Origin of the sequence: Klebsiella ornithinolytica (assembly GCF_030505655.1) — a bacterium.
GTDB lineage: Bacteria > Pseudomonadota > Gammaproteobacteria > Enterobacterales > Enterobacteriaceae > Klebsiella > Klebsiella ornithinolytica.
Genome location: NZ_CP130153.1, coordinates 5,430,151 through 5,487,821 on the forward strand (window position 1 = coordinate 5,430,151; position 57,671 = coordinate 5,487,821).

A 57,671-nucleotide genomic window follows, 5' to 3' on the forward strand; every position below is an offset into this window, starting at 1 on the left:
TACGGCCGTCTGGAAATGGTCGGGCCGTTTTCCGTCAGGGATGGGGAAGATAATTACCAGCTCTATCTGATCCGCCCTGCCAGCACATCCCAGTCAGACTTTATCAACCTGCTGTTCGACCGCCCGCTGCTCCTGCTTATCGTCACGATGCTGGTCAGTTCGCCGCTGCTGCTGTGGCTGGCCTGGAGTCTGGCCAAACCGGCCCGCAAGTTGAAAAACGCCGCCGATGAGGTCGCCCAGGGCAACCTGCGTCAACATCCGGAACTGGAAGCCGGCCCGCAGGAGTTTTTAGCCGCCGGGGCCAGTTTTAACCAGATGGTCACGGCGCTGGAACGCATGATGACCGGTCAGCAGCGCCTGCTGTCCGATATTTCCCACGAGCTGCGTACGCCGCTCACGCGCCTGCAGCTGGGTACGGCCTTACTGCGCCGTCGCAGCGGCGAGAGCAAAGAGCTTGAACGTATTGAGACCGAAGCCCACCGGCTGGACAGCATGATTAACGACCTGCTGGTGATGTCGCGCAATCAGGCGAATAACGCGCTGGTCAGTGAAACGGTGAAGGCCAATCAGCTGTGGGGCGAAGTGCTGGATAACGCGGCGTTTGAAGCCGAGCAGGTTGGAAAATCCTTCACCGTCGAGTATCCGCCGGGTCCCTGGCCGCTGTACGGCAATCCTAATGCGCTGGAAAGCGCGCTGGAAAATATCGTCCGTAACGCGCTGCGCTACTCGCACACCAAAATTTCGGTCAGTTTTTCGGTGGATAAAGACGGCATCACGGTCAACGTCGATGATGATGGTCCGGGCGTCAGTCCGGAGGATCGCGAGCAGATTTTCCGTCCGTTCTACCGTACCGACGAGGCACGCGATCGCGAGTCCGGCGGCACCGGTCTGGGGCTGGCGATTGTCGAGGCGGCGATTCAGCAGCATCGCGGCTGGGTCAAAGCCGATGACAGCCCGTTAGGCGGTTTGCGGCTGACCATCTGGCTGCCGCTGTATAAGCGCACCTGATCGCTCTTCTCCGGCTTACGCTGCGCTTAGCCGGGCTACCACAACCGTCTGCAGACGGGTAGCCCGGACAGGCGCAGCGCGCCGCCTCAGGGATCGTTCGCAGCCAGCGCCTGCGGCGTTATCGGCGAATTATTTTCCCCACAATCTCCGCGAATTGTCTTCTATCTGCCCGCTCAGGCGCCGTTTCTGCATGGTACGGCTCCAGCTCACCGACAGCCCCGCCGCCGAGAGCAGACGACGGTATTGTTCGTCATCGAACGGCATATGCCAGGCAATGGCCCCCGCCTCATGGACGCTCACATCGCTTAGTCGGGAAACCAGCTCCAGCGGCGCATCGCCGGATACCTGCCCGCCCGCCACGACCCGATACAGCCAGCCGGTTTTACCGCTGTTCTGCATAAGCTGCGCCATATCGCTGACAGCAAAATGATAGTTAAGCTTGAAGCACGGTGAACGCGGCTGCGTCACCTGAATCAGCGCCTCTCCCCAGCGAAAGATGTCGCCGATACAGACCTCTTTTTCGGTCAGCCCTTCGGTCGAGAGATTCTCGCCAAACGCCGGGGCGCAGAAAAGATCCGCCTGCTGCGGAAGTTCAAGAGCCCAATGGGCGTAGTGTTCACGGGGATAGTGGCACAGCGCGCGGTCCGGCCCGCCATGTATTTTCGTCTCCGCCTGTTCATCGCCCTCCAGCCCCAGTTCGCCGAGGGTCAGTTCACCGTCGACCTGAATTTTACCGATGGCGCTTGGACGGCTGCCGTCGTAATCCCTTACCTTGCCCACAAAGACATTCACCGGATAGTGCATCGCTGCTCCTTTGCTGCGGATATAAAAAAAGCGAGTCATCAGACTCGCTTCTCGTTCAGCACAATGCAACCTTATTTTTTGGCGGCAAAACGCGCTGCTGCTTCGTCCCAGTTAACCACGTTCCAGAACTCTTTGATGTAGTCCGGACGACGGTTCTGGAATTTCAGGTAGTAAGCGTGTTCCCAAACGTCCAGGCCCAGAATCGGGAAGCCGGAAGCGCCGGAGATAGCTTCGCCCATCAGCGGGGAGTCCTGGTTAGCGGTAGAAACCACGGCCAGTTTGTCGCCCTTCAGCACCAGCCATGCCCAGCCAGAACCGAAACGGGTCGCAGCCGCTTTTTCAAACTCCGCTTTGAAGTTATCAACGGAACCGAAATCACGTTCGATAGCAGCTTTCAGGTCGCCCTGCAGGGTGGTACCGGTTTTCAGGCCTTTCCAGAACAGGCTGTGGTTAGCGTGGCCGCCCGCGTTGTTACGCAGTACGGTTTTTTTGTCAGCCGGCAGCTGATCCAGTTTGGCGATCAGTTCTTCAGCAGACAGGTCAGCAAATTCCGGCAGGCTCTCCAGCGCAGCGTTGGCGTTGTTAACGTAGGCCTGGTGATGTTTAGTGTGATGGATTTCCATCGTCTGCTTATCAAAGTGCGGTTCCAGGGCGTCATAAGCGTACGGCAGGGCTGGCAGTGTATAACTCATAATCATCTCCATTATTGTCAAGCGGCAGGAAGTGTTAATGCCGAGTAAGCAGTTGGTTCATTATAGTTAATTAAATGATATTGAAAACGCTTATCAATGCCGTATTTTTAATAAGGTTATAACCGCAGGGTATACCTGCAATTTTGTGAGCTGGAACAAGTAATTAAGTTGTTGGTTGCCAGAGTTCAGCGTCACATGGCAACAGCCTGAAGGCGAGAAAACTGACCGATTTTTACACTCATCGTGTCGGAAGAAGATTTATCCGATAAAAAAATAGATGAGGATAAAATCAATGAATCACGCGATTACGATGGGTATTTTTTGGCATTTGATAGGTGCGGCCAGTGCAGCCTGTTTCTATGCCCCGTTCAAACAAGTTAAACAGTGGTCATGGGAAACCATGTGGTCAATCGGCGGGATTGTCTCCTGGCTGATTCTTCCCTGGGCTATCAGCGCGATGCTGCTGCCTGATTTCTGGGCCTATTACCGTTCCTTCAACGCCTCCACGCTCCTGCCGGTGTTTCTGTTTGGCGCCATGTGGGGGATCGGCAATATTAACTACGGCCTGACCATGCGCTACCTCGGTATGTCGATGGGGATCGGTATCGCCATCGGGATTACCCTGATTGTCGGCACGCTGATGACTCCAATTATCAACGGGCAGATCGATGTGCTCCTTCATACCCAGGGTGGCCAGATGACGCTGCTCGGCGTGCTGGTTGCGGTGATCGGCGTGGCGATAGTCACCCGGGCCGGCCAGTTGAAAGAGCGCAAGATGGGCATTAAAGCCGAAGACTTCAATCTGAAAAAAGGGCTCATGCTGGCGGTGATGTGCGGCATTTTCTCTGCCGGGATGTCCTTTGCGATGAACGCCGCCAGGCCAATGCATGATGCCGCGGCAGCGCTGGGAGTTGACCCGCTGTATACCGCGCTGCCCAGCTATGTGGTGATTATGGGCGGCGGCGCGCTGGTCAACCTTGGCTTCTGCTTTATTCGTCTGGCTAAAGTCAAAAACCTGTCGATCAAAGCCGACTTCTCGCTGGCAAAACCGCTGATTATCGCCAACGTGCTGCTGTCGGCGCTGGGCGGTCTGATGTGGTATCTCCAGTTTTTCTTCTATGCCTGGGGCCACGCCAGCATTCCCGCGCAGTATGACTACATGAGCTGGATGCTGCATATGAGCTTCTATGTGCTGTGCGGCGGGCTGGTCGGGCTGGTGCTGAAAGAGTGGAACAATGCCGGGCGTCGTCCGGTCAGCGTGTTAAGTCTGGGCTGCGTGGTGATTATCATCGCCGCCAATATCGTTGGCCTCGGCATGGCCAGCTAATGCCCTATGCGGCAACGCGACTGCGTTGCCGCCACTGCCCTGGGGTCATGCCAATTTCGCGATTAAAGACGACGGAAAAGTAGTTACTGTCTTCAAATCCGCACTGCATCGCAATGTCACCAATCAACCGCTCGGTGTGCTGCAATAAATACTGCGCGTGGCAGATACGCAGCTGACGCAGGTAATGGTTGATCGTCATCCCGGTCTGCTGGCGAAACTGCTGACGCAGCGCACGCTCGCCGCACCCCTCCCGCTCACAAAACAGCTCAAGAATAAAAGGTCGGTTCAGGCTGCCGGCCAGTTCGGTCAGCAGCTTATCGAGGAGCGTTTCGCTTTGGGTCGCCGCCCGGTTATCGGTCGCATAGCGGTGGCGATGAAGAATCAACGCCAGCTGCGCAAACAGCAGCTCGGCCATGTTATTAGACTGCGCATCGCCGCGGGCGCTCTCCTGCTCCAGCTGAGTAATCACCTGGCGAACCTGAGCCATACCAGAACTGCCGATCCGCCAGTGCGGCATCCACGACGTCCCAAACAGACCGGGAATATGGGCCGCCCAGTCAAAGTTAAGCCGCAGACGATCCGGGCAATAGATGACGTTTTGCAGGACTAAATCATTCACCGAGGCGTAGGAGTGTTTGTCTTCGGCGCGAATATAAAACAGGTCGCCACGGGTAATGCGCCATGGGCGATCGTTAAGGACATGCAGGCCATTTCCCCGCCATACCAGTACCAGTTCGCAGAACTCGTGGGTATGCTCGGCGAAGACATTTTGCGGATAACGGTCGGCAACCGCTACCGCCTGAGAAGGAGAGGCAAAAAACTCATCTTTGCGCAGAATCAGCTGACCAGCCACTACCAGAACTCCACCGCCAATAACGGTTTATTATTCGCGTTTTTGCTCGCTAAAACGTTGACTGCTCTCGCGTTACTGAAGAATGGCGTCCCGTCCCTGACGGATATCGCGCGGCGACCAGGAAAACTCGCGGCGAAAAAGCGTCGAAAAGTGGTTACTGTCGCCGAAACCGCAACGATAGGCGATATCTGTGATGCTCTCATCGCTATGGCGTAGCAGGTGACGCGCCTTCATCAGTCGCACCCGATTGAGGTAGCGCTGCGGCGTCAGGCCGGTCTGTTGCTTCAGCTGGCGATGCAATGTCCTCAGCGACAGGGAAAACTTATCCGCCACCTCTTCCCAACAGACATCCTCGGCAAAGTGATCTTCCAGCCAGGCCATCAGATGATTCAGCCGCGCTTCGTTGTCGGCCGCCCCTTCCGCGAGGCTGCTTTTACGCAGCAGGACAAGCAGCTGCATAAAGAGAATCTCCCGTCCGGCGAGCATATGCATATCCGGTTCGAGGCCGACGTCTTCCATCTGTCCGACGATCTGTCGTACCTGCTGTAGCACGGCCTGGTTCACCCGCCAGTGAGAGAGGTAATTCCCCTCTTGCTCCTGCGGTAACAGCTGATTGACGCCATTCAGAAAGCGAAAGGCATCCGGCGCGCGATAGAGCACGTTAGTCAGGCATAAATTGTCCGTATGTTCATAGAGATGACGATCGTGATCGCGAATAAAGCACACCGAACCGCCGCTGATGGTATAGGGCTGACCGTTGAACACATGAATCCCCGTGCCGTGCTCAACGATGACGATTTCATGGAAATCGTGATGATGTTCCGGGAACGCCGCCTGAGGGAGGCGTGGCTCAATGGCCACAGCAGAAGTCCCGGACTTAAAGAAATCCACGCTGTGCAAAATGGTCATAACGGCACCCTCGAAATGAGAAATGTTATCAATCAGTGTCACAAATAGTAATTAAGGGTCCGCAATCCAGCCTTCAATTTTTGACCGCAAAATTCGTAAAACCTGCCGCTTTTTCAAGAAACAGCCGGAAAGATCGGGAACTGCGGACAACATCACATCCTCTTCCCTGATGCTCATGAAGAGAATCTGTGACCTCCCTCACGGTCATCTTTGCTTTCTTGCCAGCCGCCTGTTTTCCCTGTCAGTGGCAAGAAGGTGCGCGATTCACGACTTTTTTAGACTGCTGACAATGATTTTTACAAGGATCTCCCCATGAGCTTTCGTCATTGTGTAGCCGTTGATTTAGGCGCCTCCAGCGGGCGGGTGATGCTTGCCAGCTATGAATGCGGCCCGCGTACGCTAACGCTGCGCGAAATACACCGCTTTACCAATAGCCTGCAAAAGGTGGATGGCTACGACTGCTGGGATGTCGACCGTCTGGAAGGCGAAATTCGCCGCGGGCTGGTGAAGGTCTGCGAGCAGGGTATCCTCATCGACAGTATCGGTATTGATACCTGGGGCGTGGATTATGTCCTGCTGGATAAGCACGGCGAACGCGTGGGTCTGCCGGTCTCCTATCGTGACCCACGAACCCATGGCCTGATGCACCATGCCGAAGAGCAAATAGGCCGCGCCGAGATCTACCGCCGTAGCGGCATTCAGTTTATGCCCTTCAATACCCTATATCAGCTCCGCGCGCTGGTTGAGCAGCAGCCGGAGCTGGTCAGCCAGGTTTCACATGCGCTGCTGATCCCTGACTACTTCAGCTTTCGCCTCACCGGCCATCTGAACTGGGAATACACCAACGCCACCACCACCCAGTTGATCAATATAAACAGCGATAGCTGGGATGAAGAGCTGTTGAACTGGAGCGGAGCGCCGCGCGAATGGTTCGGCACGCCAACGCATCCCGGTAACGTAATCGGTCACTGGTTATGCCCGCAGGGCAACGCCATTCCGGTGGTGGCCGTCGCCAGTCACGATACCGCCAGCGCGGTCATCGCCTCGCCGCTGGCCAGCAAAAACGCCGCGTATCTCTCTTCCGGCACCTGGTCGCTGATGGGCTTTGAAAGCAAAACCCCCTACACCGGTAGCGACGCGCTGCAGGCGAATATCACCAATGAAGGTGGCGCCGAAGGGCGCTACCGGGTGCTGAAAAATATTATGGGACTGTGGCTGCTACAGCGGGTGCTGAAAGAACAAAACATCAGTGACCTGTCGGCGCTCATCGCCCGTACCGCTCGTCTTCCGGCCTGCCGTTTCGTCATTGACTGCAACGACGATCGTTTTATCAATCCGGCCAATATGAGCGCCGAAATTCAGTCCGCCTGTCGCGAGTCCGGGCAGCCGGTTCCCGGCGATGACGCCGAACTGGCGCGCTGTATTTTCGACAGTCTGGCCCTGCTCTATGCCCGCGTACTTCGTGAACTGGCCCAACTCCGCGGCCAGCCGTTCAGCCAGCTGCATATTGTCGGCGGCGGCTGCCAGAACGAGCTGCTCAATCAGCTGTGTGCCGACGCCTGCGGTATCACGGTGGTCGCTGGGCCCGTAGAGGCCTCCACGCTGGGCAATATCGGCATCCAGCTGATGACCCTGGACGAACTGAATAACGTCGACGATTTCCGTCAGGTGGTATGTCGCAACGCCGCGCTTACCACGTTTACCCCCAATCCTGAACATGAAATTGCCCGTTTCGTGGCGCAGTTTCAGCCACAACAGACTAAGGAGCTTTGCGCATGACCACTCAACTTGAACAAGCCTGGGATATTGCTAAACAGCGCTACGCTGCCGTTGGCGTGGATGTCGAGGAGGCCCTGCGTCAACTGGACCGACTACCCGTTTCGATGCACTGCTGGCAGGGCGATGACGTCGCCGGCTTCGAAAACCCGGAAGGGAACTTAACGGGCGGGATTCAGGCCACGGGGAACTATCCGGGCAAAGCTCGTAACGCCGGCGAGCTGCGCGCCGACCTTGAGCAGGCGCTGAGCCTGATTCCGGGGCCGAAACGCCTGAATCTGCACGCGCTCTATCTGGAATCAGATACGCCGGTGGCGCGCAATGAAATCAAGCCACAACACTTCCGCAACTGGGTTGAGTGGGCCAAAACCAATAAGCTGGGGCTGGATTTTAACCCCTCCTGTTTCTCCCACCCGCTGAGCGCCGATGGCTTTACCCTGTCGCACGCCAACGACGAAATCCGCCAGTTCTGGATCGATCACTGCAAAGCCAGCCGCCGTATCTCTGCCTGGTTCGGCGAGCAGCTGGGCACCCCGTCGGTGATGAATATCTGGATCCCGGACGGCATGAAAGATATTACCGTTGACCGTTTTGCCCCGCGCCAGCGTCTGCTCAATGCGCTGGATGAGGTCATCAGCGAAAAACTCGACCCGGCGCATCACATCGATGCCGTAGAGAGCAAACTGTTCGGTATCGGCGCAGAAAGCTATACCGTCGGCTCCAACGAGTTCTATATGGGATACGCCACCAGCCGCCAGACCGCGCTGTGCCTCGATGCCGGCCACTTCCACCCGACGGAAGTCATCTCTGACAAAATTTCCGCCGCCATGCTGTACATCCCGCGACTGCTGCTGCACGTCAGCCGCCCGGTGCGCTGGGACAGCGACCACGTCGTGCTGCTGGATGACGAAACCCAGGCTATCGCCAGCGAAATCATCCGCCACAACCTGTTCGACCGCGTGCACATCGGTCTCGATTTCTTCGACGCCTCGATTAACCGCATCGCGGCGTGGGTGATTGGTACCCGCAACATGAAGAAAGCGCTGCTGCGCGCCCTGCTGGAACCGACGGAACAGCTGCGCCAGCTGGAAGCTGACGGTGACTACACCGCCCGTCTGGCCCTGCTGGAAGAGCAGAAATGCCTGCCATGGCAGGCCGCCTGGGAGATGTATTGCCAGCGCCACGATACCCCGGCGGGCAGCCAGTGGCTGGATAGCGTACGCGCTTATGAAAAAGCGGTACTAAGCCAACGCGGCTAATCATCATTGCCGGACGGCGGCTGATGCCACAACCGCAGCCCGTAGGGTCAATCTTCTTTATGGTGCGGGGCTCCCCCCGCATCGCAGCAACAGGAATACAAGACTATGCAGAACATCATCAACGCCTGGTTCGTTCAGGGCATGATTAAAGCCACTTCCGATGCCTGGCTGAAGGGCTGGGACGAGCGTAACGGCGGTAACCTGACGCTGCGCCTCGACGACGCGGATATCGAACCGTTCGCGGCCGATTTTTACGCTAAGCCGCGCTACATCGCCCTCAGTCAGCCGATGCCCACGCTGGCGAACCAGCCATTTATCGTCACCGGTTCCGGCAAATTTTTCCGCAACGTCCAGCTCGATCCTGCGGCCAATCTCGGCGTGGTGAAGGTAGACAGCGATGGGGCGGGATACCACGTGCTATGGGGACTGACGGACGATGCGGTGCCGACCTCTGAATTACCGGCGCATTTTCTCTCCCACAGCGAGCGCATCAGGCTAACCAACGGCAAGGACCGCGTGATCATGCACTGCCACGCCACCAACCTGATTGCCCTGACCTATGTACTGGAGAACAACAGCGATCTGTTCACCCGCAAACTGTGGGAAGGCAGCACCGAATGTCTGGTGGTCTTCCCGGACGGGGTCGGCATTCTGCCGTGGATGGTGCCGGGCACCGATGAAATTGGCCAGGCCACCGCGCTGGAAATGCGCAAACATTCGCTGGTGCTGTGGCCGTTCCACGGCGTCTTCGGCAGCGGCCCGACGCTGGACGAAACCTTCGGTCTCATCGATACCGCCGAGAAGTCGGCCGAAGTGCTGGTGAAAGTCTATTCGATGGGGGGCATGAAACAGACCATCACCCGCGAAGAGCTCATCGCCCTGGGCAAACGCTTTGCGGTGCAGCCCATGCAGTCCGCGTTAGACCTGTATCAATAACAACATCGCGCCCCGCTCACCGAGACGGGGCGAACTCTGTCACCTGCAAATCATTCCCCGAGTATGTCGCACTGCAGGAAGGGGGCGGAGTCCACGGATGGACGGGTCATACAAGCCAACGCATCTGTAATGTGAATGACAACGGGAATCTAACTCAATCATGTGGAGTAAAAGCAATGAAAACAAAGACAAGCTTGATCCTCACCGTTGCCATTATGGCGTTGTCCGGTTCTGCTTCAGCGGAAGTGAAAATCGCCCTCGTGGCAAAATCGTTGGGAAATGGGTTCTTCGAAGCTGCGAACGTCGGCGCCCAGCAAGCGGCCAAAGAGTTAGGCGATGTTAAAGTCATTTATACCGGCCCGACCACCACCACGGCAGAAGCGCAGATCGAAGTCCTTAACGGATTGATCGCCCAGGGCGTGGATGCGATCGCCATCTCCGCCAACGATCCTGATGCCGTCGTCCCGGTGCTGAAAAAAGCCATGCAGCGCGGTATCAAAGTGGTCTCCTGGGATTCCGGCGTGGCGCCAGCGGGTCGGCAAATCCATCTCAACCCCTCCAATAATGCCCTGATTGGCGAAACCAACGTCCGGCTCGCCGCCGAGGCATTAAAAGCGCTGAATGTCGATAAAGGCGATGTGGCCGTGTTAAGCGCCACCCCGACCTCGACCAACCAGAATATCTGGATCGAGGAGATGAAAAAGATGCTGCCGAAGTACCCTTCCGTCAATCTGGTCACCGTGGCCTACGGCGACGATCTGTCGGATAAGAGCTACCGCGAAGCGGTGGGCCTGCTGAAGTCATATCCCGAGCTGAAAGTGATCGTCTCGCCTTCTTCGGTCGGGATCGTCGCCGCCGCGCAGGCGGTCAAGGATCAGGGCAAGATTGGCAAGGTCTACGTGACCGGCCTCGGGCTGCCGTCTGAAATGGCCGGGGCGATTAAATCCGGCGCCAGCAAAAGCTTCGCTATCTGGAACCCTATTGATCTGGGCTACGCCGCCACTTATCTGGCCGACGATCTGGTAAAAGGGACGGCGAGTAAAACCGAAGCCAGTATGGGCAAGCTGGGTAAAGTCCAGCTGGATGCCAACGGCAACGGCGCGATGGCGCAGCCGTTCGTTTACGATGCCAGCAACATCGATAAATTCTCAAAAATCTTTTGACCCCGTTCCCCTCACCGATACCGGGAGGGGAAAAACTGGAGAATTATCATGACGGCATCCACTCCTCTGCTGTCGCTTAAGGGCATCACCAAGGTTTTCCCCGGTGTGCATGCCCTTGAGAACGTACAGCTCGATCTCTGGCCCGGCAAAGTGACCGCCTTAATCGGCGAAAACGGCGCCGGCAAATCCACGCTGGTCAAAGTAATGACCGGTATTTATCAGCCCGAAGAGGGCGAGATCCTCTATAAAGCAATCCCTATCCAGCTGCCGAACCCCGAGTCGGCGCATAAGGTGGGGATCACCGCCATTCATCAGGAAACCGTGCTGTTCGACGAGCTGTCGGTCACCGAAAATATTTTCGTCGGCCAGTATCTGTATACCGGCCTGCTGAAGAAACTCGACTGGCCCGCCATGCACCGCAAAGCCAGCGAAATTCTCACCCGCCTTGAGGTGCAGATTGACCCACGCGCGACGCTGAAAACCCTCAGTATTGCCCAGCGGCATATGGTGGCGATTGCCAGAGCGCTCTCCTTCGACGCCCAGGTGGTGATTCTCGATGAGCCCACCGCCGCCCTCTCGCAGCATGAGATTCTGGAGTTCTATCAAATCGTTGAACGCCTGAAGCAAGACGGGAAAGCGATTTTGTTTATCTCGCATAAGTTTGACGAAATTTTCGAACTGGCCGATTACTACACCATTCTGCGCGACGGCGTCTTCGTCAGCGCCGGCGCCATTAATGACATCACCGAAGAACGGATGGTGGCGATGATGGTCGGTCGCGCCATCACCCAGACCTACCCGAAAGTCGAGTGCACGCCGGGCGCAACGGTCCTGGAGGTGAAAAACCTCTGCCATCCCACCGAGTTTGCCAATATCCATTTTTCGCTGCGTAAAGGTGAAATTCTGGGCTTCTACGGCCTGGTCGGCGCCGGGCGAACCGAGCTGATGCAGGCGCTCTCCGGGGTATCTCGTCCCGCGAGCGGGGAGATCGTGCTGAACGGTAAAACCATGCACTTCCGCCAGCCGGCGGACGCCATCCGGGCGGGAATTGTCTGCGTGCCGGAAGAGCGGCAGAAGCAGGGGGCGATTATTGCCCTGCCAATCGCCCAGAACATTAGCCTGCCGCAGCTCAGTCAACTCAATCCCAATGGCGTATTGAACGCCACCCGCGAATGGCAGCTGGCGAATGAATATGCCTCACGTCTGCAGGTCAAAGCGTTTAACTGGCAGCAGACGGTAGAAACCCTCTCCGGCGGCAATCAGCAGAAAGTGGTGATCGGCAAATGGCTGGCCACACACCCGGAGGTGATCATCCTCGATGAGCCAACCAAGGGGATCGACATCGGTTCAAAAGCGGCGGTGCATCAGTTTATGTCCGAACTGGTGGGACAGGGGCTGGCGGTGATCATGGTGTCATCCGAGCTGCCGGAAGTCATGGGGATGGCAGACCGCATCATCGTGATGCATGAAGGGCTGATGGTGGCCGAATATCGCGCGGGGGAGGCAACGGCAGAAACCATCGTCAGCGCCGCCAGCGGCCTCGGTCGGGAGGCAGCATAATGGGGCGACAACTGCTTAAACACCGTGAAACGCTGCTGGCTGTCATCATCATTATGATGATCGGCGCGATCGGCAGCCGGGCACCGTCATTTATCACGCCCGGTAATCTGGTGGAGATGTTTAACGACACCGCTATTCTGATCATCCTTGCCCTCGGTCAGATGATGGTGCTGCTGACCAAAGGTATCGATCTGTCGATGGCCGCCAATCTGGCGCTAACCGGGATGATTGTCGCGCTGCTCAACGCCCACTATCCCGAAGTACCGGTTTGGACGCTGTTGGTTCTGGCGACCCTGCTGGGCCTGCTGATGGGGATGATCAACGGCCTGCTGGTGTGGCGGCTCGGCATCCCGGCCATTGTGGTCACCCTCGGTACCATGAGCATCTACCGCGGCATTATTTTCCTGCTTTCCGACGGCGGCTGGGTCAACTCGCACCAGATGAGCGCCGATTTTCTCGGCCTGCCGCGCGCCTCGCTGCTTGGGCTACCGCTGCTGAGCTGGTGCGCCATCGCCGCGCTGTTGCTGGTGGGCTACTTTCTGCGTTACAGCCGTACCGGCCGGGCGCTGTACACCGCGGGCGGCAACGCTACCGCGGCGTATTACACCGGGATTAATGCGGGGAAAATGCAGTTCATCAGCTTCTGCCTCTCCGGCGCGCTGGCGGGCTTTTGCGGCTACCTGTGGATCTCGCGCTTTGCCGTCGCCTACGTTGATGTTGCCAACGGTTTTGAATTACAGGTCGTGGCCGCCTGCGTGATTGGCGGCATCAGTACGATGGGGGGAACCGGGCGCGTCATCGGCTGTCTTTGCGGCGCGCTGTTTCTCGGCATCATCAATAATGCGCTGCCGGTGATGGGTATCTCACCGTTCTGGCAAATGGCGATCTCCGGCGCGGTCATCGTTATCGCGGTGGTACTCAATGAGCGCGGCAACAAACGACACGGGCGGTTAATTCTGCGCAGTGCGGTGGTTGCCGCGCAAAAACAGACGGTGAAATCATGAGTAAAATAATGACCCCGGAAGAGACGATCAACATCGCACCTGCGCCGTCACCGCTGCACCGCCTGCTATGCTGGGAAGGATTTTTACTGGCGGTCACGCTGGTGGTCTTCGTGGTCTGCGCGCTGGCCTCGCCCTACTTCCTCAATATCTGGAATTTGTCGGACGCCACCTTCAACTTTACCGAGAAGGCGATTGTGGTCCTGCCGATGGCGATGTTGATTATCGCCCGGGAAATCGACCTCTCTGTCGCCTCCACCATGGCGCTGAGCTCAACGGTGATGGGCTTCTGCGCGGCGGCGGGGATGGATACGCCGCTGCTGGTGGCCGTCGGGCTGGGAGTGGGTCTGCTGTGTGGTCTGTTTAACGGCCTGCTGGTCACGCGTCTGAATCTGTCGTCGATCGTCATTACCATCGGCACCATGAGCCTGTATCGCGGTATGACCTACATTCTGCTGGGCGACAAAGCGCTGAACCACTATCCGGACAGCTTCGCCTGGTTCGGCCAGGGCTATGTGTGGGGTGCGCTCTCCTTCGAGTTCGCGCTGTTTATTCTTCTCGCAATCGCCTTCGCTTTCCTGCTGCACAAAACCAACTTTGGTCGCCGCACCTACGCCATTGGCAATAACCCGACCGGCGCCTGGTTTTCCGGTATCAACGTTAAGCGCCACAACCTGGTGCTGTTTGCGCTGGTCGGGCTGATGTCCGGGCTGGCCGCCGTGCTGTTGACCTCCCGGCTTGGCAGCACCCGCCCGACCCTGGCGATGGGCTGGGAGCTGGCGGTCGTGACGATGGCGGTACTCGGCGGCATCAATATTCTCGGGGGTTCCGGCAGCATGGTGGGGGTGATTATCGCCGCCTTTCTGATGGGGCTGGTGACGTTTGGCCTGAGCCTGCTCAACGTGCCGGGCATTGTTATGTCAATCATCATCGGCGCGATGCTGATTGTGGTGATCTCGCTGCCCATTATTACGCGGCGAGTGATGCAGCGAAGACGGATCTAATGTCGGACGGCGCTGTGGCTACGAGCGCAGCGCCGCCGGGCATAAAAATCACGGTAATTAAGGAGAATTATGATGAGTTTTATGTTGGCACTTCCCAAAATCAGCCTCCACGGCGCGGGCGCTATCGGTGATATGGTCAAGCTGGTAGCAGATAAACAGTGGGGCAAAGCGCTGATCGTCACCGACGGCCAGCTGGTAAAGCTCGGGCTGCTGGACAGCCTGTTCGCCGCCCTGGATGAGCAGCAGCTGCCTTATCATCTGTTTGACGAAGTCTTTCCCAATCCCACCGAGGCGCTGGTGCAACAAGGCTATGCGGCGTATCGGGAGGCCGGGTGCGATTACCTCATCGCCTTTGGCGGCGGCAGCCCAATCGATACCGCCAAAGCGGTAAAAATCCTCACCGCTAACCCGGCGCCCTCCACCGCTTACTCCGGCGTCGGCAAGGTGAAGAATGCCGGCGTACCGCTGGTGGCGATCAACACGACGGCCGGTACGGCGGCAGAGATGACCAGCAACGCGGTGATTATCGACGCCGGGCGTCAGGTCAAAGAGGTGATTATCGATCCGAATATCATCCCGGATATTGCGGTGGATGATGCCAGCGTAATGCTGGATATTCCGCCATCCATCACCGCCGCAACCGGGATGGATGCCCTGACCCACGCCATCGAAGCGTTTGTTTCCGTCGGCGCCCATCCGCTTACCGACGCCAACGCGCTGGAGGCCATTCGCCTGATATCCCGGTGGCTACCGAAAGCCGTTGACGACGGGCATAACCTCGAGGCGCGCGAGCAAATGGCATTTGGCCAGTATCTGGCGGGCATGGCATTTAACAGCGCCGGACTGGGATTGGTCCATGCGCTGGCGCATCAGCCTGGCGCCACCCACAATCTGCCGCATGGCGTATGCAACGCTATCCTGCTGCCGATCATCGAAAACTTTAACCGTCCGAACGCTATCGCTCGCTTTGCCCGCGTGGCGCAGGCCATGGGCGTGGACACCCACGGTCTGAGCGAGGAAGCCGCCAGTACAGAAGCCATCAACGCGATTCGCGCGCTGAGCAAACGGGTCGGTATCCCGCAAGGTTTCAGCCAGCTTGGCGTCACCAAAGCCGATATCGAAGGCTGGCTGGATAAGGCGCTGGCTGACCCCTGCGCACCATGCAACCCGCGCAGCGCCAGCCGCGATGAGGTCCGTGAGCTTTATCTGGAGGCCTTATGATCCGCAAAGCCTTTGTCATGCAGGTCAATCCCGACGCGCATAAGGAGTACCAGCGCCGCCATAATCCCATCTGGCCGGAGCTGGAAGCGGTACTCAAAGCGCACGGCGCGCATCGCTACGCGATTTATCTCGATAAGGATCGCCATCTGCTGTTCGCCACGGTGGAAATTGAATCTGAGGAGCGGTGGAATGCGGTCGCCAGTACCGATGTCTGCCAGCGCTGGTGGCAACATATGTGCGATGTGATGCCTGCCAATCCGGACAACAGCCCGGTGAGTGCGGAGCTCAAAGAGGTATTTTATCTGGCGTAAATCTATGGTTGCCCCGCTACGCTTAGCGGGGCAACTGCTTCAGGCGCTGAGAAGAAATAGTGATCGCGCGCCGTCACAATTCGCAGCCGGACTAATCAACCTCCACATTGCCGGGGGCTGGCGTGGCTCTGAAGGCATTAATCGCTCTGTCCATCATCACCTGGTTGTCACTGCCGCAATCAAGTATCGTATTTTGAGACGACTCGTTTTCTACCAGCACAGCGACGGCATCAAGCGCTTTTAATCTGGCCGTCGTCAGCAAAGCGCTGACCTGCGCCGCAAAGCAGGCATCCTCTTCGGAGGGTTGCGCCTGCTGCACTGACGCTTCCGTCGTAGCAACGATATGATTATTAGCAATATAATTCCCTTTGCCGGAAACCAGCCGGATGATGACCGGTTTAATTCCCAGCGGCTTGAGATACTGGACATCGATAGTTTCGGAAATATGATTGGCAATAACCGAGTTATTACTGCCATTAATATGCAGCAAGCCATAGGCATCATTCTGGCCATTGTCATAGGCCTGCATCGGCGGCCAGGGCTCACGATCGCGCAAAAAATGGTTTGCAGAGATGAGATTCTCCGCACAGTTGTTCTCCAGCACCAACATTCCCGGATAAAATGAATGGAACCGGTTGCTGGTGACGGTAGAGCGTACAACGCCAGATAAATGAACGCTGCTTGCGCCGCGCGGGAAAATATTATTGGTAGAAATTAATAGCCCGCCGAAGTTTTGGGCATAAATCGAATAGCCTTTATAGCCTGCGCCAATCAGGTTATCGGTTATTTTCGAAGCCTGTCCGGCACCACGAAGCTCAATACAGTTACCGCATTCGGCAATAAAGTTATTATGGATTGCCAGAGCATCACTATTGTACGTAGTGAGGCCATGATCAAGGTAGATGAATCCCATACCCGTAATGCGGAAAGCGTCCTGAGCGCTGGCGATATAAATCCCGGTTTTGCCGTTGGTATAGCTATTTTCCGGATCGTTGTTTCCCAGCCCATCATCAATAAAGTGCAGGCCATCAATACAGAAATTTTCGAACGCAACTGAACTGATACGAGGAGCGCCGTTCCGCTTTACATAAAATGCAGCGCCTGCGTGCTCTTCATCGCCGGCCTGCGGACAAAGATCAACCAGAATGCGGCTCCCGCCCGGCCATACATCATGCAAATTCGCCCATTCATCCGCAGGCGTATTAAAGCGAATACTTGAGGAGACAAAACCGTGTCCGGAACCCATTATTTTTAAATAACTAATATCTATCAGAACCTGAGTGGTCAGATGATAATCGCCGGGCGGAATATAGATAACCGCACCGGGTTTACCGCCGTTATTAACATCGGTATGCGGTTGTCCTTTTTTGATATCTGCGATAATACTATTGATGACCTCGCCAATATCATCATTCGCATTACCGATATGCCACTGTGTCACGTCATAATAATTTTTACGCGCCATGAAAACCCTCCTTTGATATTAACTTAAAATCAATAACCAATATTTTAATTTCACCAGTGCTATTATTTAATAGTCAATGACGCGGATATCCTGAGCTTCTGGTGATTAACCGCGACCTTTTTCCAGTTCACGTTTCGCCAAATCTGTTTTGATTTTTTCAAGGAACGCGTTATTCAGCTTGAAGTAGCGCACCAGATACGCGCTGATGAAATAACTCACCATCGGCAACAGTGAGAACATGACGATGATGCCCTGGATGGTCTGAGGATTTTGCTGCGGCTCATTAGCGACATAGCCGGTAAACGCCAGAATCCATGCGACGATCGCGCCAGCCACCGCTAGCCCCATTTTCAGCATAAAAAGATTACCCGCGAAGGAGATACCGGTCAGGCGCTTGCCGAATTTCCAGTCGCCGTAGTCATCGACGTCGGACATCATCGCCCAGAGAATGGGGCCAGACTGAATTAAATGCAGAACGTTAATCACAATGAATAGCGTCATCAGCGGGGTCAGCGATTGCGGATCGATAAACCATAACGCAAATGACAGAATACCGAGGATAATATTAATAATGCGGAACAGCGCCAGCTTATCAAAGCGATCGGTAAGCGGTTTGGCAAGTACACTGCCCAGCATATTACAGGCCACGCCGAGCGCCATAAACAACGTAATAAATCCGACAGAGGCCTTCATCACATAGGTCGCATAATAAATGGTTACGCCACCGCGGATAAATGCCGGGAAAACATTAAGGAAGGTAATAGAGATCATCAGTAGCCACTGATCGTTTTTAATAATGTCGCGCAGATCTTTCTTTAATGATTCGTTTTCCTTAACCGATACCACGCGCTCTTTTATGCTGGAGAAGCAGAAGAGGAACATCAGGGTTGCCGCACCGCCCATAATCATCATCGTCATCTGAAAACCGGAAGCGCGGTCACCGTTACCCAACCAGTCCGTTAACGGCAAAATAGAGGAGGAAATAATTAACGTTGCCAGACCGTTAAGGAAAAATCGCCATGACAGGCAGCCCATGCGCTCTTTCTGATTGAGAGTAATTACGCCGCCGACCGAGCAATAGGGAATATTAATCGCGGTATAAATCAGCGACATCATCAAATAGGTGACCCAGGCGTAGATAATCTTGCCGTTCATGCTCAGTTCTGGCGTAGTAAACATCAGTACCGCGCCCAGTCCAAACGGAAGTGCCATCCAGAGTAACCATGGGCGGAACTTCCCCCAGCGGGTCACGGTTCGGTCGCAGATAGCCCCCATTAGCGGATCGCTAAAAGCGTCAAAAATGCGAATAACCAGGAATAATGTCCCAACAACACCGGCACTTAAACCATAAACGTCGGTATAAAACCATGTCAGATAGAGCGCCAGCACGCTCCATATCATTCCTGAGCCGGCGTCACCCATGCCGTAGCCGATCTTCTCTCTCAGCCCCAGCTTTTCATAAGCGCTTGGCCTTTCCATTGCGGTAGCAGACATAAATACACCTATTTTTTTGTTAAAAGGAACCCATGGCGCAAAGCGTCGCGCCATGTCTAAATATAAATCCCTTACAGGGAAGTAATATTAATCTTTACGCTGCTCTCGCGGATAATTAACCGGGAGACAATTTCATGCATTTCGATACTGTCCTGCTGCGGTTGATGCTTCACCATCTGGAAGGCCAGATGCGCGATTTCATTTATTGGCTGCGCAACGCTGGTGATTTTTTTGGTTTGCGCCAGCAGGCTATTGTCAAAACTGGCAATAGCAATATCTTCAGGAACGGAGATTCCTTTTTCCTTCAGGCCATCGATAATATAGTTTGCCGCAATATCGTTATAAACTAACAGACATGTGCAGGGGTTCTTCCGCTCACTGAGTTTCTCGATAATATCATCAAGAATACTAATATGGCCTGATACCTTTTCTCCCTCACCTTTGGCTATCCAGAACAGATTATTCTGAACCAGATTTAAGCCATGACTGGCTATTTTTTTGCTATACGACGAGACTTTACGATTGTCAACACCCTCCTGGGCAACAAACCCAAATGAAATATGGCCGGTGTGTATGAAGTGCTCCGCAATACTTTCAGCTCCGCGGTCCTGATTAATCGACACTGAATTAAAGAAGCGGGAAACCTGCGTGACGACGGCGACGGGGATCCTGGTAATCGTCAACCATTCTGAAAGTTCGGCTTCGGCTTCTGTCGGCACCCATAACAAACTGTCAATGCCCATCCCCACTAAGGTATGAATAATATGTTTATCTTGTTGCGGTTGATTCTGGTGCGTTTTAACAATCACCGATTTGCCGATATACCGGGCCTCTTCTTCTACTGTCGCCAACAGTTCACAGAAGTGAGGGTTTACCAGATTAGGCACCACCACACCAATCAGTCCGGAACATTTCCCACTAAGCTGAAACGAACTCTTGCTGGGTACATAGCAGAGATAATCCATTGCATCACGCACCGCCTGACGCGTTTCCGGTATCACGCTGGGATGATTGTTGAGGACTCGTGATACGGTCGCAGTCGAGACCCCGGCTCTTTTCGCTACGTCTTTAATGGATGCCATGATGATTGAATACGCCCCCCTAACACTGGTGCTCACTATAAATTGTGATCGCTGTCGAAAATGTAAGCCAGTTCACATGTTGCCGCGTTACATAGAATCGCGTTCAGCCTTCGCAATTTTATTTAGCTGCTCCCGGTTTATTTTCAGACCTATACAAAAGCATATATTAGCGAAAAGGATAATATATTATGTCAGAAAATTATTGTACTGTAGCGGTAATGGGTTTAGTTGACTGGTACAAAATGCAGGTTAAAAGGAGTGCATGTAAAGGGTCGCATCGTTATTCCGCCCGTAAGCGATAGAGTTCTCGCGTTGATCACCGCTAAGGATGAGGCATTATAAAAATCGACCTTATTTATATATTGGTAATATTATTCATTAAAAAATAAATCAATTTAACAGCGTTTGCTCTACGCGTAATGAAATAGAAAAAAGTAATATTTAACGCGCTTCATGCGTCGTAGCGATCGTCATCATGGCTCAGCTTCTTGTCACTGTCGAGAGAAGAATATCAGGCGCGCCCGGTTCTCAGCGCCGGCAAACCGCGCTTCAGGCAGCGCCATCCGTTGTAGCGTAACAATTATCGCCGACAGAAGTATGCGTTCCGTCGGCAATATTAATCGGTGGTCCTATCCAGCACTATTTACCGCCCCTGGAAAACATCCGCGGAATAATGGGTGCGAGTGATTGAACTCATAGGCCCGCGCCTTGCTCATTAGCCGCTGCGGCGGTAAACCATACCCTGAATCAATACTTGGCTCACCGTGGCTCATTCTTTCTCTTATATCCAAAGCACAAGCTACTCCTCATATATTTAACACGTCCCTGTGAATTGTCGCTCTATTTGCTAAACCGTCATGGCGTTATCGCTAATATTTTCCGGCTTTGCCTTGCCCGATAAGGTAAAGGCAGATATGAGCGTGACGGCCAGGGCAATTCCGCCGAGGATCATATAGGTGTCCTGGAAGCCAATCCGGTCATACATATTGCCGGCAAACGCGGAGAGGAAAATCGCCGCCACCTGTTTGGCAAACTGAAAACCGACCAGGTAGATCGTCGCCGACAGGCGAGTATCGAAGACGCCGGTGATGTATTTAAATGCCCCCACCAACAGGAACGGAACCTCGAGCGCATGGAGCATTTTTAGCGCCACGACTTCAGCGGCCGTCGTGGCGAACGATGAACCGATCATCCTTGCCGCCATTACCATCCCGGCAATCAATAAGGTATTTTTGGCGCCGATGCGGTTAATAATCCACGGCGAGCAGAACATGATAATAGCATTGCAGATCTCCCCGGCAGTGGTGGCAAAACCAAACGCCCGGGTCCCCGCTTCCGGGGTGGTAAAGAAGGATTTAAAGAAGGTGGCAAACTGCTGATCGAACACGTCATAGACGCAGGCCACGCCAACCACATACAAAATAAACATCCACATTTTGCGCTGGCGGAACATGCGCACCGCGGTTTTCAAATCTACGGCGGAACGATTGGCCCCCAGGGAGCCCAGCACCTGAGTCGCCTGGCTGGCCTGTGGCTTAGCTATCGCAACCAGTACCAGCAGCAGCAAGGCCGCGACCGATCCCATCCAGAAAACCCATTCCGGATTGACGCTAAACAACATGCCTGCGGTGGTCGCGCACAGCGCCCATCCCAGGCAACCAAAGGTACGCGCTTTGCCGTACTCAAATCCGCTATTCCGGCTGACGCGCTCGATGTACGCCTCCATCGCCCCGGCGCCCGCGGAAAACACAAAGCCGATGTAGGCACCGCCGCTTAACGCGCCGATCCAGATATTGGTTTTTAATAACGGAGCAAACACGTAGAGGAAGAATGGCGCAATCAGCACCAGCAGGACGGAGACGACCCACATCAGATGTTTCTTTAGCCCCAGCTTATCCGAAATAACGCCCAGCACCGGCTGAAAACAAATCGCAAACAGAGACAGGCTGGAAAACACAATACCGGTCTCGGTTTTGTTCAGCCCGATAACGTCCGATAGCCAGATCGGCAGAAACGGAAAACAGGTGGCCATGATGAAAAAGTAGAGAAAAAAGAACAGCCCGAAAATCCAGAAGTTAGGGTTGTTTTTATGGGTACAGGCGGTCGGGTTCATTTTATATTCCTCAATAAGGGCCGCCGGGCGGCCCATTGCCATCACACGCGTTGCAGACCAATCAAAATGGCGCTTTCCGGGTCGAGAATCGGCAGCGCCAGTCCCGCCTGTTGCAACCACTCGCCGCTTACCGTCTGCGGTGAGGTCATCCACGCCGGCAGCTTGCGCATGGTGTGGCCGCCCTCCCCCGTTACCTGAATATTGGGGTGATCAAGGAGCGTAATGTGATACCGCGCCCCCGCCTCCAGACCCGCAATGCGCAGCGGCGCCATCAGGCTGTAATCGGGCATTGCCAGCTGGCTCACCAGAAACAGCGCCTGCCCCTTATCTTCACTGACCACGCCGTGTGCGAGGGTGGTGGTATCCGGCATATCCAGCCGCCACTGCACGCCATGATGAATCACGTCGCGCCACTGCTTATGTAGCGCCGCATACTTGCGGTAGCCGGCACGCTCCTGTTCATCGGCGCTCACCGGATCCAGTTCCAGCCCCATATGACCAAACAGCGCGGTCAGGCCGCGAAAAGCGATACTGTGCTGACGGAAAGTAGCGTGACAGTGACGGTTGCCGATATGCGCCCCCATCACTTCCGGCGGGAAGAAATAACTCATGCCGCGCTGGATGGTATTACGCTCCAGCGCATCGTTATTGTCTGAAGCCCAGAAGCGGTGGCTGCGTTTAAGCACCTCGTAATCAATGCGTCCGCCGCCGGAAGAACAGGATTCAAACTCGATCTGCGGGAAGCGGGCCACTAAGGTATCCAGCAGGCGATAAAACTGACGGGTTTGCGCGTCGGCCGCCGCTTTGCCGTTATGCGCCGGCTGCACCAGCTCGCGGTTCATATCCCACTTCACATAATCAACCGCATGCTCGCCCAGCAGCCAGCTCATCCGCTCCAGCAGATAGTCGAACGCCTGAGGGATATTCAGGTTCAGAACATACTGATGACGTCCGGTCGGCGACTTATAGCCCGGCAGCGCCAGCACCCAGTCAGGATGCGCGCGGTATAAATCGGAGTTCGGGTTAATCATTTCCGGTTCAACCCAGATGCCAAACTCCATGCCCAGCGACTTCACATGGTCAATCACCGGCGTCAGGCCATTGGGGTATTTCTGCTCATCGAGATACCAGTCGCCGAGCGCCGCCCAGTCGTCGTTGCGCCCTTTAAACCAGCCGTCGTCTATGATAAATCGCTCGACGCCCAGCGCTGCCGCCTCATCCGCCATGCGCATGATGTATTGCGGGTCATGGTCGAAGTAAATCCCTTCCCAGGTATTGAGATGCACCGGTCGCGGTTTATTGCCCGGAAAGCGAATGATCTGCTCACGCAGATAGCGGTGGAACTGCTGACTCATGCCGTTCAGCCCCTGAGCGGAATAGCTGGCATAGAGGCTGGGTGTCCACAACGTTTCCCCTTCCGCGAGCGCCATTTCGCCCGGCAGATACAAGGCTTCCGCCTGTAGGTAGCGGCGGCCGTCGGTTTTCACCTCCGCGCGCAGACGGTGGTTGCCGCTCCAGCCCAGGTGCACGCCCCAGACCTCTCCCTCCATTTCGCAAAACGCCGGGCTACCGGTAATCAGCGCCGGGAAATGTTCATGGGAGGTGCGTCCACGGCGATTTTCCAGCACAAAACTATCGTGTTCGAGAGTCAGACGATGCGGCTGAAATTCGCGAATCCAACGGCCGTGGAACGCCATAACTTCGCGGGCACGCTCGGCAACCGGTAGCGTTACGGCCAGGCGATCGACCTGCCAGGGCTGCGGACGAAGATTGGTTACGCCGTGTCGGACGCGCAGAACGCCGCTGCTATCGAGCTCAATGTCGCTTTCCAGACGCAGACCGGCCTGCTTGTCTTCGCTGGTCAGCGTTAAGCGCTGCCCCTCCTGCAAAGCCCCGGTAGTGACAAAGACCGGCGAACCATCCAGGCCCTGACGATGCCCCTCAATCCCCGGCGCGCCGAACAACCCGTGGCCCAGTTCGGCCATCAAGGTGACCGGCGAGTCAACATCAAGGCGACCGTTGGCGATCGGGCGAGCAAGCGTGTCAGCATCCTGCGGCGAAAAGTGAGCTAAATGCGGCCCCCAGTAGATTATTTCGGCGAACGGCTGGGTTTTGATCACCACATCAACCGTGGCGCTTTGCAGACGTAAAATCGAATCAGACATCAGACATCTCCACAACAAGGAATGCCTTACTGTTGATCCGAAACGTTTCGGGCAACAACCAAAACGTTTCGGATCCGTGATCGAGTGCAGAAATTAACGTTGTGGAGAGATGATCAGGCGGTTTCGCCAGGGATGAATTCAGGTTGCCAGAGCACCTGTAAAGAGGAGAGGTCGTCACCGGCGATCAGCCGCCGGACCATCTCTGCAATCTGCCGGCCGACGCCCTGACGGGTGGACTGAATCACCGCCGCGACCTGAGTATCGATAATACTGTCCTGCGGCAATCCGTCATAAACCACTAATGACACGCGGCTATCGCCGGTCAGGCGACCCAGCTGCGAAAGCGCCATCGCCGCGCCGTCGCCGTGGGTATTGCAGTCAGTGACGATCGCCGTCGGCGGCTCCGGCAGGCGCAAAAGCTCCAGCGTAGCCTGGTATCCGCCGCGGCGGGTGGGCGACACGCTACGCAGCCAGCTATCGGACAGACCGGCTTCGCGCAAGGCGTCCAGGTAGCCGTTACGCCGCTGAGTGATAAACGCCTGGCTGTTGTTTTCCCCCAGCAGGGCGATGCGCCGATGGCCCTGGCTGATTAAGTGACGAGTCGCGCGATATGTCCCGGCATAATTATCGAAATCAAACCAGGCGTAGGGCTGCGGCAGGCGGCTGCGGCCAAGCGCGAGAAAGGGGAATCCCGAGGAGAGCAACTGCGTCAGACGCGGATCGTCATCCAGCGTATGCGCCACGATCAGCGCATCGACTCGCCGGCTTTGCACCATGCGCATATAGCCATGTTTATCCGCCTGTTCATCATCCGCGATCAGCAGCAAATCAATTTCATAACGCGCCAGCTCATGGCTAATCTCCCCGACCATCTCGAGAAACACCGTGTTATTCAGCGGAGCCGGACGGACGGGGAACACCAGACCCACGGCATCGATTTTGCCCATTTTAAGGCGCCTGGCAAAAGTATTGGGCCGATAGCCGCGGCGTTTTGCTTCCGCCTCGACGCGGGCTCGCGTCTCCTGCGACACGTCGTCATAGCCGTTTAATGCCCGGCTGACGGTGGTGACCGAGATCCCAAGTTCTTTAGCAATAGCTTTCAGCGACATATGTATCCCTGTCTTCGCGGAGAATGCGGCTAGTTTCCCGCAATACGGAGATGGCGTCCAGCAACAGCCGCAGCGCCGGTGTTCTCGCCATCCCGTTAGTTTTGTTCAGCAACCAGTATCGCCTGGGTATCCGGTTCCAGCGCCTGGAAAACATGTTCCTGATCCGCCGGATAGCAGATGTAATCCCCCTCACCGAGCTCTTCCGGCGCTTCGGTCAACCCGACCCGCGCGCGCCCCTGGGTGATAATAATATGCTCAACCGAACCCGGCGGATGGGGGTGAGAAATCCGATCGGCACCTGGCTGCGTCAGTAATAAATAGATATCGCGACGGGCGCCCGGCGGACAGGTCGCCAGTAAAATGGCCTGGTAATGAGCCTGTTCGGCCACCACTTTGGTTCCTTCTCCGCGACGCAAAACCTGTGTCTTTTGCGCCTGCGGCTCCAGCAGTTGCGCAAAAGGAATATCGAGCGCGACGCAGAGGGCCCACAAGGTCTCCAGGCTCGGATTACCGTTGCCCGATTCCAGCTGCGATAACGTTGATTTGGCAATGCCCGCCCGGCGCGCCACTTCCGCCAACGACAGTCCGGTACGTGCACGTTCACGTACCAGGCTTTTGGCAATCAGGCTAATTGGCTGTGTCATACACGGCTCCGCGTTTTTTATATCGAACGATTCGTTCGTCTTGAAAATCGATATTGATGCGTTCATTATAATGGAAATTCGTTCGATATGGCTAAATAGTATGAAGCAGCACTTCTCCTGTCTCAAAGCAGACACCATCAAAGCAATCGCGTTAGTGTGCCTGGCGGTCGGCATCGTCGGCATGTCCTACGGTTCGCTGGCGATGGCCTATGGCTTCCCGGTATGGGTTCCGTTTGCGCTCTCCCTTTCGGTACTGGCAGGCGCCTCCGAATTTATGTTTATCGGCATTATCGCCAGCGGCGGGAACCCGCTAGCCGCTGCGGCGGCAGGCTTGCTGGTCAACGCCCGCCATATTCCGTTCGGCGTCACGGTGCGCGACCTCGTCGGCAAACGCGGCGTCAGCTTGCTGGGTTGCCATATTATGAATGATGAGAGCGTGGTGTTCGGGCTCTCGCAAAAAACGCCGGAACAGCGTAAAGCCGCCTACTGGCTGTGCGGGCTCGGCGTGGCGATTATCTGGCCCGTAGGGGCGCTACTCGGCGCCATGGTCGGCAAGCTATTGCCCGACCCGGAAACCATTGGTCTGGATGCGGTATTCCCGGCTATTTTGCTGGCGCTGGTGATTCCGGCGTTTAAAAATCGCACCACCTTAATCCGCGCCTGCAGCGGCGCGGCGCTATCCCTGGCCACCGTTCCCTTTGCTCCGGTGGGTCTGCCGGTGCTGCTCTCATTGTTTGGCTTGATGACGAGGAAAAAATAATGGCTGATATCACGCTGTTCATCGTCGGCATGGCGATTTTATCGGCAGGAACCTATTTGATGCGTCTGGGCGGGGCGAAGCTCGGCAGTCGTTTAGCGCTTTCTGAACGTTCTCAGGCGCTGCTTTCCGATGCGGCAACGGTATTGCTGTTTTCTGTTGCCCTGGCGACCACCTTTTATGAAGGTGAACATTTTGCCGGCATGGCGCGGGTGCTGGGCGTCGGTTTCGCCGTTTTTCTTGCCTGGCGCAAAATGCCGCTGATCGTGGTGATTATTTCGGCGGCGGTGATCACGGCGCTGCTGCGTCTGGCCGGGCTTTCGTAGGCCGGACAGGCGCAAGCGCTATCCGGCAAGCAGACGCTCCGTCAACCCAGGGTCTGCTTAATCCACTCCGATAGGCTGATAATATCCAACGGTTGCTGTTGATCCACCGTGAAGACCGGGCCAAGTCGCATCGGCTCAGCCCGTTCAGCCAACAGGGCAAGCTCCGGCAGATATTCTTCTCCGGGGTGGCCCGCCCGACGATCCTGCAGACGCGTGGCATAGCGTGACACGGCAAGCTCAGGAGAGATTTGATTCCAGATCTCAACCACTTTCTCAACTCCCGCCTGATGCAGCCATCGTTGTAGCGTTTCCCGGGGCTGGAAACCGAACCAGGCGTCGACTAACCAGATAACGTTGGCTGGTGAATGGCCGATGATCGACCAGATAACCTCGTAGGCCGCGCATCCCAGCTGACGATTAAAAGGCCGATCGATGTCGGTAAAGCACGCCATAAACGGCTCTTTAATCTCATCGATGGTCAGGAGCGGCAGGCCAAAGGTTTGCGATAGCGCCTGGGTTATCGTGCTCTTTCCCGAAGCGGGGACGCCGTTAATTAAGATCACGGTTTTACAGCCGGCAGTGAGATGTCTGTTCATAACAACGCTATCACCTCTTCTCTGGTACTGGCGGCGCGAAGCCTGGCCATGGTTTCGTTATTGTCCAGCAGTGCAACAATCGCCCGAATTCCCTCTTCAATATGCGCATTGCTATCCTGGGCGCCGAACATAATGACGATATCCGCCCTGTCGCTTCCGGCAAATTGAATCGGTTTATCTAATACCACCAGACTGAAGCAGTTTCGCTTCACCCCGCACTCCGGTCTGGCGTGTGGAATGGCAATCCCCTCTTCAAATACGTAATAAGCACCGTGATTGAGAGTATTATCAATCACCGCTTTACTATAACTCTCAGAGATATACCCGTTCGCCACCAGGGGACTGGCGGCAAGCTCAATCACTTTGCGCCAGTCAGACTCCAGCACGCCGACCTGAATGGCATCGGCCTCAATCAGCAAATCTTTTATGGTCATTACGCCTCCCTAGATATTACGGCGAATAATATTGCGTAACTCATCAATACGAATAAATAGTGCGTCGATATCCTGACGATGTATTTTGCTTTTAGCATACACCGATAGCGCCCTGTTATACTTCAGCATCAATGCCTTCTGGATCTCACCATTGCCAGGCTCGCCCTGTAGTTCATTTTCCAGCGTCTTTATTTCCTCAGCCAGTTCGCGGGACAGCCGATCATAATCCTGCGGCAGATGATTCTCTTTTTTCCACAACGCTTTCAGTGATTGAAACATAATCTTCTCCCGCCCTGACGGGTGCAGGGCTAACCTGGTAATGACAATTTATTATTGCGGATTTAACTATTTAAATAATTCCATTTTTTCCATCAGAACCTGGGTGACCGCATTATTGGCGGGAATTAAAAACTTACGCACGCTGTCATTAACCTTACCTTTTTCAAAAGTGGTTTTACATTGGTCAACCCACTGCACGTTCATTTCTGTGCCCACATTGACCTTATTAATCCCTTCAGTCACCGCTTTACGCATATCCTCATCACTGACGCCGGTACCACCGTGCAGCACCAGCGGAACGCCCGTAGCCCGGCTAATCTCTTGAAGGCGCTGATGCTGGATCTGCGCCTTGCCGGTATAAAGGCCGTGCACGGTGCCGACGGAGACAGCCAGCATGTCAACCCGGGTCTCAGTTACGAAGCGCGTGGCGTCTTCGACGGTGGTAAAGCTGATATCCTCTGCGGCAACGGCTTTACCATCTTCTGAACCCCCGATGGCGCCCAGCTCCCCTTCAACGGTGATATTCCGCGGCCGCGCCATTTCCACCACAATCCGCGTATTGCCGATATTTTCCTCGAGCCCCAGGTGTGAACCGTCGTACATGACCGATGAAAATCCGGCATTCATGGCCGTTTCAATCGCACTGATATCAGAACAGTGATCCAGATGCAGACAGGTTGGCACATTTTCACTTTCCGCCAGTGAACGGACGGCATCCACCAGTAAACGATAGCCAAGATATTCCGCCGTACCGGTCGAGATTTGAATCATTAAAGGGCTATTGCTCTTTTGCGCGGCTTTAAAAAAAGCCGGTAGCATTTCAATACAATGCAAATTAAATGAGCCAATAGCTTTGTAATTTCTTTGCTGAGCGATTTTCAGAATATCGTTAAAATTATACAGACTCATGAATCTTTTCCCCTTTAGGCTTAGATGATGTACCGTTTACGAACCATGCCAGTGCGGCAACAAAAACAATAAACAAGGCGACAAATAACCAGTTGTTCTGTAAGGCATGGCCTAATACCAGGCCTGAACTAATAACATCTGAATCACTGAATGTGACGCCGGTAAAACCGTAGCTTTCAAGCATCGGTACCAGAATGGCAGGCAGGAAAGTAATAAACAGACCGTGAACCACACCGCCAATCATTGCCCCGCGACGCCCACCCAGCGCATTACCAAAGACGCCCGCCGTACCGCCGGCAAAGAAGTTGGTTAACAGTCCAGGGAGGATCATCGCCAGGCCAAACATCGGGAAGACCAACATGCCAATGATCGAACCCACCGTCGTTGCGAGGAATCCCACGATGACCGCGTTAGGGGCATAAGGGAACAGGACGGGGCAGTCCAGCGCCGGTTTCGCATCCGGCACAATACGCATGGCAATACCGCGAAAAGCCGGGACCAGTTCATTCAGTAACAAGCGCACGCCGCTGTAGAGGACAAAGACCCCTGCCACAAACTGAACAGACTGCATAAAGGCATACATCAGGTAGTTCACACCGCCGGAAAACTGGGCGATATACTCGGGTCCGGCAGCCAGCGCCGGGATCAGGTACATGGGGACCATCACCACCGCCATGGCGAGATAGGTATCCTGCAGAAACTTGAAGTTATCAGGCAGTTCAAGATCTTCTGTGGAGCGGGAACCTTTACCCACCACTTTGGCCACCGCCGCCTGGACTAAATATCCTATGGTGCAAAAATGCCCGAGAGCCACATCGTCAGAATCGGTAATACGTCTGACCACCGGCTGCGCTAACGCCGGCATCAGTACCGCCATGACGCCGCCAAAGATACCGCCGGTCAGGATCAGCGGCAGCCCGGTCAGCCCGGCTTTGTAGCCAATCACCGTGCCAATCGTTGCCATCCACAGCAGCGCCTGCCCGGTGAGGAAGATATATTTCAGCGGTGTCAGGCGGGCGATAATAATATTAACGGCAAAGATCACCATCAGCGTCAGCGCCACTTCAGAACCCAGTTCTCGATTCGCCAGACCGGCGATAGCAGCGACATCGGTGATGTATCCTTTCATCCCGAAACCGTGGGTGAAGATATCGTTAAGGAAGCTCAGGGTGGCGACAATAATATTAATGCCGGCCATCATAATTAAGAACCCGAGCAGCGTTTTAAACGTCCCCTCAACCGTTTTACCCACTGACTTCTTCTGTAAAATCAGACCCAGCATGGCAATAAACGCGATTAATATCGAAGCCTGGCCGAGCAAATCTTTTACAATAAACTCGATAAAGCTATTCATGATCGGTCACCTTCAGATTGCGCTCTTTCAGGAATGAGACAATTTTCCGCTCAATTTCATCTTTATCCGTCAGGCGGTTGAGGACCACTACACGTTTTATTTCCTCTTCATTAGCGTCGGCGGTTAATATGTCGGCGAATGTTTTTTGCGTCAAAATAATGTCGGATTTAAATGCTCCAGCTTCAGATACGGTGGTATGTTCAATATGTGCAGGAATTTCCAGCTTCTTTAATACTGCTTTCGCCGTCATTTCGATGGCAAAGCTTGAACCGAGGCCGCAGCCACATACGCAAAGAATTTTCAGCATGTAGGGTCTCCTCAAATAATATTGAGTTGTTTGGCAAGTTTATAATGATGTCCTTCGATATCTACCAGACGTTTTTTCATACTGACTAAGTCAATTGGAATAGGTTTATTGCTTGAATTTATAATAATGGCTTTATTTTTCATTCCTGACTGAATACAGCGAACGACTTCGTTCGCCATGATCGTGCCCTGGTAAATTTCTTCGCAGGTCGGGTCGCCGCTGCGCAGTCCATAGCCGATGATGGTTTTACGGATGCGGACACCGATGCGTGGCTCAAGCTGTTTGATCATCGTATCGATAGCCCCTTGAAAACCAGGGGAATACTCCCTGGTGTAACCTTCAGAGCAAAGTATCACCACGCTGTTTTGCTCGCGAAGCTTGCGTCTGACGCGCTCGGCCAGATCCTCTAATGGCATCTGTGCTTCCGGGATCAGCGCAATATCGGCATTACTTTTAATTGCTGACTGCAGCGTTAGCTCTCCACAATACCCTCCTAATATTTCAACCATAAACACCCGCCCAGGTAATGCTCTGCCGGTATTTCTTAAACGAGAAACCTCCTTGATAATTTGTTCGCAGGCTGTAGAAAAACCGATAGTATAATCACTACCGTATACATCATTATCGATAGTCATCCCGACACCGAAACAGTTAATATCAAATTCGCTAAGCGTATTAAGGAACTGTAGGCTGCCATCACCGCCGGCCATAATGAGTACATCAAGGCGCAGCGACTTAATTTTCCTGGCTATAGTTTCATACTCACTCCGCAGCAATTTACGCGTGGTTCGGCCGGACGTAATAACAGGCAGTGAACAAATAGAGAAATCGACAAGATCCCGCCAGGCGATTTCCTGATGATTTTTATCGAGCAGCCCAGGTATTCCACCATTAAAAATGGTGATCTCCGCGCTTGCGAGCTTCGCAACCTGAAAAATGAAATTATTAATTCCCGATACATCGCCACCGCTAATAACAATACCGATTTTCATGGTCACCACCGTCATATTTCCTTGCCCACATTTATCCCTAAGTTCAAGACCTGGATTTGCAACGAAGATCACATAATTATGATTAATTGATCCGTGGTAACGATTGACAGACGTAAATATGGGGTGTTTTTTGTGATGTGCGTCTCACTTAAAAGATGAGATCGCCTTAACAGTTATTTTCAAATAACTTTATTATTCATTAGGTTAAATATTGAGAGGATAGCGTGTCATTTTGCTTGCCAGCGGGTTAATTTCGTCGCCAAAAGCAAAGAAGAGAAACGTGATAAACACCACATTTTTTTGAGGAGAAGTGGAGGTGTCGGGCGGAGAGTTTTCCGGATGGTAAAAGCACAAAAACAAAAAAAGCGCCCGCAGGCGCTCTTTCGACGGTGATGCCGGTTTTATTTGTTCAGTTCTGCCGTCATATGCACGCGATTACCGGTGAAGGCTTCGGTGATGGTGTAAGAAGAAGCACCGGCGGCCTGAGCCTGAGCGGCGATTTTCGCTTCCGCACCGTCCATTGTAGAGGCGGTTGCGCTCACTGACTGCGCGGCGAAAGAACCAAAGGAAGCGGTAAGAGCGATAACTGCAGCAAAAGTTTTGATGCTTTTCATGATGTAAATCCTTCATTAAGTTGTTTGGGTAAGGCGTTGTGCCTTGATGTGATAAATAATAGACCTCACAACCCACGACTAAAAGCGGAAGGATTTGCTCTCATCGTTCAAAAAAATTGACTTATTTTTAACCGGCGATCAGCCGCTGCGGATGGGTGTAAACCGTTGCCCTGCCCGGGCGGCAAAAGCCCACCAGCGTCAGGTTGCAACGTTCCGCGACCTCCACCGCCAGCGCGGTAGCGGCGGAAACCGCAAACAGAATTTCCACACCGCACATTGCCGCCTTCTGCACCATCTCGTAGCTGGCACGGCTGGAGACTAGCGCCGCCCCGCATTGCCAGTCATCGCCCTCTTCTACCCGTCGCCCCAGCAGTTTATCCAGCGCGACGTGACGCCCGACATCCTCATGTCCGCCCGCCAGCTCACCGGACGGACGCAGCCACGCCGCCGCATGGGTGCAGCCGGTGATATGGCCAATCGGCTGAACATCACGAAGCTGCTCCAGCGCGCGATCGAGATTCCCCAGGCTAAAGGTTTGGGTGAAAGGTAAAGGTTGCACCGGCTTGCCGATATCGTTGAGCTGCTCAACGCCGCAAACGCCGCAGCCGGTGCGCCCGGCCAGCGCGCGACGGCGCTCTTTCAGTCCCATAAAACGACGGCTGGAGAGTTCAATCTGCACTTCCAGACCGTTGCAGGCCGGCACCACTTCCATCCCGTAGATCTCGCGCCGGTTTTCAATAATCCCTTCGGATAATGAAAAACCGACGGCAAATCGTTGCAGGTCAGTGGGAGAGGCCATCATGACAACGTGTGAGATACCGTTATAGACCAGCGCCACAGGAACTTCTTCGGCTAATTCGTCAGACTGCGGATGTTGCAAATCATCGCGCTTCCAGAGCGCGACCTGACGACATCCTGTGATGTTTGTCACATTTTCAATTTGTTCGGGAGGGTTCTTGTTCACTTTGTCTTAACCGTATTGGAACAGGCATACACACAATGTGGTATTCTTTGCATACCCCTTCAAGTGAAAGGGTGATCACCCCCAATTCTGAACCTTTGCGGCGCTTACCGCAAAGTAAATAACTACATGTGACAATGTCGATACAAGGAGTGAACCATGCAGGTCAGCAGAAGGCAGTTCTTTAAGATCTGCGCTGGCGGTATGGCAGGCACAACGGCTGCAGCGCTGGGTTTTGCCCCAGGCGCCGCGCTCGCGGAAACCCGGCAATATAAACTGCTGCGTACCCGTGAAACCCGTAACACCTGTACGTACTGTTCTGTCGGTTGTGGGCTGTTAATGTATAGCCTCGGCGACGGTGCGAAAAACGCCAAAGCATCCATCTTTCATATCGAAGGTGACCCTGACCATCCGGTCAACCGTGGTGCGCTCTGCCCGAAAGGGGCGGGTCTCGTCGACTTTATCCATTCCGAAAGTCGTCTGAAGTTCCCGGAATATCGTGCGCCAGGCTCCGACAAATGGCAGCAAATCAGCTGGGACGACGCGTTCGATCGCATCGCGAAGCTGATGAAAGAAGACCGCGATGCCAACTTTATCGCCAAAAACGACGCCGGCACCACCGTCAACCGTTGGTTGACCACCGGCATGCTGTGCGCTTCAGCCTCCAGTAACGAAACCGGCTATTTAACGCAGAAATTCACCCGCGCGCTCGGTATGCTCGCGGTAGACAACCAGGCACGCGTCTGACACGGACCAACGGTAGCAAGTCTTGCTCCAACATTTGGTCGCGGTGCGATGACCAACCACTGGGTTGACATCAAAAACGCCAACCTGATCGTGGTGATGGGCGGTAATGCCGCTGAAGCGCACCCGGTAGGGTTCCGCTGGGCGATGGAAGCCAAAATCCATAACGGCGCGAAGCTGATTGTTATCGACCCACGCTTTACGCGTACTGCGTCGGTAGCCGACTTCTATACCCCGATTCGTTCCGGTACTGACATTACCTTCTTGTCAGGCGTCATCCTGTACCTGCTGAATAACGAAAAATTCAACCGCGAGTACACCGAAGCCTATACCAACGCCAGCCTGATCGTGCGTGAGGATTACAGCTTCGACGACGGGTTGTTCAGCGGCTATGACGCGGCAAACCGCAAATACGATAAGACCAGCTGGAACTATGAGCTGGACGAAAACGGCTTCGCGAAACGCGACACGACGCTGCAACATCCGCGCTGCGTATGGAATCTGCTGAAACAGCACGTTTCCCGTTACACCCCGGAAGTTGTGGAAAATATCTGCGGTACGCCGAAAGCGGACTTCCTGAAAGTCTGTGAGTACATCGCTGAAACCAGCGCCCATGATAAAACCGCGTCATTCCTCTACGCGCTCGGCTGGACGCAGCACTCTATCGGTGCGCAGAACATCCGTACCATGGCAATGATCCAGCTGCTGCTTGGCAACATGGGTATGGCCGGCGGCGGCGTGAACGCCTTGCGCGGTCACTCCAACATTCAGGGGCTGACCGACCTGGGGCTGCTGTCGCAGAGCCTGCCGGGTTATATGACGCTACCGAGTGAGAAACAGACCGACCTGCAAACCTACCTGGCCGCCAACACGCCGAAGCCGCTGTTGAAAGATCAGGTGAACTACTGGGGCAACTACCCGAAATTCTTCGTCTCAATGATGAAGGCCTTCTTTGGCGATAAAGCCACGGCGGAAAACAGCTGGGGCTTTGACTGGCTGCCGAAGTGGGATAAGGGCTACGACGTCCTGCAGTACTTCGAGATGATGCACCAGGGCAAGGTCAATGGCTATATTTGCCAGGGCTTTAACCCGGTGGCCTCGTTCCCGAACAAAAACAAAGTGGTCGCCTCGCTGTCGAAACTGAAGTTCCTGGTGACCATCGACCCGCTCAACACCGAAACGTCCACCTTCTGGCAAAACCACGGTGAGTCGAACGATGTCGATCCATCGAAAATCCAGACCGAAGTGTTCCGTCTGCCCTCCACCTGCTTCGCCGAGGAGAACGGCTCTATCGTCAACTCCGGACGCTGGCTGCAGTGGCACTGGAAAGGCGCGGATGCTCCGGGGATTGCGACCACCGATGGCGAAATCCTCGCCGGCATCTTCTTACGTCTGCGGAAAATGTACGCTGAAAACGGTGGTCCGGCGCCTGAGCCGGTGCTGAATATGACCTGGAACTACTCCACGCCGCACGAGCCCGCTTCGGAAGAGGTGGCGATGGAGAGCAACGGCAAGGCGCTGGCGGATATTACCGATCCGGCCACCGGCGCAGTGCTTGTGAAGAAAGGCCAGCAGCTCAGCTCCTTCGCGCAACTGCGCGATGATGGCACCACCGCCAGCGGTTGCTGGATCTTCGCCGGCAGCTGGACGCCGGAAGGTAACCAGATGGCACGTCGCGATAACGCCGACCCGTCCGGGTTGGGTAATACGCTGGGCTGGGCCTGGGCATGGCCGCTCAACCGTCGCATTCTGTATAACCGCGCCTCTGCGGACCCACAGGGAAAACCATGGGATCCGAAACGCCAGTTGTTGAAATGGGACGGCGCAAAATGGGGCGGCGTGGACATTCCGGACTACAGTGCCGCCGCACCGGGCACCGACGTCGGGCCGTTCATCATGCAGCCCGAAGGCATGGGTCGTCTGTTTGCCCTCGATAAGATGGCGGAAGGTCCGTTCCCGGAACACTACGAGCCGTTTGAAACGCCGCTGGGCACCAACCCGCTGCACCCGAATGTGGTCTCTAACCCGGCCGCCCGCGTCTTTAGCGGTGACCTGCAACAGATGGGTAAAGCGGATAAGTTCCCGTACGTCGGTACCACCTATCGTCTCACCGAGCATTTCCACTACTGGACCAAGCATGCGCTGCTTAACGCCATCGCCCAGCCGGAACAGTTCGTGGAAATCGGTGAGAAGCTGGCGAACAAGCTCGGCATCGCGCATGGCGATACCGTTCGCGTCTCCTCCAATCGCGGTTATATCAAAGCCAAGGCGGTGGTGACCAAGCGTATTCGCACGCTGAAAGTGGACGGTAAGGATATCGATACGATCGGTATTCCTATCCACTGGGGCTATGAAGGGGTGGCGAAGAAAGGCTTTATCGCCAACACGCTGACGCCGTTCGTCGGCGATGCGAACACGCAAACGCCGGAGTTTAAAGCCTTCCTCGTGAACGTGGAAAAGGTGTAACGGAGACGACTTATGGCTTATCAATCGCAAGACATCATTCGTCGTTCCGCGACTAACGGTTTCACTCCCGCGCCTCAGGCGCGGGACCACCAGCAGGAAGTCGCGAAGCTTATCGACGTCACCACCTGTATTGGCTGTAAAGCCTGTCAGGTCGCCTGTTCAGAATGGAATGACATCCGTGATGAAGTCGGCAGCAACGTCGGGGTGTACGATAACCCCGCGGATCTGACCGCCAAATCCTGGACGGTAATGCGCTTCTCGGAAGTGGAGCAGAACGACAAACTGGAGTGGCTGATCCGTAAGGATGGCTGTATGCACTGCGCCGATCCGGGCTGCCTGAAGGCCTGTCCGTCGGAAGGGGCCATCATTCAGTATGCCAACGGCATCGTCGACTTCCAGTCCGAACAGTGCATCGGCTGCGGCTACTGCATCGCCGGCTGTCCGTTTGACGTCCCCCGGCTCAACCCGGAAGACAACCGCGTCTACAAATGTACGCTGTGCGTAGACCGCGTCACCGTGGGCCAGGAACCGGCATGCGTGAAAACCTGTCCGACCGGAGCGATTCACTTTGGCTCCAAAGAGGACATGAAGGTGCTGGCCGGCGAACGTGTCGCCGAGCTGAAAACCCGTGGGTATGACAATGCGGGCCTGTACGATCCGTCTGGCGTTGGCGGAACGCACGTGATGTACGTGCTGCACCACGCCGACAAGCCAAATCTGTATCACGGCCTGCCGGAAAACCCGGAAATCAGCGCCACCGTGAAGTTCTGGAAAGGGATCTGGAAACCGCTCGCGGCGGTAGGGTTTGCCGCGACCTTTGCAGCCAGCGTCTTCCACTATGTCGGGGTCGGTCCGAACCGTGCGGAAGAGGAAGAAGACAACCTGCATGAAGAGAATGACGAGGTGCGCAAATGAAAAGACGTGACACCATCGTGCGCTACACGGCGCCGGAACGCATCAACCATTGGGTCACCGCCTTCTGCTTCATGCTGGCGGCGATAAGCGGACTGGGATTCTTTTTCCCGTCCTTCAACTGGCTGATGCAAATCATGGGCACTCCGCAGCTGGCGCGCATTCTGCACCCGTTTGTCGGGGTCATTATGTTTGCCTCATTCATCATCATGTTTTTCCGCTACTGGCACCATAACCTAATCAATCGGGATGATATCTTTTGGGCGAAGAATATTCGTAAGATCGTCGTCAACGAGGAAGTGGGTGACACCGGGCGCTATAACTTCGGCCAGAAATGCGTATTCTGGGCGGCGATTATTTTCCTGGTTCTGCTGCTGGTAAGCGGTGTGATCATCTGGCGTCCGTATTTTGCGCCTGCGTTCTCAATCCCGGTAATCCGGTTAGCGCTCATGCTGCATTCATTTGCCGCAGTAGCCCTAATTGTGGTTATCATGGTGCATATTTACGCCGCCCTGTGGGTGAAAGGCACCATTACCGCGATGGTGGAAGGCTGGGTTACCAAAACATGGGCGAAGAAACATCACCCCCGCTGGTACCGAGAAGTTCGCCAGAAACAGGAAAATAAGACTGAATGAGTATTCGCATAATCCCGCAAGATGAGCTGGGGTCGAGCGAGAAACGCACGGCGGATTATATTCCGCCGTTGTTATTTCCCAGACTCAAGAACCTCTACAATCGCCGCGCAGAGCGTCTGCGCGAGCTGGCAGAGAACAACCCGCTGGGCGATTTTCTGCGTTTTGCCGCGCTGGTCGCCCACGCGCAGGAAGTGGTGCTCTATGACCACCCGCTGCAAATGGATCTGACCGCGCGCATCAAAGAAGCCAATGCGCAGGGCAAACCGCCGCTGGATATTCACGTCCTGCCGCGCGACAAGCACTGGCACAAGCTGCTGCATTCGCTAATTGCCGAGCTGAAGCCGGAGATGAGCGGTACCGCGCTGGCAGTTATCGAGAATCTGGAAAAATCCTCCGATCTGGAGCTGGAAGAGATGGCAAGCGCGCTGTTCGCTTCCGACTTCGCGCTGGTGAGCAGTGATAAAGCGCCGTTTATCTGGGCTGCCCTGTCGCTCTACTGGGCGCAAATGGCCAGCCTGATCCCAGGCAAAGCCCGCGCAGAATACGGTGAAGCACGCCAGTTCTGCCCGGTATGCGGCTCAATGCCGGTTTCCAGCATGGTGCGAATTGGAACCACCCAGGGGCTGCGCTACCTGCACTGCAACCTGTGTGAAACCGAATGGCACGTGGTGCGCATCAAATGTAGCAACTGCGAACAGACCCGCGATCTCAACTACTGGTCGCTGGAAAATGAAGACGCGGCGGTGAAAGCCGAAAGCTGCGGTGACTGCGGGACTTACCTGAAGATTCTGTATCAGGAAAAAGATCCGAAAGTGGAGGCCGTGGCCGACGATCTCGCCTCGCTGGTGCTGGACGCTCGCATGGAGCAGGAAGGCTTTGCCAGAAGTTCGATTAACCCGTTTATGTTCCCGGGTGAAGGGGAGTAAAACCCCTCGTAGTGCCGGGTAATCCAGATTACCCGGCACTCTCCCCCCGATGCGTAAGCACCTCAGCACAGGAAGACCTTCGCTTTAGTACGCCCTTCTCCCGTTCCCGACGCGCATTTTTGACAAAAAACCCCTTTTCTATCGACTACAATCCAGGCTATAACACTGTATATCCATACAGATCAAAGGAATATAATGATGGCACTGGAACACGGTATCGCCCGACTGGTTGAGGAGTTTATCGCCGCAGGGCGCCCCTCTTCACGACAGCAGAATATTGATGACCGGAGGGCGGGCTATGTAGCCAGTGCGGTGCTGGCCGGAGAAAGTGAAACGCGTGTGCAGGTGGACGACATCACGCTGGAAGGGATCAATTTTCGCGTGGTATCGCCGCAGAATGCTGCCGGTCCGCTGCCAACCGTTATCTACTATCACGGCGGCTGTTTTGTCAGCGGCGGCTTCGCCACCCACGATAAACAATGGCGTCAGCTGGCGTATGACAGCGGCTGCCGGGTGATTGCCGTGCAATACCGGCTGGCACCCGAGCAGACGTTTCCTGCCGCGCACGATGACGCGGAACGGGGAGCGCAGATTATCCGCCGCCACGCAGAAGCGCTTGGGGTGGATACCTCGCAAATCACCCTTGCGGGCGATAGCGCGGGGGGGAATCTGGCTCTCGTCACCGCGCTACGGCTGAAAGCCGCGGGTGCCTGGCTGCCCGCGCAGCTGATTCTGATTTATCCCATGCTGGATGCTACCGCGGCGTCGGCAAGCTACGTCAGCAACGGAGAGGATTACATTATCACCCGGGATACGCTCCTGAGCGGTTATGAAATGTACCTGCCCTCGACGGAGTCTGCACACCCGGAGGCCAGCCCGCTCTGGCGTGATGACTTCAGCGGCCTGCCCCCCGTGCATATCCTCACCGCCGAATATGATCCGCTGCGTGATGAAGGCGAAGCGCTGTATCAGCGAATGGTTGAGCAAAACGTGGCCTGTACCTGTCAGCGCTATGCTGGGGTGATTCACGGTTTCTTTCAGCTGGGTGGCATCAGTCTGGCGGCGCGCCATGCCATAGGAGATGTCGCCTGGCGAATCCGTTCACCAGGTCGGTCGCGATAATCACTGCGACGGGAATTACTCTTCTTCGTTCCCGCCCTCTTCATACGAACCAAACGGCTTCGCGGGCAGAACGATGTAAATACCTTCAAAAATGGCGCCCAGACTCTCACCGCCAAATAACTCAACCTGCAGCTGCACGCGGGCTTTACGTCCGCGCGCCAGGCGGTCGAGATCGCCGCTGAGCGACCCCAGATCGGCCACTGCGCTCGGGCGGCCGCTGATCGGCTGGCTGTAACGGATATGGGCATCGGCGAGAATAATCGTGCCGCCCAAATGCCGCTCGCGCAGCATCAGCCAGATCAGCCCCCAGCCGGTCAACGTCGCCAGGGAAAACAGACTTCCGGCAAACAGCGTATGGTGCGGATTCTGGTTACCGGCTTCGGGCATGGTGGTGATGAAATTTTTGCCGGTGTACTGCTGAATGCGCACGCCCATTTTTTCGCTGAGCGGAATGTGCTGATACCAGGCCTGCTGCAGCTGCCCGCACCAGTCGCCGCGATGCAGAATATCGTCCAGCGAGGCGATCGGTTTAATCATCAGGAAGTGGCGGATAGGTGTGGTGGTTGGCGTGGTAATCTCGCCCTGGTTAACAAAACCGAGCTTGGCAAAGAAATCCATCGCGTCTTCGCGAGCGCTACAGGTCACGCGCTTAACGCCTTCCTGACGAGCGACGGACTCCAGCGTCATCGCCATCAGCGTCCCCAACCCTTTATCCTGCACCGACGGGTGTACGGCCATAAAACGAATAGAGGCTTCGTTCTCCGCGTTTATATATAGCCGCCCGACGGCAACCAGGTTGCCTTCTTCATCCACTACCATCTGGTGATGCGCCATCGCATCCCAGGCGTCACGCTCCGATCCTTTGGGCTGATGAAGCGGCTTGCGCAACATCTCCCAACGGAACTGATAGTAGCTCTCGAGTTCGTCTTCTGTTTGCGGTACACGAAGGTGATACATAGCTGTACTCTCTTTTGTTACCCGCAGCCGGCCCGGAAGCTGGCTCATACCTGTAACCAAAAGGTCACAGGACCATCATTTACCAGTGATACCTGCATATCCGCAGCGAATCTCCCGGTTTGTGTGTTCATCTCCTGCTGGCGACAGCGCGCGACAAAATAGTCATACAGCGCTTCTGCTCTGTCAGGAGCGGCCCCTTTGGAAAAACCCGGGCGCATGCCCCGTTCGGTATCCGCTGCCAGCGTGAACTGTGAGACGACCAGCACGCTGCCGCCGGACTGCTGCACATTCAGGTTCATTTTTCCTTCGGCGTCGCTGAAGATACGATAGCCAAGCACGCGTTCGCACAGGCGATTCGCTTTTTGCTCATCATCGTCTTTCTCGACGCCCAACAACACCAGAAGCCCCGGGCCGATTTCACCCGTCACTTCGCCCTCCACGGTTACGCTTGCACGGGATACGCGCTGAATTAATGCAATCATAGTTATTCTGTTTCTTCTTTTTTAAGTTTGCGGTATTCCTCGAGAGTGACAGTAATTTCTGCCCCAAGCAAGACGATACACCACGTCCAGTACACCCAGACAAACAAAATAGGCACCACGGCTATAACGCCGTAAATCAGCTGATACGACGGAAACGCCGTGATATATAAGGCAAATGCTTTTTTACCCGCCTCAAATAACAGCGCCGCCACCAGCGCTCCAATAATCGCATCGCGATTGCGTACCTGGGTCGTCGGTACAATGCTATAAAGCAGCCAAAACGCCGTCCACGATAAAATCAGCGGGAAGAGACGCAGCACATCATCAATCACGCTGTTCAGTTCGCTTGCCCAGCGCAACGACAGCAGATAAGAGCTGATGGCCAGGCTCGCCCCCGCCAGCAGCGGCCCCAGCGTCAGAATCATCCAGTAAACGGCAAACGAGTAAATTTTGGACCGGGTGCGGGTGCTGCGCCAGATGGTGTTCAGCGCGCTATCAATAGAATACATCAGCAGCAGTGACGTCACGATCAGCCCGAAGGCGCCGACGGCCGTCATCCGGCTGGAGTTCGCAACAAACTGTTCGATGTATCCCTGGATGACATCCCCGGTCGCCGGGATGAAGTTAGCGAAGATAAAATGGCGAATCTGCCCGCTGACCTCAGAGAACATCGGAAATGCCGAGAACAGCGCAAAGACAACGGCGATCAGCGGCACCAGAGAGAGTAACGACACGTAGGCGAGATTCCCCGCCAGCGTCGTCATATGGTCTTCATCAATGCGCCGCCACAGCAGTTTTATCCAGGCCATCAGGGGCCGGACGCGATGCTTTGCTTTTTGATGAACGGTTTTGAGCATAGTTATTTCGCAAAGTAGGCGGGAATGGTCTCCTTTCCGGTCACCAGAATACTGGTGATCCCCAACTGGTTAGCCCCCGCTATATTATCGGCGTTATCGTCAAAAAAGACCGTATCTTCAGCAGAAAAACCTTCAGACTGCAGAACACTTTGATAGATCCGCGCCTCGGGCTTACGCATTCCCATCTCCTGGGAAAGATAGATATGGTCGGCGGCGGCCCGCACCTGCGGATATTCATCCGGCCAGAAGGTGGTATGCAGGCGGTTGGTATTCGACAGGACAACCACGCGGTGTCCCTGCTCACGCAGTTTTTGCATAATCGCGGTCACTTCCGGGCGCAGAGAGACAAAAACGGCCTGCCAGCCGTGGGAAAACTGCTCATAGCTCAGCGGCATATTCATTTCATGGCACATCGCTTCGGCAAAGGCCTCATCGCTAATTTCGCCGCGTTCGTGCTGATGGAACGCCTCGCCCATGGTGAAATGCTGCTTGAGCGTCGCGAGTGGGATGCGGCTCAAATCGCTCCATGTCCCGAGCACCCGGTTGAAGTCGATGTCGACAATCACATTACCTAAATCAAAGATATAGAGCATTTTTGTCTCCTTGCGCGCCATGAAAGATTAACTGTAGCGGGAAAGGCGGTATTTGACTATGTATGGTTTTTAAACCGAGGTTCAGAACGATTTATGCCCGCCGGATAAAGCAAAGCCGCAGAAATCTGCGGCTTTGAGCGAACGAGGTGAGGGCAGATAACCGGCTCTAGGCCTCCGCGGTCTCTAAGACTCGTTTTCTTTGGTTAATACGTTTCACCAGCAATACAGAGGCGACGGCGCCGCAGAACGCAAAGCAGGCCATGATACCAAAGACAATTTTATACCCCAGAATGCCCGGGTTAAGATCCAGAATATAGCCGTAGAGGCTGAAACAGAACATGGCAGGGGCATAGCCGATAAAACTACCGAGCGCCATGGCGGCACCGGTCTGGCTTTCCGCAATCTTTGCCTCGCCGATGGGGGCAAAGAAGACCGCACGCTGAGTAAAGACGATTGCCCCAAAGCCCAATGTGCAGGCCATTCCCAGATAAACCGGCATACTTTCATGCGGCAGCAGAATTAAGACCACCAGCGCAGCCGTACTGATACAAAAGGTGTAGAACAAATATTTACTCGGGGATTTCAGTATCTTATCCGAAATAATCCCGCCAACGGGGCCCCCGATCATCTTCAGGCAATACTGGTTAATAATGCCGTAAGCCCCCACCAGCGCGACAGGCAGCATATAAATATTTTTCAGGAACGGAATAAAGAATGTTAACCCGCAATAGACGGCATAGACAAAAAAGACGTTGAACGCAATCAGCCATATTGTCTTATCTTTCAGTACGGAGGACATACTGGTGTTTTTCTTTTCTTCCTGTGGGCTATCAACGGCTGCCGTTTTCACCTCATCATCATCCTGGTTCAGAACGAAGAAGATAATGACCCCAACGCTAATAACGATAATAGAATAAAACCAGATCCCTGCTTTAAACCCTAACAGGCCGCTGCCAAACCAGGCAAAGACCGCCAGCGCAGAAAAAGCGACAATGGTATCGACAATACCCCGTCCGGTTTCAAAGAAACCAAACAACCGCCCCTGCTGCTCGCTATTCCCCAGACGACTAACCGACTTTAATAATACCGGCCAGTTCATCATATCGCAGGTGACACCAAATAGTGCCCAGACAAAGAGAATCCCCCAGTATCCCGGCATGGTTGTCAGATAGATACCTAACAGCCCGGTGGCAATAAGCGAAAGGGACATGGTATATTTGCGCGGTAGTTTATCGGCAAAATAGATTGAAAGAAAGAAACCAATTGTCGTAACAAACGAGTTCACAGACATCGCATTGCCAATTTGACCATTGGTCAAATGAAAATACTCCTGCATCGGTATATAGAAAGCATCCTTTAGCGAGGGCAGTTTATAAATCGTACCGCCACACAGTGTCAATAAGCTAAAGAGTGCCCATTTCTTTTTTGTGAGCATATAATTCCTTAATGATTTTACAATCATTTAGTTTTTAAAGGAAAAAGAACCCTGACCACGCCTGACGGGTGGCATATCAAAAAATAAAAATCAGAGATTAAAATTAAGAGTTAATAATGCGGCTGGCCTCACTTTTTATTTCCTGCAGCGTTGTTCTGACAAATGCCAACTGTTGAAGAGCATCCGCTTTTTCTTTCAATAACCGGGTTTCCAGCTGTGAGGCATCGGGTAACGGTGTTTCGCTCATTTCCCGCCACGGGATCCACGGGTTGTCGCCTTCATCGGCAAAGCGAAATGCCGGGGCATAGTAGTCCACCTCTTCTTCCAGGCCGTAGGCGACCACCTGGGGGTGCTCGTCGCCCAGGCAAATCAGTCTGGTGAGCAACGCCTTAAACGGCATATCTCCTTGGCCGGAGACGCAGGCCTGATGTCCGAGACCGTTATCCTGCGGCATAATTAACGCATCTTTTATATGAACCTGAGTAATAAACGGAGACATCGCCTCTAATGCATGCAGCGGGTGCTCGTTGGCATTAATCATGTTCGCAAAATCAAAAAGCAGAGAGAGCGAAGACATACCGCTTTGCTCTATTAATGCGGTCAGCTCGTGGCTTTTCAGATCCTCATGCTGCTCAAGAGTAAAAGTCAGCCCGCTATCCTGATAACGCGCCTTCAGATACTGGATATCAAGAGCGATTTTTGACAGAACCTCTTGTAAATGCCCCTCATAGCGAGGGTAAAATCTGACGGAGCTGGCGCCCGTTTTTAATGCGATATGCGTTGCATGGTCGATCGCGTGTTTATCTGAAGCGCTGGTTTCTATATGGACATCAAGCTGTAATCTCCGTGCCTTTTCTGAGAAAGCGGCCAGTTCAGCATCACTCATTTTACCTAAGGAGCGCGTTTCACCATCGAGAACATGAATTTTCACCCCACGCAGATTATTTTCATGGGCGATATCTAATAAATCGCCGGGTAATATACGCTCAAGCCGCATATTAAAATGATATGCATAGGCATGAAGATAAAGAGGAAGATTATCGACACGGGCGAGGATTTTTTCTGCATCATATTGAGTTAGCATAACGTACCTACAAGTTAATAAAGAGGTCAACCGCCTCAAACCGCCAATATTCAATATCTATCTGAATGATATTGCCATCACTGTCAGCCCGGTGTTTTTCAATAAGAATGGCCGGCATACCTGAAGATCCGCCAATGAATTTACTGATATCGCCAGACATTCTGACCGGTTTAAACACCAGTTTTTTTGTTACGACGTCCTTTTGATACTCATTTTTCCAGACCGAGGAGAAGGATTGGTTTTCAAGCTGTTCAATAAATCCCGGAGCGACATTCGGGTTAATAAAGGTTTCGTGATAAAACACTTTATGTCCTTCCAGCGCCCCCCAACCGGTGATGAGGTACAGCTCATCAGATGCCGCTGTCGCAAGAAGCGGTCGCGCGGCCTCGGGGTAATTTGCCGTGCGGCTTTTTTCAATAAATCCCCAGGAGGGTTCCCGACCTTGTTCAAGCGCGGCGCGCTGAAAGCTGGCGGAGAGCTCCGGGCTATAGTTAAAACGAGGCTGGGTGACGAACCAGCCCTTCCGATCTTTACGGAAGATTCTCGATTCAGCCTCCAGGCTCAGGAGCGCCTGCCGCAGGGTCATACGCTTTATACCCAGCAGTTCGCCTAATTCTCGTTCGGAGGGGAGTTTACCGCCGGGCGCGGTGAGCCCTTCCCTCAGCCAGTGATCTAATTTTTCTTTCGCATTTTCGACGGTAGACAGATTTGTTGTCATTGTTTAACCCAATTGGTTTAAACCAGTTCCTGAATCTTACTCCGACGTGCAAAAAAAAAACAATATCTCCGTTATTCTTTGGGGATAAATGTGACCGGCCTCTCTTCGGAAAGCGCATAACTATCTGCTGACTGACGGGCGGCTATCGCGCCAGGGCAAAAAAAAACCCCGCCATCAAGGCGGGGTTCTGATATCGACAAGAAGCGGAAATTAATCTTCTTTCGCACCGCGCATTGCGCGTTTACGGTCGTTCTCGGTCAGATGACGTTTACGGATACGGACGGAAGTTGGAGTCACTTCTACCAGTTCGTCGTCATCGATGAACTCCAGAGCCTGCTCCAGGGTCATCTTAACTGGCGGAACCAGAACCGTTGCTTCGTCGGTACCGGAAGCACGCATGTTGGTCAGTTTCTTACCGGTCAGGCAGTTTACAGTCAGGTCGTTAGAACGACTGTGAATACCGATGATCTGGCCTTCGTAAACTTCAGCACCGTGACCCAGGAACAGCTTACCGCGGTCCTGCAGGCTGAACAGTGCAAACGCAACCGCTTTACCCTGACCGTTGGAGATCAGTACGCCGTTCTGACGCTGACCTACATCGCCCGCACGAACGTCGTCGTAGTGGCTGAAGGTGGAGTACAGCAGACCGGTACCGGAGGTCATGGTCATGAACTCAGAACGGAAGCCAATCAGGCCACGGCTTGGGATCACGTAGTCGAGACGTACGCGGCCTTTGCCATCTGGATTCATGTTTTTCAGGTCGCCTTTACGCTCACCCAGAGCCTGCATGACAGAACCCTGATGCTGCTCTTCAACGTCCAGCGTTACGTTCTCGAACGGCTCTTGTTTACGGCCGTCGATTTCGCGGAAGATAACTTTCGGACGGGAAACCGCCATTTCGAAACCTTCACGACGCATGTTTTCGATCAGAACTGACAGGTGCAGTTCACCACGACCGGAAACGCGGAATGCATCAGCATCCGGAGTTTCTTCAACGCGCAGCGCCACGTTATGCACCAGCTCTTTGTTCAGACGGTCAAGAATCTGACGAGAGGTAACGTACTTACCTTCTTTACCACAGAACGGTGAGGTGTTAACGCAGAAGAACATGGATACGGTTGGCTCATCGACTGACAGCGCCGGCAGCGCTTCAACATTCTGCGGATCGCAGATGGTGTCAGAGATGTTCAGTTCGCCCAGACCGGTGATCGCGATGATATCGCCCGCTTCAGCAATATCGCTATCGATACGCTCCAGGCCCAAGTGGGTCAGAACTTTACCCACTTTACCGTTACGGGTTTTGCCTTCGCTATCAACGATAGTGACCTGCTGGTTTGGCTTCACTTTACCGCGTTTGATGCGGCCGATGCCAATGACGCCAACGTAGTTGTTGTAATCCAGCTGGGAGATTTGCATCTGCAGCGGACCGTCAAGGTCAACGTTCGGCGCCGGAACACGATCGACGATGGTCTGATACAGCGGAGTCATATCTTCAGCCATATCTTCGTGATCCAGACCCGCAATACCGTTCAGCGCAGAAGCGTAAACGATCGGGAAGTCCAGCTGTTCGTCGGTCGCGTCGAGGTTAACGAACAGGTCGAATACCTGATCGACAACCCAGTCAGGACGCGCGCCAGGACGGTCAACTTTGTTGATGACAACAATGGGCTTCAGGCCATGAGCAAATGCCTTCTTGGTTACGAAGCGCGTCTGCGGCATTGGGCCATCCATTGCGTCAACAACCAGCAGAACGGAATCAACCATGGACATTACACGCTCAACTTCACCACCGAAGTCGGCGTGCCCAGGGGTATCAACGATGTTGATACGGTAGTCATTCCATTTAATGGCGGTGTTTTTCGCGAGGATGGTAATCCCGCGCTCTTTCTCCAAATCGTTGGAGTCCATCACTCGCTCTTGAGTTTCGGCACGCGCGTCGAACGTACCGGATTGCTGCAGCAGCTTATCAACCAGGGTAGTTTTACCATGGTCTACGTGCGCGATGATGGCGATATTACGCAAATTTTCGATCACAACTTTGCCTCAGGCATTAGAAATAGCGCGTTATTGTACACGGATTAATCGCAGTACAAAACAGGATCACAAACATCCTCCACAAACAAGTATTGCAGAGTTTCTTTGTGATCGCTTTCACGGAGCGTTAAAAGGGTTATTCAAGGTCAATTGCACCAAATTAGTGCCCAATGTTCACACAATTGCACTATATTGGTGCAATGCATTCATAATGGTGCAGCCCTTTTGCACGATGGAGTGCATGATAACGCCTTTTGGGGGCAATTTAAAAGTTGGCACAGATTTCGCTTTATATTTTTTAAGGCAACAACGCCACATTAAGCAGTTAAAAAGTTTTCGTTACCACGACGACAATGACCAATCCGGGAGAGTTTAAGTATGTCCGCTGAACACGTTTTGACGATGCTGAACGAGCACGAAGTGAAGTTTGTCGATCTGCGCTTCACCGATACCAAAGGTAAAGAACAGCACGTCACAATTCCTTCTCATCAGGTAAATGCCGAATTCTTCGAAGAAGGCAAAATGTTTGATGGCTCCTCGATTGGTGGCTGGAAAGGTATTAACGAATCTGACATGGTTCTGATGCCGGATGCGACCACTGCGCTGATCGACCCGTTCTATGAAGAACCGACGCTGATCATCCGCTGTGATATCCTGGAACCAGGCACGCTGCAGGGCTACGACCGTGACCCGCGCTCCATCGCCAAACGCGCGGAAGAATACCTGCGCTCTACCGGTCTGGCGGACACCGTTCTGTTCGGGCCAGAACCAGAGTTCTTCCTGTTCGACGATATCCGTTTCGGTGCCTCTATTTCTGGCTCCCACGTTGCTATCGACGACATCGAAGGCGCATGGAACTCCTCCACCAAATACGAAGGTGGTAACAAAGGCCACCGCCCAGGCGTGAAAGGCGGTTACTTCCCGGTTCCGCCGGTTGACTCCTCTCAGGACATCCGTTCTACCATGTGTATGATCATGGAAGAGATGGGCCTGGTTGTTGAAGCTCACCACCACGAAGTGGCTACCGCGGGTCAGAACGAAATCGCGACCCGTTTCAACACCATGACCAAAAAAGCGGACGAAATTCAGATCTACAAATACGTTGTGCACAACGTTGCGCACCGTTTCGGTAAAACCGCGACCTTCATGCCGAAGCCAATGTTCGGTGACAACGGTTCCGGTATGCACTGCCACATGTCTCTGTCCAAGAACGGCGTTAACCTGTTCTCTGGCGACAAGTATGCAGGCCTGTCTGAACAAGCGCTGTACTACATCGGCGGCGTTATCAAGCACGCTAAAGCGATCAACGCCCTGGCAAACCCGACCACCAACTCGTACAAGCGTCTGGTCCCGGGTTACGAAGCACCGGTCATGCTGGCTTACTCTGCCCGTAACCGTTCCGCTTCCATCCGTATCCCGGTAGTCACCTCGCCGAAAGCACGCCGTATCGAAGTGCGCTTCCCGGACCCGGCGGCTAACCCGTACCTGTGCTTCGCAGCACTGCTGATGGCAGGCCTTGACGGTATCAAGAACAAAATCCATCCGGGCGAAGCGATGGACAAAAACCTGTACGACCTGCCGCCGGAAGAAGCGAAAGAGATCCCACAGGTTGCAGGCTCTCTGGAAGAAGCACTGAACGCGCTGGACGCTGACCGTGAGTTCCTGACCGCTGGCGGCGTGTTCACCAACGACGCTATCGATGCTTACATCGCCCTGCGTATTGAAGAAAACGACCGCGTACGTATGACTCCGCACCCGGTTGAATTCGAACTGTACTACAGCGTCTGATTTTGCTGTAAATCCCCGGTATTCCGTGTTGTGGCGTGGGGTACCGTGGATATTTTGTTGCCGTGGAAACTTTCAGCCCATCTCAGGATGGGCTTTTTTCTCCACCAACACTCTGATCTCATGCGCTTTTTACCTATAAAAAGCTATACTGCACTAAAATAGTGCACTCTTTTCAGGAGACTGTCAGATGGCAACAGGCACTCAGCCCGATGCTGGGCAGATCCTTAACTCTTTAATCAACAGTATCTTACTGGTCGATGACGACCTGGCGGTGCATTACGCGAACCCGGCCGCGCAGCAGCTGCTGGCGCAAAGTTCACGTAAGCTCTTTGGCACGCCGCTTCCGGAACTGTTGAGCTACTTTTCACTGAATATCGGCCTGATGCAGGAAAGCCTGCTGGCGGGCCAGGGCTTTACCGACAACGAAGTGACGCTGGTTATCGATGGCCGCTCGCATATCCTGTCTCTGACGGCACAGCGCCTGCCTGAAGGCTATATCCTGCTGGAGATGGCTCCGATGGATAACCAGCGACGCCTGAGCCAGGAGCAACTGCAGCACGCCCAGCAAATCGCGGCGCGGGATTTGGTTCGCGGGCTGGCCCATGAGATCAAGAACCCTTTAGGCGGCCTGAGAGGCGCTGCGCAATTGCTGAGTAAAGCGCTGCCTGACCCGGCATTGATGGAATACACCAACGTTATTATTGAACAGGCCGATCGCTTAAGAAATCTGGTCGACCGCCTGCTGGGGCCGCAGCATCCAGGGATGCACGTGACCGAAAGCATCCATAAGGTCGCCGAACGGGTTGTGAAGCTGGTCTCGATGGAACTGCCGGATAACGTCAAACTGGTCCGCGATTACGATCCGAGCCTGCCGGAACTTCCTCATGACCCGGACCAGATCGAACAGGTTCTGCTGAATGTCGTACGCAACGCGCTGCAGGCGCTGGGGCCAGAAGGTGGCGAGATCATCCTACGTACCCGAACCGCCTTTCAGCTGACGCTGCACGGCGTACGTTACCGCCTTACCGCGCGGATTGACGTTGAGGACAACGGCCCGGGAATTCCGTCCCACTTACAGGATACGCTGTTCTATCCCATGGTTAGCGGTCGCGAAGGCGGTACCGGTCTGGGGCTCTCCATTGCCCGCAGTCTTATCGATCAGCACTCCGGCAAAATTGAATTTACCAGTTGGCCAGGACATACCGAATTCTCGGTGTACCTGCCTATTCGGAAGTAGAGGTGTTTATGCAACGAGGGATAGCCTGGATCGTTGATGACGATAGCTCCATCCGTTGGGTGCTTGAACGCGCGCTCACCGGAGCAGGCTTAAGTTGTACAACGTTTGAAAGCGGCAACGAGGTGCTTGAGGCACTCACCACCAAAACCCCGGATGTACTGTTATCTGATATCCGGATGCCGGGAATGGATGGGTTGGCGTTACTGAAACAAATTAAACAGCGTCACCCAATGCTTCCGGTCATCATAATGACCGCGCATTCGGATCTGGACGCCGCGGTCAGCGCCTATCAGCAAGGTGCCTTTGACTATCTGCCCAAACCTTTTGATATTGATGAAGCGGTCGCTCTGGTCGATCGCGCTATCAGCCACTATCAGGAGCAGCAGCAGCCGCGCAATATCACGATAACCAGCCCGACGGCCGATATCATCGGCGAAGCGCCGGCGATGCAGGACGTCTTTCGCATCATCGGGCGCCTGTCGCGTTCATCAATCAGCGTATTGATCAACGGTGAATCCGGTACCGGTAAAGAGCTGGTTGCGCACGCCCTGCACCGCCATAGCCCGCGGGCAAAAGCGCCGTTTATCGCACTGAATATGGCTGCTATCCCAAAAGACCTGATCGAATCTGAGCTTTTCGGTCACGAAAAAGGGGCATTTACCGGCGCCAATACCGTGCGTCAGGGACGTTTTGAGCAGGCTGACGGCGGGACTTTGTTCCTCGATGAGATCGGCGATATGCCGCTCGATGTGCAGACGCGCCTGCTGCGCGTTCTGGCCGATGGCCAGTTCTATCGCGTTGGCGGCTATGCGCCGGTGAAGGTAGACGTGCGAATTATTGCGGCAACCCACCAGAACCTTGAGCAGCGTGTGCAGGAAGGAAAGTTCCGTGAGGACCTGTTCCACCGCCTGAACGTGATTCGCGTTCATCTCCCGCCGCTGCGCGAGCGCCGGGAAGATATTCCCCGCCTGGCGCGGCACTTCCTGCAAATTGCCGCCCGCGAACTGGGGGTCGAAGCCAAGCAGCTGCATCCGGAGACGGAAACCGCGCTCACCCGTTTAGCCTGGCCTGGTAACGTCCGCCAGCTGGAGAACACCTGCCGCTGGCTGACGGTGATGGCAGCAGGCCAGGAGGTTCTGACGCAGGATCTTCCCAGCGAACTGTTTGAAACCGCAATTCCCGATAGCCCGACGCATATGCAGCCGGACAGCTGGGCAACGTTACTGGGGCAGTGGGCCGACCGCGCTCTGCGTTCCGGTCATCAAAACCTGCTTTCTGAAGCGCAGCCGGAGATGGAGCGGACGCTGCTGACTACTGCCCTGCGTCATACGCAAGGGCATAAGCAGGAAGCCGCGCGACTACTAGGATGGGGACGTAATACGCTAACGCGCAAGCTGAAAGAGTTAGGAATGGAGTAAATGTCATGCCCGGTGGCACTATGCTTACCGGGCCTACAGAATCCGTCGGCCGGGCAAACGAAGTGCCGCCCGGCATTGCAGAGTTAAATGACGCGAGAGAACTGCTGCATCCGCGCTTTCTGACGCAGATAGGCATCAAAGCACATGCAGATGTTGCGAATCAGCAGACGGCCTTTCGCCGTCACCTGAATGCTCTTGTCATCCACATCCACCAGCCCATCTTTTGCCAGCGGTGCCAGCAGCGCCAGATCGTCGGCAAAATAACGCTGGAAATCCAGTTCCCACCGCGTTTCTACCGCAGAGAAATCGAGATGGAACTGGCAAATCAGCGCCTTAATAACGTCACGACGAATACAGTCATCGCGGGTCAGCGCGATGCCGCGCCAGAGCGCATCTCCGGTTTCATCCACCTGTTGATAGTAAAGCTTCAGCTCTTTCTGGTTCTGCGCGTAGCAGTCGCCAATCATGCTGATCGCCGACACCCCCATCCCCAGCAGGTCGGTATCGCCCTGGGTGGTATAACCCTGGAAATTGCGGTGCAGGACGCCGTCGCGCTGAGCAATGGCCAGCTCGTCATCCGGACGGGCAAAGTGATCCATACCGATAAACTGATAGCCGGCGTCGGTGAGGGAGGCAATGGTCTCCTGCAGGATATCGAGCTTCTGTTCCGCCGAAGGCAGGTCGGCCTCTTTGATTTTACGCTGAGCGGCAAAGAGCGTCGGCAGATGCGCATAGTTGAATACGCTCAGACGATCGGGGTTGAGCTCGGCCACTTTTTGCAGCGTAAAGGCAAAACTCTCCGGCGTTTGTTTCGGCAGGCCGTAAATCAGATCGATATTCGTCGAGGTAAAACCAATCTCACGCGCGTGGTTGAGCAGGGCAAAGATAAACGCCTCATCCTGCTCGCGGTTAACCAGCCGCTGAACCTCTTTATTGAAGTCCTGCACGCCCATGCTCAGCCGGTTGAAGCCTTCCGATCGGAGATGATCCAGGACATCCAGTTCAATTTCGCGCGGATCGACTTCAATCGAGATCTCTGCATCGGCGTTAAAATTGAAATGGCTGCGCAGCAACTGCATTAAGCGGCTGATTTGCACTTTATTCAGGTAGGTGGGGGTACCGCCGCCCCAGTGCAGCTGGTTCACCTGACGCCCGGCAAAGAGCGGCGCGCGATGAATAATTTCCTGCTCCAGCACATCCAGATACTGGTCGGCTTTATGCTGCTGGCGAGTCACAATCTTGTTGCAGCCGCAGAAATAGCAGAGCTTGTGACAAAACGGAATATGCACATACAGCGATAGCGGACGCTGCGGGTAGCGAGCTACCGCCTCGTCAAATTCTGCCGCACCAAACTCAGGTGAAAACTCCAGTGCGGTGGGGTATGAGGTATAACGCGGCCCCGAATAGTTATATTTCTGGATCAGGGCCAGATCCCAGTCGATTAACTGCACAGACATGCTCACTCCTTCCGATGGTGCCGTCGGCGGGTACGCCGCCCCGGCCCAACCGCACCTCGGGTGATGAGCCGGTTGCGCAGCCATTTCTGACGCCGCGACAACCGTCGTAGTTTAACGAATAACCACAGCAGATAACATACAACCAAAAGGGTTATAAGCAGGACCGGGAATCCGATTGAGTGCAAACGTTAGTTTCCACCCTTCAGCAGACGCATCATATCTTCCTGACGCTCTTCTTCCTCATCCTCGTCATCATCGTAGGACAGGCCAAGCTGCTGCATCAGCTCATCAATACGATCGAGTTTGGCATCGACCCACGACTGCTCTTCAGCATTCAGGGTGCCCCCCTCTTCCAGACGTTCCAGCAGCGCGTCCAGGCGCTCATCGTTTTCCAGCAAATCCAGCTCAGCCTGTGGTGAAAGCATAGGTTTCTCGCTCTTCGGTTTGTGCTGCTTAGTAGCCGGGGTGCTTTCAGTCACGCCCAGCGGAATCGGTTTTTTACTCCCAATACGCGGATCTTGCTGCTGGCTCTGTTTTTTGCCGGATGACGCGGCATCACCGCCGGTTGCGCGACTTCCTGCCGCGTGACCACGATGTTTCTTCTGGCGTTTGCGATCGCGGGATTCCTGATTCATTTCTTCACGTGTCTTGCGATGCGTTTTGCCACGGGGTACGGATGTCGGTTTTTTCATATAGGTAATCTTCAGATTCGTTTTCTTCAGTATAGAATTGAGGCGGAATCTAGCAGAAAGCAAGCAAAGAAAAAAGGCGACAGATTACTCTGCCGCCTTTTTCCTCACTGATAACCCTTAGCGGGTTTCCACTTTCCCTGTTAGCTCACGACGCACCCTGTCTTTCCTTTAGCCAATAACAGTCCCTGTTATGTCCTTTTCCTTGTTAAAACGTCTCCAGACGTTGGTCATCCTGACATTAATCCCGGGTCTTCGCCCCCCTGGCGCTCCTGACAACTCATCCTGAGTCACTATCCTGTCGGCTTCCTTGCCTGTGCCCCTTACTTTACCGTTTTAATCCCATCCTACAACCAACCCTCAGAGTAAAAATGGCTATTTAAGATTGTTCTATAGTGTTAATTGTATGATTTTTAATGTGTTAACACGACCAACCCCCGTTGTTTCTCATCGATTGCCTCGACATTGAATGGACAATGTCTCACAAAGAGAGGGGTTTTTACTTACGACAGAGGATGCGGTAAAAACAGCCTTTTTCTGCTGTTCAGGTATAATCCCCGCCATAGCCTTATTTAACGGAGACGACAGTCTTGACTAACTGGAACTATCAACAGACGCATTTTGTCACCAGCGCACCCGATATCCGCCATCTTCCATCCGATACGGGTATCGAAGTTGCCTTTGCTGGTCGCTCAAATGCGGGGAAATCCAGCGCCCTGAATACGCTCACCAACCAGAAAAGCCTGGCGCGTACTTCTAAGACCCCTGGCCGCACCCAGCTAATCAACCTGTTTGAAGTCGCCGAAGGCAAACGCCTGGTCGACCTGCCGGGTTACGGCTACGCTCAGGTCCCGGAGGAGATGAAGATCAAATGGCAGCGCGCGCTGGGTGAATACCTGGAGAAACGCCTGTGCCTGAAAGGACTGGTGGTGCTGATGGATATCCGTCATCCGCTGAAAGACCTCGATCAGCAAATGATCGAATGGGCGGTAGAAAGCGATATCCAGGTTCTGGTTCTGCTCACCAAAGCCGATAAGCTGGCCAGCGGCGCACGTAAAGCGCAGGTGAATATGGTGCGTGAAGCGGTTCTTGCCTTTAACGGCGATGTGCAGGTTGAACCCTTCTCTTCGCTGAAAAAAACAGGCGTGGATAAGCTGCGTCAGAAGCTCGACAGCTGGTTTAATGAGATCCCTCCTCAGGAAGAGATCGCCGACGGAGAGTAATCGCCGTTGTTTTCCCGGATAGCGGCGCCTGACGCCTTATCCGGGCTGCATCATCAGCCCACCGCAGTCCGCCAAAATTTTCTTTCGCGCAATAAAAAACGCCCCGGTCATAAATGACCGGGGCGGCTAAAATATTCAGCCAAATCCGATTACGTGAAGTAAAAGGTCTGAAAGATAGAACATCTTACCTCTGTACCCTACGTCATTAACTCTACTCTTCTTTCGGTTACGGAGAAAGCACTTTTTGTAGTTTTTTTTCACTCTTTACATAGCAAATTCAAATGATCATCACAAAACGCTATAAGTTATGTTGCTTACTTACAGAAAATCACCTTATCCACTGAATACTTAGTGCGCTTGATCCCAGTTTTCTCCGCTTCCTACTTCCACCAGCAGCGGTACCGCCAGCGTGGTGCTGTTCTCCATCAGTTCGTGCACCTTTTTCGCCACGGCATCAAGGTCATCTTTGTGCACTTCAAAGACCAGTTCATCGTGCACCTGCATGATCATCCGCACCCGCGGCTTCTCGGTCAGCAGCCATTCATCAACGGCGATCATTGCGCGCTTGATAATGTCAGCCGCCGTCCCCTGCATCGGGGCGTTAATCGCCGCACGTTCGGCGCCGGCACGACGGGCGCCGTTGCTGGATTTGATGTCCGGAAGGTAAAGGCGACGGCCATCCAGCGTTTCGACATAGCCCTGCTCTTTTGCCTGTGCCCGGGTACGCTCCATGTAATCAAGGACGCCCGGATAGCGCTCAAAATAGAGGTCCATATATTTCTGCGCTTCTTTGCGCGGAATATTGAGCTGCCGTGCGAGGCCAAATGCGCTCATGCCATAAATCAGACCAAAGTTAATCGCCTTGGCACTGCGACGCTGCTCGCTGCTTACGCTCTCCAGCGGCAGGCCAAAGACCTCTGCCGCCGTTGCGCGGTGGATATCTTTACCTTCCGCAAACGCGGTCAGCAACCCCTTGTCACGCGACAGATGCGCCATAATGCGCAACTCAATTTGCGAGTAGTCGGCAGAGACGATGAGGTAATCCGGCGGCGCGATAAATGCCTGACGAATACGACGCCCCTCTTCGTTACGCACCGGAATGTTCTGCAGGTTAGGATCGGTGGAGGAGAGACGCCCCGTCGCCGTTACCGCCTGGTGATAAGAGGTATGCACGCGGCCGGTTTTGGGGTTAATCATCAGCGGTAGCTTGTCGGTATATGTCGACTTCAGCTTCGCCAGTCCGCGATATTCGAGAATAACTTTCGGTAGCGGATAGTCCAGCGCCAGTTCTTCGAGCACTTCCTCGGAGGTTGAAGGCGCGCCGCCCGGTGTTTTCTTCAGCGGTTTAATGCCTTGTTTTTCAAACAAAATAGTTTGAAGCTGTTTGGGTGAAGAGAGATTGAACTCTTCACCAGCGATCTCGTAGGCTTTCTGTTCCAGTTCGATCAGGCGCCTGGCGATCTCCTGCG

Annotated in this window: 54 protein-coding genes (2 of these 54 only partly in view); 22 read left to right on the forward strand and 32 right to left on the reverse strand. The window is 54.4% G+C overall.

What is annotated here, in order from left to right; genetic code table 11:
* Positions 1 to 1,008, forward strand: partial view of an envelope stress sensor histidine kinase CpxA gene (gene cpxA, locus Q1L34_RS25670; RefSeq protein WP_004869367.1) — the 3' portion only. Its footprint begins 366 nt before the window's first position; the window shows 1,008 of its 1,374 coding nt (coding positions 367-1,374); its start codon lies beyond the left edge, outside the window; its stop codon occupies positions 1,006 to 1,008.
* Between the two features lie 129 nt (positions 1,009 to 1,137).
* On the opposite strand, the gene yiiM is transcribed toward cpxA, so the two are convergent.
* Together yiiM and sodA are read right to left on the reverse strand one after the other, a co-directional pair.
* The gene (gene yiiM / locus Q1L34_RS25675; protein WP_064359889.1) at positions 1,138 to 1,812 is read right to left on the reverse strand and encodes a 6-hydroxyaminopurine reductase; all 675 of its coding nucleotides are present in this window, start codon (positions 1,810 to 1,812) and stop codon (positions 1,138 to 1,140) included.
* Positions 1,813 to 1,883: 71 nt separating this feature from the next.
* The gene (sodA, locus tag Q1L34_RS25680) at positions 1,884 to 2,504 is read right to left on the reverse strand and encodes a superoxide dismutase [Mn] (RefSeq protein ID WP_004869361.1); all 621 of its coding nucleotides are present in this window, start codon (positions 2,502 to 2,504) and stop codon (positions 1,884 to 1,886) included.
* A gap of 292 nt (positions 2,505 to 2,796) precedes the next feature.
* Between sodA and rhaT the strand changes: the two genes are divergently transcribed.
* The gene (rhaT, locus tag Q1L34_RS25685; RefSeq protein WP_004869358.1) at positions 2,797 to 3,831 is read left to right on the forward strand and encodes an L-rhamnose/proton symporter RhaT; all 1,035 of its coding nucleotides are present in this window, start codon (positions 2,797 to 2,799) and stop codon (positions 3,829 to 3,831) included.
* A 4-nt stretch (positions 3,832 to 3,835) separates the two neighbouring features.
* Here the strand turns inward: rhaT and rhaR are convergent, their stop codons facing one another.
* On the reverse strand, positions 3,836 to 4,684 hold the full coding sequence (gene rhaR / locus Q1L34_RS25690; RefSeq protein WP_004869355.1) for an HTH-type transcriptional activator RhaR: 849 nt from the start codon (positions 4,682 to 4,684) through the stop codon (positions 3,836 to 3,838).
* A gap of 72 nt (positions 4,685 to 4,756) precedes the next feature.
* Entirely contained in the window at positions 4,757 to 5,593 is an 837-nt protein-coding gene (rhaS, locus tag Q1L34_RS25695) for an HTH-type transcriptional activator RhaS (RefSeq protein WP_182924893.1), read from the reverse strand.
* 312 nt (positions 5,594 to 5,905) lie between these two features.
* Between rhaS (Q1L34_RS25695) and rhaB the strand changes: the two genes are divergently transcribed.
* The 9 genes from rhaB (at position 5,906) to rhaM (ending at position 15,824) form a co-directional block, all read left to right on the forward strand.
* Complete coding sequence (rhaB, locus tag Q1L34_RS25700) at positions 5,906 to 7,372, forward strand: rhamnulokinase (protein WP_064359888.1); 1,467 nt, start codon at positions 5,906 to 5,908, stop codon at positions 7,370 to 7,372.
* The gene (gene rhaA / locus Q1L34_RS25705) at positions 7,369 to 8,628 is read left to right on the forward strand and encodes an L-rhamnose isomerase (protein WP_004869351.1); all 1,260 of its coding nucleotides are present in this window, start codon (positions 7,369 to 7,371) and stop codon (positions 8,626 to 8,628) included. Before rhaB ends, rhaA begins: the two co-directional genes overlap by 4 nt.
* A gap of 105 nt (positions 8,629 to 8,733) precedes the next feature.
* Positions 8,734 to 9,564 carry a rhamnulose-1-phosphate aldolase gene (gene rhaD, locus Q1L34_RS25710; protein ID WP_015585433.1) on the forward strand — a complete coding sequence of 277 codons (831 nt, stop codon included), beginning with the start codon at positions 8,734 to 8,736 and terminating at the stop codon, positions 9,562 to 9,564.
* Between the two features lie 176 nt (positions 9,565 to 9,740).
* Entirely contained in the window at positions 9,741 to 10,727 is a 987-nt protein-coding gene (gene rhaS / locus Q1L34_RS25715) for a rhamnose ABC transporter substrate-binding protein (protein WP_097358186.1), read from the forward strand.
* Between the two features lie 48 nt (positions 10,728 to 10,775).
* Positions 10,776 to 12,287, forward strand: a complete 1,512-nt coding sequence (locus Q1L34_RS25720; RefSeq protein WP_004869347.1) for a sugar ABC transporter ATP-binding protein — start codon at positions 10,776 to 10,778, stop codon at positions 12,285 to 12,287.
* Positions 12,284 to 13,291: an ABC transporter permease gene (locus Q1L34_RS25725; RefSeq protein WP_160873597.1), complete on the forward strand. Its 1,008-nt coding sequence runs from the start codon at positions 12,284 to 12,286 to the stop codon at positions 13,289 to 13,291. The genes Q1L34_RS25720 and Q1L34_RS25725 overlap by 4 nt, the downstream gene beginning before the upstream one ends.
* Entirely contained in the window at positions 13,288 to 14,292 is a 1,005-nt protein-coding gene (locus Q1L34_RS25730) for an ABC transporter permease (RefSeq protein WP_032718499.1), read from the forward strand. Before Q1L34_RS25725 ends, Q1L34_RS25730 begins: the two co-directional genes overlap by 4 nt.
* A gap of 72 nt (positions 14,293 to 14,364) precedes the next feature.
* Positions 14,365 to 15,513 carry a lactaldehyde reductase gene (fucO, locus tag Q1L34_RS25735; protein WP_097358187.1) on the forward strand — a complete coding sequence of 383 codons (1,149 nt, stop codon included), beginning with the start codon at positions 14,365 to 14,367 and terminating at the stop codon, positions 15,511 to 15,513.
* Positions 15,510 to 15,824: an L-rhamnose mutarotase gene (gene rhaM, locus Q1L34_RS25740; protein ID WP_097358188.1), complete on the forward strand. Its 315-nt coding sequence runs from the start codon at positions 15,510 to 15,512 to the stop codon at positions 15,822 to 15,824. Before fucO ends, rhaM begins: the two co-directional genes overlap by 4 nt.
* 91 nt (positions 15,825 to 15,915) lie before the next feature.
* Here rhaM and Q1L34_RS25745 read toward each other — a convergent pair whose 3' ends face one another.
* The 7 genes from Q1L34_RS25745 to Q1L34_RS25780 all read right to left on the reverse strand — a co-directional run bounded on the left by Q1L34_RS25745 (position 15,916) and on the right by Q1L34_RS25780 (position 25,896).
* A complete protein-coding gene (locus Q1L34_RS25745) occupies positions 15,916 to 17,289 on the reverse strand; it encodes a NosD domain-containing protein (RefSeq protein WP_015585435.1) in 1,374 nt (457 codons plus the stop codon).
* Between the two features lie 105 nt (positions 17,290 to 17,394).
* Positions 17,395 to 18,783, reverse strand: coding sequence for a glycoside-pentoside-hexuronide (GPH):cation symporter (locus Q1L34_RS25750; protein ID WP_044023633.1), 1,389 nt, complete (start codon positions 18,781 to 18,783; stop codon positions 17,395 to 17,397).
* A 71-nt stretch (positions 18,784 to 18,854) separates the two neighbouring features.
* Complete coding sequence (locus tag Q1L34_RS25755; protein ID WP_044023575.1) at positions 18,855 to 19,865, reverse strand: LacI family DNA-binding transcriptional regulator; 1,011 nt, start codon at positions 19,863 to 19,865, stop codon at positions 18,855 to 18,857.
* Positions 19,866 to 20,712: 847 nt separating this feature from the next.
* Entirely contained in the window at positions 20,713 to 21,978 is a 1,266-nt protein-coding gene (locus Q1L34_RS25765) for an MFS transporter (protein ID WP_015585438.1), read from the reverse strand.
* 41 nt (positions 21,979 to 22,019) lie between these two features.
* A complete protein-coding gene (locus tag Q1L34_RS25770) occupies positions 22,020 to 24,143 on the reverse strand; it encodes an alpha-galactosidase (RefSeq protein ID WP_004869338.1) in 2,124 nt (707 codons plus the stop codon).
* A gap of 113 nt (positions 24,144 to 24,256) precedes the next feature.
* Entirely contained in the window at positions 24,257 to 25,252 is a 996-nt protein-coding gene (locus tag Q1L34_RS25775; protein ID WP_015585439.1) for a substrate-binding domain-containing protein, read from the reverse strand.
* 95 nt (positions 25,253 to 25,347) lie between these two features.
* Positions 25,348 to 25,896 (reverse strand): helix-turn-helix domain-containing protein, encoded by a 549-nt coding sequence (locus Q1L34_RS25780; protein WP_004869333.1) that lies wholly within the window; start codon positions 25,894 to 25,896, stop codon positions 25,348 to 25,350.
* A gap of 100 nt (positions 25,897 to 25,996) precedes the next feature.
* Here Q1L34_RS25780 and Q1L34_RS25785 point away from each other — a divergent pair, with 100 nt between their 5' ends.
* Complete coding sequence (locus Q1L34_RS25785) at positions 25,997 to 26,656, forward strand: AzlC family ABC transporter permease (protein ID WP_015585440.1); 660 nt, start codon at positions 25,997 to 25,999, stop codon at positions 26,654 to 26,656.
* Entirely contained in the window at positions 26,656 to 26,979 is a 324-nt protein-coding gene (locus tag Q1L34_RS25790) for an AzlD domain-containing protein (protein ID WP_015585441.1), read from the forward strand. The genes Q1L34_RS25785 and Q1L34_RS25790 overlap by 1 nt, the downstream gene beginning before the upstream one ends.
* A gap of 41 nt (positions 26,980 to 27,020) precedes the next feature.
* Here the strand turns inward: Q1L34_RS25790 and Q1L34_RS25795 are convergent, their stop codons facing one another.
* The 9 genes from Q1L34_RS25795 to fdhD form a co-directional block, all read right to left on the reverse strand.
* On the reverse strand, positions 27,021 to 27,575 hold the full coding sequence (locus Q1L34_RS25795) for a P-loop nucleotide/nucleoside kinase family protein (protein ID WP_044351327.1): 555 nt from the start codon (positions 27,573 to 27,575) through the stop codon (positions 27,021 to 27,023).
* Complete coding sequence (locus tag Q1L34_RS25800; RefSeq protein WP_004869324.1) at positions 27,572 to 28,009, reverse strand: PTS sugar transporter subunit IIA; 438 nt, start codon at positions 28,007 to 28,009, stop codon at positions 27,572 to 27,574. The genes Q1L34_RS25795 and Q1L34_RS25800 overlap by 4 nt, the downstream gene beginning before the upstream one ends.
* 9 nt (positions 28,010 to 28,018) lie before the next feature.
* Entirely contained in the window at positions 28,019 to 28,288 is a 270-nt protein-coding gene (locus Q1L34_RS25805) for a hypothetical protein (protein WP_128321033.1), read from the reverse strand.
* 66 nt (positions 28,289 to 28,354) lie between these two features.
* Positions 28,355 to 29,197: a class II fructose-bisphosphate aldolase gene (locus tag Q1L34_RS25810; protein WP_015585444.1), complete on the reverse strand. Its 843-nt coding sequence runs from the start codon at positions 29,195 to 29,197 to the stop codon at positions 28,355 to 28,357.
* The gene (locus Q1L34_RS25815) at positions 29,184 to 30,551 is read right to left on the reverse strand and encodes a PTS sugar transporter subunit IIC (RefSeq protein WP_004869317.1); all 1,368 of its coding nucleotides are present in this window, start codon (positions 30,549 to 30,551) and stop codon (positions 29,184 to 29,186) included. Before Q1L34_RS25815 ends, Q1L34_RS25810 begins: the two co-directional genes overlap by 14 nt.
* Positions 30,544 to 30,858, reverse strand: a complete 315-nt coding sequence (locus Q1L34_RS25820; RefSeq protein WP_004869315.1) for a PTS sugar transporter subunit IIB — start codon at positions 30,856 to 30,858, stop codon at positions 30,544 to 30,546. The genes Q1L34_RS25815 and Q1L34_RS25820 overlap by 8 nt, the downstream gene beginning before the upstream one ends.
* An 11-nt stretch (positions 30,859 to 30,869) precedes the next feature.
* A complete protein-coding gene (locus Q1L34_RS25825; RefSeq protein ID WP_015585445.1) occupies positions 30,870 to 31,850 on the reverse strand; it encodes a 6-phosphofructokinase in 981 nt (326 codons plus the stop codon).
* Positions 31,851 to 32,251: 401 nt separating this feature from the next.
* A complete protein-coding gene (locus tag Q1L34_RS25830; RefSeq protein ID WP_004869311.1) occupies positions 32,252 to 32,464 on the reverse strand; it encodes a YdgH/BhsA/McbA-like domain containing protein in 213 nt (70 codons plus the stop codon).
* Positions 32,465 to 32,591: 127 nt separating this feature from the next.
* The gene (gene fdhD / locus Q1L34_RS25835; protein WP_004869309.1) at positions 32,592 to 33,428 is read right to left on the reverse strand and encodes a formate dehydrogenase accessory sulfurtransferase FdhD; all 837 of its coding nucleotides are present in this window, start codon (positions 33,426 to 33,428) and stop codon (positions 32,592 to 32,594) included.
* A 156-nt stretch (positions 33,429 to 33,584) separates the two neighbouring features.
* On the opposite strand from fdhD, the gene fdnG reads away from it, so the two are divergent.
* From fdnG to Q1L34_RS25860, 5 genes are all read left to right on the forward strand, one after another.
* Positions 33,585 to 36,635, forward strand: a complete 3,051-nt coding sequence (gene fdnG / locus Q1L34_RS25840; protein WP_088402721.1) for a formate dehydrogenase-N subunit alpha — start codon at positions 33,585 to 33,587, stop codon at positions 36,633 to 36,635.
* A 12-nt stretch (positions 36,636 to 36,647) separates the two neighbouring features.
* Positions 36,648 to 37,550: a formate dehydrogenase subunit beta gene (fdxH, locus tag Q1L34_RS25845; RefSeq protein WP_327204320.1), complete on the forward strand. Its 903-nt coding sequence runs from the start codon at positions 36,648 to 36,650 to the stop codon at positions 37,548 to 37,550.
* On the forward strand, positions 37,547 to 38,182 hold the full coding sequence (fdoI, locus tag Q1L34_RS25850; RefSeq protein ID WP_004869301.1) for a formate dehydrogenase cytochrome b556 subunit: 636 nt from the start codon (positions 37,547 to 37,549) through the stop codon (positions 38,180 to 38,182). Before fdxH ends, fdoI begins: the two co-directional genes overlap by 4 nt.
* On the forward strand, positions 38,179 to 39,108 hold the full coding sequence (fdhE, locus tag Q1L34_RS25855; RefSeq protein WP_327204321.1) for a formate dehydrogenase accessory protein FdhE: 930 nt from the start codon (positions 38,179 to 38,181) through the stop codon (positions 39,106 to 39,108). The genes fdoI and fdhE overlap by 4 nt, the downstream gene beginning before the upstream one ends.
* A gap of 198 nt (positions 39,109 to 39,306) precedes the next feature.
* The gene (locus Q1L34_RS25860) at positions 39,307 to 40,230 is read left to right on the forward strand and encodes an alpha/beta hydrolase (RefSeq protein ID WP_044350996.1); all 924 of its coding nucleotides are present in this window, start codon (positions 39,307 to 39,309) and stop codon (positions 40,228 to 40,230) included.
* A 15-nt stretch (positions 40,231 to 40,245) separates the two neighbouring features.
* Here the strand turns inward: Q1L34_RS25860 and fabY are convergent, their stop codons facing one another.
* The 8 genes from fabY to typA form a co-directional block, all read right to left on the reverse strand.
* Positions 40,246 to 41,187 (reverse strand): fatty acid biosynthesis protein FabY, encoded by a 942-nt coding sequence (gene fabY, locus Q1L34_RS25865; RefSeq protein WP_004869293.1) that lies wholly within the window; start codon positions 41,185 to 41,187, stop codon positions 40,246 to 40,248.
* 44 nt (positions 41,188 to 41,231) lie between these two features.
* Positions 41,232 to 41,669 carry a D-aminoacyl-tRNA deacylase gene (gene dtd / locus Q1L34_RS25870; RefSeq protein WP_004869291.1) on the reverse strand — a complete coding sequence of 146 codons (438 nt, stop codon included), beginning with the start codon at positions 41,667 to 41,669 and terminating at the stop codon, positions 41,232 to 41,234.
* A gap of 2 nt (positions 41,670 to 41,671) precedes the next feature.
* On the reverse strand, positions 41,672 to 42,526 hold the full coding sequence (locus Q1L34_RS25875; protein WP_004869289.1) for a virulence factor BrkB family protein: 855 nt from the start codon (positions 42,524 to 42,526) through the stop codon (positions 41,672 to 41,674).
* Between the two features lie 2 nt (positions 42,527 to 42,528).
* On the reverse strand, positions 42,529 to 43,119 hold the full coding sequence (gene yihX / locus Q1L34_RS25880) for a glucose-1-phosphatase (protein ID WP_004869287.1): 591 nt from the start codon (positions 43,117 to 43,119) through the stop codon (positions 42,529 to 42,531).
* Between the two features lie 166 nt (positions 43,120 to 43,285).
* Positions 43,286 to 44,554 (reverse strand): MFS transporter, encoded by a 1,269-nt coding sequence (locus tag Q1L34_RS25885; protein WP_004869285.1) that lies wholly within the window; start codon positions 44,552 to 44,554, stop codon positions 43,286 to 43,288.
* Between the two features lie 103 nt (positions 44,555 to 44,657).
* Positions 44,658 to 45,638 carry a sugar phosphate isomerase/epimerase family protein gene (locus Q1L34_RS25890; RefSeq protein ID WP_015585450.1) on the reverse strand — a complete coding sequence of 327 codons (981 nt, stop codon included), beginning with the start codon at positions 45,636 to 45,638 and terminating at the stop codon, positions 44,658 to 44,660.
* A gap of 7 nt (positions 45,639 to 45,645) precedes the next feature.
* Positions 45,646 to 46,356, reverse strand: a complete 711-nt coding sequence (locus tag Q1L34_RS25895) for a GntR family transcriptional regulator (protein WP_004869280.1) — start codon at positions 46,354 to 46,356, stop codon at positions 45,646 to 45,648.
* Between the two features lie 210 nt (positions 46,357 to 46,566).
* A complete protein-coding gene (gene typA, locus Q1L34_RS25900; RefSeq protein WP_004869279.1) occupies positions 46,567 to 48,390 on the reverse strand; it encodes a ribosome-dependent GTPase TypA in 1,824 nt (607 codons plus the stop codon).
* A gap of 378 nt (positions 48,391 to 48,768) precedes the next feature.
* Between typA and glnA the strand changes: the two genes are divergently transcribed.
* The 3 genes from glnA to glnG all read left to right on the forward strand — a co-directional run bounded on the left by glnA (position 48,769) and on the right by glnG (position 52,833).
* Positions 48,769 to 50,178, forward strand: a complete 1,410-nt coding sequence (gene glnA, locus Q1L34_RS25905) for a glutamate--ammonia ligase (RefSeq protein ID WP_004127100.1) — start codon at positions 48,769 to 48,771, stop codon at positions 50,176 to 50,178.
* A gap of 187 nt (positions 50,179 to 50,365) precedes the next feature.
* On the forward strand, positions 50,366 to 51,415 hold the full coding sequence (gene glnL, locus Q1L34_RS25910; RefSeq protein ID WP_004869278.1) for a nitrogen regulation protein NR(II): 1,050 nt from the start codon (positions 50,366 to 50,368) through the stop codon (positions 51,413 to 51,415).
* Between the two features lie 8 nt (positions 51,416 to 51,423).
* The gene (glnG, locus tag Q1L34_RS25915) at positions 51,424 to 52,833 is read left to right on the forward strand and encodes a nitrogen regulation protein NR(I) (protein ID WP_004869277.1); all 1,410 of its coding nucleotides are present in this window, start codon (positions 51,424 to 51,426) and stop codon (positions 52,831 to 52,833) included.
* A gap of 83 nt (positions 52,834 to 52,916) precedes the next feature.
* Here the strand turns inward: glnG and hemN are convergent, their stop codons facing one another.
* Positions 52,917 to 54,290: an oxygen-independent coproporphyrinogen III oxidase gene (gene hemN / locus Q1L34_RS25920; RefSeq protein ID WP_195874149.1), complete on the reverse strand. Its 1,374-nt coding sequence runs from the start codon at positions 54,288 to 54,290 to the stop codon at positions 52,917 to 52,919.
* Positions 54,291 to 54,478: 188 nt separating this feature from the next.
* Positions 54,479 to 54,982, reverse strand: coding sequence for a Der GTPase-activating protein YihI (gene yihI, locus Q1L34_RS25925; RefSeq protein WP_327204322.1), 504 nt, complete (start codon positions 54,980 to 54,982; stop codon positions 54,479 to 54,481).
* Between the two features lie 587 nt (positions 54,983 to 55,569).
* Between yihI and yihA the strand changes: the two genes are divergently transcribed.
* Positions 55,570 to 56,202, forward strand: a complete 633-nt coding sequence (yihA, locus tag Q1L34_RS25930; protein WP_004869272.1) for a ribosome biogenesis GTP-binding protein YihA/YsxC — start codon at positions 55,570 to 55,572, stop codon at positions 56,200 to 56,202.
* Between the two features lie 135 nt (positions 56,203 to 56,337).
* Here yihA and spfP read toward each other — a convergent pair whose 3' ends face one another.
* Positions 56,338 to 56,385, reverse strand: a complete 48-nt coding sequence (spfP, locus tag Q1L34_RS28545; protein ID WP_071892919.1) for a small protein SpfP — start codon at positions 56,383 to 56,385, stop codon at positions 56,338 to 56,340.
* A gap of 165 nt (positions 56,386 to 56,550) precedes the next feature.
* Positions 56,551 to 57,671, reverse strand: the 3' portion of a protein-coding gene (polA, locus tag Q1L34_RS25935) for a DNA polymerase I (protein WP_004869269.1). The gene runs 1,666 nt beyond the window's last position; only the last 1,121 of its 2,787 coding nucleotides appear in the window; the start codon falls outside the window, past its right edge — the gene reads right to left on this strand; it ends in the stop codon at positions 56,551 to 56,553.

Coding starts and splice junctions, on each gene's coding strand:
- yiiM (WP_064359889.1), bottom strand. CDS start 1,812: ATGCACTATCCGGTGAATGTCTTTGTGGGCAAGGTAAGGGATTACGAC.
- sodA (WP_004869361.1), bottom strand. CDS start 2,504: ATGAGTTATACACTGCCAGCCCTGCCGTACGCTTATGACGCCCTGGAA.
- rhaT (WP_004869358.1), top strand. CDS start 2,797: ATGAATCACGCGATTACGATGGGTATTTTTTGGCATTTGATAGGTGCG.
- rhaS (WP_182924893.1), bottom strand. CDS start 5,593: ATGACCATTTTGCACAGCGTGGATTTCTTTAAGTCCGGGACTTCTGCT.
- rhaB (WP_064359888.1), top strand. CDS start 5,906: ATGAGCTTTCGTCATTGTGTAGCCGTTGATTTAGGCGCCTCCAGCGGG.
- rhaA (WP_004869351.1), top strand. CDS start 7,369: ATGACCACTCAACTTGAACAAGCCTGGGATATTGCTAAACAGCGCTAC.
- rhaD (WP_015585433.1), top strand. CDS start 8,734: ATGCAGAACATCATCAACGCCTGGTTCGTTCAGGGCATGATTAAAGCC.
- rhaS (WP_097358186.1), top strand. CDS start 9,741: ATGAAAACAAAGACAAGCTTGATCCTCACCGTTGCCATTATGGCGTTG.
- Q1L34_RS25720 (WP_004869347.1), top strand. CDS start 10,776: ATGACGGCATCCACTCCTCTGCTGTCGCTTAAGGGCATCACCAAGGTT.
- Q1L34_RS25730 (WP_032718499.1), top strand. CDS start 13,288: ATGAGTAAAATAATGACCCCGGAAGAGACGATCAACATCGCACCTGCG.
- fucO (WP_097358187.1), top strand. CDS start 14,365: ATGAGTTTTATGTTGGCACTTCCCAAAATCAGCCTCCACGGCGCGGGC.
- rhaM (WP_097358188.1), top strand. CDS start 15,510: ATGATCCGCAAAGCCTTTGTCATGCAGGTCAATCCCGACGCGCATAAG.
- Q1L34_RS25745 (WP_015585435.1), bottom strand. CDS start 17,289: ATGGCGCGTAAAAATTATTATGACGTGACACAGTGGCATATCGGTAAT.
- Q1L34_RS25750 (WP_044023633.1), bottom strand. CDS start 18,783: ATGTCTGCTACCGCAATGGAAAGGCCAAGCGCTTATGAAAAGCTGGGG.
- Q1L34_RS25755 (WP_044023575.1), bottom strand. CDS start 19,865: ATGGCATCCATTAAAGACGTAGCGAAAAGAGCCGGGGTCTCGACTGCG.
- Q1L34_RS25765 (WP_015585438.1), bottom strand. CDS start 21,978: ATGAACCCGACCGCCTGTACCCATAAAAACAACCCTAACTTCTGGATT.
- Q1L34_RS25770 (WP_004869338.1), bottom strand. CDS start 24,143: ATGTCTGATTCGATTTTACGTCTGCAAAGCGCCACGGTTGATGTGGTG.
- Q1L34_RS25775 (WP_015585439.1), bottom strand. CDS start 25,252: ATGTCGCTGAAAGCTATTGCTAAAGAACTTGGGATCTCGGTCACCACC.
- Q1L34_RS25780 (WP_004869333.1), bottom strand. CDS start 25,896: ATGACACAGCCAATTAGCCTGATTGCCAAAAGCCTGGTACGTGAACGT.
- Q1L34_RS25785 (WP_015585440.1), top strand. CDS start 25,997: ATGAAGCAGCACTTCTCCTGTCTCAAAGCAGACACCATCAAAGCAATC.
- Q1L34_RS25790 (WP_015585441.1), top strand. CDS start 26,656: ATGGCTGATATCACGCTGTTCATCGTCGGCATGGCGATTTTATCGGCA.
- Q1L34_RS25795 (WP_044351327.1), bottom strand. CDS start 27,575: ATGAACAGACATCTCACTGCCGGCTGTAAAACCGTGATCTTAATTAAC.
- Q1L34_RS25800 (WP_004869324.1), bottom strand. CDS start 28,009: ATGACCATAAAAGATTTGCTGATTGAGGCCGATGCCATTCAGGTCGGC.
- Q1L34_RS25805 (WP_128321033.1), bottom strand. CDS start 28,288: ATGTTTCAATCACTGAAAGCGTTGTGGAAAAAAGAGAATCATCTGCCG.
- Q1L34_RS25810 (WP_015585444.1), bottom strand. CDS start 29,197: ATGAGTCTGTATAATTTTAACGATATTCTGAAAATCGCTCAGCAAAGA.
- Q1L34_RS25815 (WP_004869317.1), bottom strand. CDS start 30,551: ATGAATAGCTTTATCGAGTTTATTGTAAAAGATTTGCTCGGCCAGGCT.
- Q1L34_RS25820 (WP_004869315.1), bottom strand. CDS start 30,858: ATGCTGAAAATTCTTTGCGTATGTGGCTGCGGCCTCGGTTCAAGCTTT.
- Q1L34_RS25825 (WP_015585445.1), bottom strand. CDS start 31,850: ATGAAAATCGGTATTGTTATTAGCGGTGGCGATGTATCGGGAATTAAT.
- Q1L34_RS25830 (WP_004869311.1), bottom strand. CDS start 32,464: ATGAAAAGCATCAAAACTTTTGCTGCAGTTATCGCTCTTACCGCTTCC.
- fdxH (WP_327204320.1), top strand. CDS start 36,648: ATGGCTTATCAATCGCAAGACATCATTCGTCGTTCCGCGACTAACGGT.
- fdoI (WP_004869301.1), top strand. CDS start 37,547: ATGAAAAGACGTGACACCATCGTGCGCTACACGGCGCCGGAACGCATC.
- fdhE (WP_327204321.1), top strand. CDS start 38,179: ATGAGTATTCGCATAATCCCGCAAGATGAGCTGGGGTCGAGCGAGAAA.
- Q1L34_RS25860 (WP_044350996.1), top strand. CDS start 39,307: ATGGCACTGGAACACGGTATCGCCCGACTGGTTGAGGAGTTTATCGCC.
- fabY (WP_004869293.1), bottom strand. CDS start 41,187: ATGTATCACCTTCGTGTACCGCAAACAGAAGACGAACTCGAGAGCTAC.
- dtd (WP_004869291.1), bottom strand. CDS start 41,669: ATGATTGCATTAATTCAGCGCGTATCCCGTGCAAGCGTAACCGTGGAG.
- Q1L34_RS25875 (WP_004869289.1), bottom strand. CDS start 42,526: ATGCTCAAAACCGTTCATCAAAAAGCAAAGCATCGCGTCCGGCCCCTG.
- yihX (WP_004869287.1), bottom strand. CDS start 43,119: ATGCTCTATATCTTTGATTTAGGTAATGTGATTGTCGACATCGACTTC.
- Q1L34_RS25885 (WP_004869285.1), bottom strand. CDS start 44,554: ATGCTCACAAAAAAGAAATGGGCACTCTTTAGCTTATTGACACTGTGT.
- Q1L34_RS25890 (WP_015585450.1), bottom strand. CDS start 45,638: ATGCTAACTCAATATGATGCAGAAAAAATCCTCGCCCGTGTCGATAAT.
- Q1L34_RS25895 (WP_004869280.1), bottom strand. CDS start 46,356: ATGACAACAAATCTGTCTACCGTCGAAAATGCGAAAGAAAAATTAGAT.
- glnA (WP_004127100.1), top strand. CDS start 48,769: ATGTCCGCTGAACACGTTTTGACGATGCTGAACGAGCACGAAGTGAAG.
- glnL (WP_004869278.1), top strand. CDS start 50,366: ATGGCAACAGGCACTCAGCCCGATGCTGGGCAGATCCTTAACTCTTTA.
- glnG (WP_004869277.1), top strand. CDS start 51,424: ATGCAACGAGGGATAGCCTGGATCGTTGATGACGATAGCTCCATCCGT.
- hemN (WP_195874149.1), bottom strand. CDS start 54,290: ATGTCTGTGCAGTTAATCGACTGGGATCTGGCCCTGATCCAGAAATAT.
- yihI (WP_327204322.1), bottom strand. CDS start 54,982: ATGAAAAAACCGACATCCGTACCCCGTGGCAAAACGCATCGCAAGACA.